Here is a 54,530-nt window from a genome sequence, read left to right as displayed (position 1 = left end):
CCCCCCCCCCCTTTTTTTTTTGCGGGGGGGGGGGGTGGCCGCCCCCCCGCCGCAACGTCAACAAGGAGCAAGACAGTGAACATCGATCTATCGGGCAAGACCGCTATCGTCAGCGCATCCACGGCGGGCATCGGGCTTGCGATCGCCACCGGCATTGCCGCGTCAGGCGCGCAGACCATTATCAACGGACGCAAGCAGGAAGCGGTGGACCGCGCGATCGAGACGATCCGCAAGACCGCGCCGCAAGCGAAATTGCAGGGCTTCGCGGGCGACCTCGGCACGCTGGAAGGTTGCGACGCGTTGGCGAAAGCCGTGCCGCAGACGGATATCCTGGTGAACAACCTCGGCGTCTTCGGACCCGGCGACATCTTCACCACCGAAGACGACGACTGGGAGCGCTACTTTCAGGTCAACGTGATGTCGGGCGTGCGGCTCACGCGCCACTACCTGAAAGAAATGATGGAGCGCAAATGGGGCCGCGTGGTGTTCATCTCGTCCGAGTCGGCATTGAATATTCCGCCGGATATGCTCGCCTATGGTTTTTCGAAGACCGCGCAATTGAGCATCGCGCGCGGCATCGCCAAACAGGCGGCCGGCAGTGGCGTGACAGTGAATGCCGTGCTGCCCGGACCGACCCTGTCCGACGGCTTCCGTTCGATGGTCGAAGACACCGCGAAAGAGCAAGGTAAAACCGTCGAACAGGTCGCCGCGGAGTTCGTCCGCGAGCACCGAAGCAGTTCGATCATCCAGCGCGCGGCCACCACCGAGGAAGTGGCGAACATGGTCGTCTACGTCTGCTCGCCGCAGGCCTCGGCGACGACCGGCGCGGCGCTGCGCGTCGATGGCGGCGTGATCGATACGATTGCGTAACGTTGCCGCTTTTCTAACGAACGACGGGCGGCATGGCCGCCCGTCTTCACGTCACGTCATGGCCGCAATCTTCACAACGCGTACTGCGCGATGCCGTTGCCGAACGACCAGTTCTCCTTCAGCACCTCGACGAGATTGATGAATACATCCTCGCGTCGCAGCCCGGGCGATTCCGCCAGTTCGTCCGCCATACGCTTGTACAGCGCCTTCTTCATCTCAAGCGTGCGCGTGTTGTTCAGCGTGATCTGAATGATCACGAGATCGTCGCTTCGCTGCACGTTCAGATACTGGTTGTCGTACACAAAATTGCCGGCGTCATGCTCGGTGATCAGCATGAAGATGTCGTCCTTCGGCACGTTGAAGGTGTCCACCAGCGAACGCTGGATGCTCTGCGTCACCGCCTTCCGGTATTCGGCGGACTTGCCTGCGCGCAATGCGATTCGTGTGAGCGGCATGATGAAACTCCTTGGCTGCGGTTGACTGGGTAAACACAGCTTAGGCGCACTCAGTCATAATGAACAGACATCATTGATGATTTCATCTATATCCATCGAAAATGAAAGTTCTCGATCTCGACGCGGTTCGAGCGTTCGTTCTGGTCGCCGACCTGCATAGCTTCACGCGTGCGGCGGATGCGCTCGACACGACCCAATCGGCCGTCAGCCTCAAGCTCAAGCGGCTGGAAGCCCATCTGGGCAAGCAATTGCTCGAGCGTACGCCGCGTGTGGTGCGCCTGTCCGCAGACGGCAATGCGTTCCTCAGCGCCGCGCGCGACCTGCTGAACGCGCATGACCGCGCGCTGGGGTCGCTCTCGGTCGAGCGCCGGCGGCTCGCGTTGGGGCTCAGCGAGCATGTCGCGGGACCGGACTTGCCGCTCCTGCTCGGCAGGCTCAATGCGCACGATCCGGGGCTGGTGATCGAATTGCATCTGGGCATGTCCGCCGCGCTGCTCGCGCAATTCGACGAACGCCGCCTCGACGCGGTGATCGTCCGCTATGGCGCCGACGAACCGCCACGCGACGACGCCCAGGTGCTCTTTAGCGAACCGCTCGGCTGGCTCGCCACGCCGGCGTGGTTGCCGCGAGTCGGCGAGCCATTGGCGCTGGCGCTGTTGAGCCCGCCGTGCAACGTGCGCGACGTGGCACTGCGAGCGCTCGCGCAGGCGGGCGTTGGCTGGCAGGAAGTATTCGTCGGCGGCGGCGTGGCGGCCGTCGGCGCGGCCGTGGCGGCGGGCCTGGCGGTGTCGCCGCTGGCGCGCCGCGTGGCGCCGCGCGGCCTGATCGACGTCGGCGCGCGGCTCGGTTTGCCGGCGCTGCCGGAATCGCGCGTCACGCTGCATTCGCGGGTCAGGGACGAGCGGTCGGCGGAGACCTTGCGGCTGGTGACCAACGGGTTGGCGATGCAATGACAAAACGACTCACCGCCTTCCCCCGCGGATAAACTTCGCCGCCTTTCGCTTAAGCTAGAAAAGTTATCCCTTTCAAAGTAGATCCGTGGACCTCGACCCTCGACAAACCGCCGCCGTCCGCGCGGTCATCGAAACCGGCAGCTTCGAGCAGGCCGCTGTGCGGCTGAATCTCACGTCGTCGGCGGTATCGCAGCGTGTGCGGGCGCTCGAAACACGGCTGGGCAACCCACTGATCGTGCGCACGCGGCCGTGCCGTGCGACGCAGATGGGCCAGCGTCTGCTGCAATATCTGCGGCGCGCCGCCCTGCTCGAAGACGATTTCGCCAGCGATCTCGCACGTGCCGACGAAGCGCTCCTCAGCGTCGCCGCCGCCGTCAACGCGGACACACTGTCGACGTGGTTTTTCCCCGCCCTCTCCGACATCCTGCTGCAAGAAAACGTGCTGCTCGACCTGACCGTCGACGACCAGGACCACACGCACGCCCTGCTCGCCAACGGCCTCGCGATCGGCTGCATCACCACCGAACCGGCGCCCATGCGCGGCTGCTTCGCCGAACGACTCGGCGCCATGCGCTACCGGCTGGTGGCGTCGGCGGCGTTCGTGCAGCGATGGTTTCCAAATGGCTTGACGCGCGAAAGTGCGCGGCGCGCGCCGGTGATCCTGTCCTCACGCAAGGACGCGTTGCAGGCGCGTTTTCTCGAGACGCGCTTCGGCCTGCCGCCGGAAGCCTATCCCTGTCACTACGTGCCCGCGCCGGTCCCGCGTTACATGGCGATCCAGCGCGGCCTGGCGTACGGCATGGTGCCCGAACTGGAATTCGGCGATGCGTTAGAGCGCGGCGATCTGATCGACCTGGCGCCGAAGCAGCCCACCGACGTCGAGTTGTACTGGCACGCGTGGAAGGTCCAGTCGCCGCGCCTGGAAAAGCTGTCGGCGCGCATCGTCGAACTTGGGCGCACCGCGTTGGGGGCGCCAGGCAGCAAACCGAAGCGCAAACGCGCGGCTTGACCGCGGATCAGTGAAGAATCGGCGGCAGCGAACCGCTGCTGGCCGTGGCGGGATTGCTCGTTGCGTTCGCCGGATTGGCTTGAACGTTTGCGGACGGCGCCGGCACATTCACGTGGGATGCAGCCGGTTTCGCCGCGCCGGTTTTCGCCGCGACCTTAGCCGTTTGCGGGTTAGCCTGACGAGCCGGGACCACCAGATTCGCGTGCACGACCTTGCCCTGGCTCGGTTGGGTCTGGACGAACTGCGCGTGCGGCTTTTTACTCTGCGCCATCGCGGTCGCTTTCGATTGGGTTTTGCCTCCATGCGTCGCGCTGATCCCGCTCTTCGGGGCGCCCTTGGCCGCCACCTTCTTCACGCTGGCGCGCGCCGCCGGCTTGTTGCCATGCCCCGTCGTCGCTGTCACGTGCTTCGAAGCGGCCTTCGACGCTGTCTTCGAACCGGCGCTAGACTTGACCCTCTTGCCCGGCTTCGTGACATGCCCGCTCGCCTCCGGCGGATTCCATACTTCGGCATAACCCGCGGCCATGGCCGCGCCCGACACACACCACACGGCAAGCGCCGCTCCTGCTGCAACTGCTCGAACGCCCATCTCCTGCTTCTCCTGATCTTCGACTTTATGACGAGCCCGGATTATATTCTCTTGCAAAAATCCACATTTAGACTAATATCAATTTCAAGTACAAATTAGGACTTACCCGCTCATGGCTCACGCTGCCCGTGCCACCCAGCCCGAAGCGCCGATTCGTCGGCCAGTTTCGGAACCCACGCTAACGGAAATGTCCGCGGCGGGTCTACGCGCGTTCTTCAAAATCGCGCACGACTGGGACCTGAACGCGGAAGAACAGATCGTGCTGCTCGGCTCGCCGGGCCGCTCCACCTACTTCAAATGGAAGTCGGCGCCTGAAACGGCCCGCCTCGGGCGCGACACGCTAGAACGCCTGTCACTGCTGCTCGGCATCTATAAAGCGCTGCAAATCCTGTTGCCGCAAGCCAGTGCCGCCGACACCTGGATCAAACGTCCCAACAGCGCGCCGCCGTTCGGCGGCCGCCGCGCGCTGGACCGCATGCTGGCGGGCAACATCAGCGACCTCGTGGCCGTGCGCCAGTATCTGGACGCAATGCGAGGCGGCTGGGCGTGACACAACCGCATTGGCAGGACCGCTGGCGCACGGCGCCGCTCGATTGGTCGCCCGCGTATCGCGTGATTCCGACGCGCTTTCCGGCCGTCAATCTGTTCGACCGGGTCGCTTCGCCGGAAGATTTCGACGCCCTGTACGCGCTCGAAGCCATGACCAACGACCGTCTGCGCACCGAAGTCGGCGAGCTCGATCTGGTGCCGCGCGAAGAACGCCGTTTCGGACCGGGCTACGGGCCGATCATGGCCGCGTTGACGCATCTGAATCCGCTCGGCAGCCGTTTCTCGGACGGCACATACGGCGTGTTCTATTGCGCGCGCTCACGCGCCACCGCGATCGCCGAAACGCGTTATCACACAGGGAAATTTCTGGAAGCGACGGCCGAGCCGCCCATGCGCCAGCAGATGCGTCTTTACACCGTCGCCGCGCAAGGCAGCGTGGTGGACATTCGCGGCGACGCTTCGGTGGATCTCGCGGTGCTGTCGCCGGATGACTATCTGGCCGGACAGTCTCTCGGCCGGGCCATCCGCGAGGGAGGTGCGCCGGGTATCGTGTATCCGTCGGTACGGGATGACGGCGGCGAGTGCCTCGCCGCGTTCAAAACAACGCTGCTGCGCGACTGCCATCACGCGGCGTATCTGGAATACAACTGGAATGGCACGAGCGTGGATATGGTGTTCGAACTCAGCCAGGTCGGCTGATCGCTCGGCCTAAATGGACTGCGCGTGGCCTGCGCGCGCAGTCGCCAACGCCGCCGTCAAGGCAGCGCCAGCGCCGCCGCGCCTTCCGCGCGGGCCTCTTCGGTCGAGACGGACCAGCGCCGCAAGGCCAGCGGCTCCACGATCGTGAGCTTGCCGCCTGGCCCGAACGCGCCGGTGTCGATGAACACCTGTGAGCCGACCTGCTTGATGTCGCGCATCGGCGTGTGGCCACAATAGGTCAGCGAGAGACCGCGCTGCCGCTGCGGATCGCCGTTGCCCAACGCCAGGTCGCGGCCCCACAACAATCGCTGGCGGGTGTCGGCGGAGAAATTCCCCGCGTCGAGCTCCGCGTCCGAGCCGAAGAATTCGGCATGCAGAATATTGAAGCGCTCCTTGCCGCTGCCGACCACGCGCGCAAGCGGCAACCCGCGCACGATTTCTGCGTAATGCTGCAAGCGTTCGTCGGATAGCTGCGCCGCCCAGATGCCGCCGATTCCGTACCACCATTGACGCCGCAAGCGCCCGTCGGCGACCGCGCACAGCGTGTCTTCGTGATTGCCGAGCACGGCGAAAAACCACGGCTTGTCGAGCAGCGCCAGAGCCAGTTCGGAATTCTCGCCACGATCCACCAGATCGCCGACCGAGAAGAGCCGGTCGCGCTCCGGGTCGAACGTGATCACGCGCAGCAGATAGCGCAATGCATCGACGCAGCCATGCAGATCCCCGACCACGAAGTCGCGGCCGCTCCGGTTGGCCGGGTGATGCTGGACGGAATTGACGAGTACGGTAGCCATGCGTTCATGATAATGCGGCATCCGCAATGCGTATGCGCGCTGCCTATCGTTTCTTGGCGCCGTGGAGGGCGAGAATGACGCAAATCAACGCAAAAGCGCCATGTTTCCGGCAGGCCTTACCGGAAACACGCCGTCTGCGCGGTCACTATTGCTGAGTTCGCAATTTGCCGATCTGATCAGCCGTCACGGTCGATTGGGGATTGCCGAACTGTCTGGTCACATAGTTGGTGATGGCGGCCACCTGGTCGTCGGTGAGCTGGCTGGCGAATGCGGGCATCAACACGTCCGCCTGTTTCGTCGTACGGGTGACGCCGTGCAGGATCACCATCGCCAGATTGTTGGCGTCGCTCGCACCCACCACGGAGTTGTGAATCAGCGACGGATACGCACCCGGCGCGCTCGCGCCCACGCCTTGACCCGTCCAGCTATGGCAGCTTGCACAATTGGCGACGAACAGTTGCGCACCGTTCACGGCGTGGACGGCGGTGCCGCGCAGCGCCGTGACGTCGTCGGCGGGATTGCCCCATTGGTCGCGCGGGCGTGATTCGCCGCCGCTGATCGGCGGCACCGCGCGCAGATACGCGACGATCGAGCCGAGATCCTCGCGCGTCAGATACTGCGTGCTGTCGGCTATCACCTCGGCCATCGGACCGGCCGCATTGGCACGGCCCGGTGCCGCGCCGGTCGACAGATACGACACCAGTTCGTCGTCGCTCCAGTTACCCACGCCGCTGTTCTTGTCCGACGTGATGTTGTACGCGTGCCAGCCGGCCTGCACCGCGCCGGAGAAACGCGAACTCGTCTTCAAGCCCTGCGTGAAATTGCGCGGCGTATGGCATTCCTCGCAATGCGCGAGCCCTTGTACCAGATACGCACCGCGATTCCACTCGGCGCTTTGCTTGGGATCGGGCACGAAGCGGCCCTCGGTGAAATTGAACAGGTTCCAGAACACCATCAGCCAGCGCTGATTGAATGGGAATTTCAGGCTGTTGCCGGGCGGCGTGTAGTGGATCGGCGTGAGCGTGTTCAGATACGCGCGAATCGCCAGCACGTCCTGGTCGGTGACCTTGGTGTACTCCGCATAAGGGAAGGCCGGATACAGGCGCTCGCCGCCTTTGCCGATGCCCTCATGCATGGCGCGCAGAAAATCGGCGTCGCTCCATTGGCCGATGCCGGTGTCCGGATCGGGCGTGATGTTCGGCGTCACGATGGTGCCGAACGGTGTGTTGATCGGCAGCCCGCCCGCGAAGGGCCGCGCTTTGTCCGCCGTGTGGCACGCCACGCAATCGCCGGCGCGCGCGAGGTATTCGCCGCGCTTGACCAGGTCGCCGCCGGCCGCCGTCACCGGCAAGGCCGCGCCGCTGATCGCTTGCGAGGCGTCGTCGGCGCGGGCCTGCGTGATCGGCAGTTCGTCGTTACGTTGCGTGTCGGGGCCGTGCGCCTCATACCAGGCGACGTACAGCGCGAACAGCGAAAAAATCGCGGCCAGCGTCGCGACTCTGAGGTGGCGGCGGCGGGCGTTCCGCGCAAGCGCCTCGAGCGGCTGCACGCGAGAGGTGTTCTTCGTCATTGTGGCTCTCCGTTCACGCTCAGATTTCACGCTTGAGCTTGTCGGCCAGCTTCAGCGACAGGGCCGCGATCGTCAGCGTGCAATTCACCGAGGCCGCGGTCGGCATCACGCCGCTGCTGGCGATGAACAGATTGGAGTGGTCATGCGTGCGGCAGTCCGCATCGACGACCGAATCCGCCGGATCGCTGCCCATGATCGTGGTGCCCATGATGTGATTGTTCGGCGCGAAGGTGTCGTCGAAGGTGACCTCGGCGCCGCCGAACAGCGCGGCGATTTGCGCGTACAGTTCGTGCGTATTGGCCGCGCTTTTCTTCACGTAGTCGTTGATCGAGTAGTAGATTTCCGGCTGCGGAATGCCGAGCGCATCCTTGTGATCCGCCGACGGTACCACGCGGTTCTGCGGCTCCGCCAGGTGCTCATGGAAGCTGTTGATATTCAGCGTGCGCGCCGCGCGGTCGCGTATCTGCCGGTCGAGTTCGGCGCCGGTCAGGCCTTTTTTCAGGAGATCGGCGGTCACGCTCATCGTGGGCACGCCGTTCGAGAGATGCAGCTTCTTCGCGGCGTAGTCCGAACGGAACGCGCCATCGCGGAAGTTGACGATCGAGGTCATCTCCATCGGTCCGCGTCCCGGCCACAGCGGTTCATTGGCGAGGAACGCGACGCCCGTGCCCGGATGATCCATCAGGTTGCGGCCCACCTGATCGGAACTGTTGCCGACGCCGTGCGGGAATTTATCGGACGTCGACATCAGCATCAGCTTCGGCGTTTCGATGCCGTTCGCGGCAAGCACGAACAGTTTGCCGCTCACGCGCGTGCTGTTGCCGTTCGGGTCCTTGTAGTGGACCGCGGTGATCAGCCCTTTGTTGTCCGCTTCGACGCGATACACCACCGCTTCGGGAATCAGTTTCGCGCCGGCCTGTTCGGCTTTCTCCGCATGCACGACGCCGTTGTACATCGCGGCGATCGGGCAGATCGGCATGCAGTTGTTGTTGCCGCAGCAGGTGGGCCGCGCGTCGTACGGACGGCTGTTGCGGGCCACCGGCTCGGGCACGACCTTGAAGCCTTGCGCATTGAGCACGTCGCTGAAACGCTGATCCATGTACGAGAGCGGAAGCTGGCCCATCGGATACGGTTTCGAGCGCGGCGAGCCGAGATCGATCGAACTGCCGGGACCCGACACGCCGAGCTGCACTTCAGCCGCCGAATACCACGGCTCCAGCGTTTCATACGGATAAGGCCAGTCGCGTCCCACGCCGTACAGCTTGTGCAACTGGAAGTCCGACGGCAACAGCCGCCATGCGGCCGCCGCCCAATGCCAGGTCGTGCCGCCCACCAGCCGCAGGTACTGCGAGCTATACGGATAGTCGCCTTTCTGGATCAGATAATTGTTGGCGGGCGCGTACTCGGGATGCGGCGCATAAGGCGTCGATGGATACGGCGTCGCGAAATCCGACTTGACTGGCGAGTTGCGGAAGTTCTCGACGATCTGCCAACGCGGAATGCGCGGCCCGGCTTCGAGCAGAATCACCGACGCGCCGGCCAGCGCCATCTGATGCGCAACCAGTCCGCCCGCCACGCCCGAACCGACTACGACGATGTCGGCGGAATTTGAGTTTGCCATTGTTGCCCTCTTGTGCAGAGCACTTATCTTTGTTTGCGTTGTTTGCTGTACTCGCGTGCCGCCACTGCGCCGAATGACTCAATCGAACAATGCGGCACGCGCGAGACGAACATCGCTCACGCGCTCAACGGTTTCTTCGTCCAGTAGAACGGCACGTCCCGGCAATAGGACGGAATCGTGAGCACGTCCTTGACGGGCTCGAACATCAACGCTTTTTCATAAGCAACCACGTCCACATGCGGCATGTCGCCGACAAGGCCGAGATACCACGCGCGCATGATCGCGCTCACGGATTTCGCGAGCGCGGGCTGGTCGACTTGCAAAGCCTGCGTGACGGTATCCGACGGTACGCCGCCATGACCTTGCAGCCATGTGTTGAGCGCGGCGACGTTCTGCGTGAACTGACTGTCGGATTTGGCGAGGGCGTCGTAGACGCGTTTGCCGAGCGGGGCGTCGAAGCCCGTACGGCCGGTGAGACGCTGCGAGAGTGCAAGGAATGCGTCGAGCCCGCCGCCCGCGGGCGTATCGGCAAACGCCGGGGCGATCCATGAGAGCGAGCGGCCGGCGCCGGCAAACGCGAGCGCCGCGGCTGCGGCGCATGCACCGAGCACCCACGCTCTGCGCGAGGCGGACGACGACAACTCTGCTGGATGCGTCACTTCGTGGTGCGCATCATTGTTGTTGGGTACATCTGTCATGGGGACTCCAGATGGTGAGTGATTCTCAACTTGCCTCGCGACCCTGGCGTGATGCCATTCGCGCGTGGCGTCGATCTCTACCCCAAACCTGGCCTAAGCGCCGCTTGAGCGGTCTTTTGTGAGCCCGCACGCACCCAGTGCGAGCTGAGCTACGTGGTGCTGATGACATCCGTATGAAACCGCATGCACGGCATGGCATGCGCGGCAAAAAAAAGCCGTGCCGCCTGCCAATCGCCTTTCAACTGAAAGCGGCGCGCAAGGGCGTTGCGAAAGACTATAGCCTGTGACCCGCCCATTCGACAAATGGTGGTCCAGGCGCGGGTAGAATCCGCGACAGCGAGAGCCCCACACCCTACATTCCATGCTCACAAAATACTATCCACAGGTTCTTCGCAATCGACCGCGCATGCTGGTCGGCCTTGCGCTCGGCATCATCGCCGCGCTGGCCGTGCCCGCCCACACACGCCCGATGGTCCGCGTGTTGGCCGGTTGGGACGCGGCCATCTGGAGCTATCTGGCGATGATCTGGGTGCACATGGCCGTTGCCGACGAAGGCCGCGTGCGCGAATTCGCCCGTCGCGACGACGAGAACGCCGGCGTGGTGCTGATGGTGATCTGCGTGGCGACCATTGCGAGCATTGCCGCCATCGTGCTGGAACTGGCCTCGGCCAAGGGGACAGCCGGCGCCTCCACCGTCTGGCACTACGCGCTGACGGGGCTCACGATGTTCGGCGCATGGTTCTTGATCCCGACCATCTTCACGCTGCACTACGCGCGGATTTACTACGACACCGACGCAAAGGAAACGCCGCTGCTATTTCCCGACCATGCGCTCCAGCCGGACTACTGGGATTTCCTGTATTTCTCGTTCACGATCGCCGTAGCGTCGCAAACCTCTGACGTGGTGCTGCGCTCGCGTTCGATTCGCCGCGCCGCGCTCGCGCAATCCGTCCTGTCGTTCTACTTCAACGTGGCGGTGCTGGGTTTGTGCGTGAACATCGCGGCGGGCTTGCTCGGTTCTTCGTAATACTGTCGACACAAAGCCTCTCACGAATACCCTCGCCGAATGACACTCCGCCTTTTGCGGGCATCGCCCCGACCCTGACGCGCCACGTGTAAATCCCGGACCGCGGCCGCCCGTTTTACACGCGGCGGCCGTCCGTGCAACGCGTCTTGGCGCCTCGCGCCTTCTTTCGCACTTGCCTCCGAAGCTTGCTGCAGTGCGTACGCTCACCCCTCCATCGCTGCCGTCCGAGCCGCACTGGCACAGCGTTTGCTGCGTCTTCCGAATCGATCTGGCCGGCCCGTGCAATCGACGCCTGGCGTCAAAGCACCCTTTACTGGCCAGCGGCGTGACGATCTTTGCACTACATTGACCAGTACGCGCCTTCGCTTGACGCATCGCGCGGTATCCGGCTCTGGAAGCCCAATGAGCGCTGTGATCGCATGCCACTTGCATCCACACCGCAGCAGGACGAATCTGGAAACGATCGATGGAACCTCGAAACGGGTACGCGCCGCGGATTTACTTTTTTCATTCACTTCTGGTTGGGCCGCTCGATGCATGGCCTGCGCAGTTCGCGCATGCAGCCGCGCTGGGCTTCGATCACGCGCTGATCGGCAGCCTCTTCGCGCCTGGACGAGCCGGCCACGGACAGGTGGTCGGCAACCACGCCCGCCTGCATCCGGTATTCGAGACCCAGCAGCCCGCCAGCGAGGCGATACGCACGCTCGCGAGCGCCGCCAGTCAGAACGGCCTGACCTTGCTGGTCGATCTGGTGATCGACCGGATGGCCGCCGATGGCGCGCTGTACGCCGAACATGCCGACTGGTTCCACCCATTCGAGTCTGAAGAGGCGCGGCTCGACCCCCGCCACGTGCATCGCGAGGACAACGTCGCGTATGCCAACTTCAACGACGCCGGCAGCAGCGCCGCGTTGGTCGGCTGGTGGACGCAGCAGTTGCTGGCGCTCGCCGAGGCCGGCGTGGGCGGCTTCCGGTTCGATTCGCCGCATCGCGTGCCGGCCGCCGTCTGGCGGCAATTGGGCGACGCGGTCCGCGCGCAGCATCCCGAGGTGCGTTTTCTCGCCGCCACGCCCGGCCTCGCTCGCGGCGATCTGCTCGGCCTGCAAGGCGCCGGCTTCGACAGCGTGTTCTCGTCGGTGCGCTGGTGGGACTTTCGCGCAAGCTGGATGGTCGAGGAACATGCCGCGCTCGCGTGCATCGGCGCGCCGATCGCGTTTCCCGAAGCGCCTTACGGTACCCGCCTCGCCGCCGAGTTGAGCGATTCGCACGACGCCGCCATCGTCGAGCGGGCCTACCGGCGCGCGTTGTTCACGTCGGCCGCCATCGGTACGGGCTGGATGATGCCAATGGGTTTCGAATACGGCATCACCGAGCCGATGTCGCAAACGCGCGGCGATGCTTCGCAGTTCGCCCTCGCGGTCCAGGCGAAGCATTTCGATCTCTCGGAACGCATCACGCACGCCAACCAGGTGTCGCGCAATACGAAGACGCTGCACGCCAACGGTGAATTGCGCCCGCTCAGCGGGCCCGGCGCACCCGCGGCGGTGTTGCTGCGCGCCGACCAGCCCGACCTGCGCGAGGCCGACGAAGCGATTTTGATCGCGATCAATCCCGAACTCGGCGCACCGGTACGCGTCGACCCCGCGCGCTTCCTGGCGGGCGTGCCGGGCAACTTCACACGCTTCGTGCCGCTCGATGCGCCCGCCAGCGCCTCACCCGTTACGCTGACATCGTTCACGCTCGCGCCCGGCGCGGTCGGACTGTTCCGCGCGGTCACGGAGAAGCCGATCCGTCTCGCGCCACCCATCGACAAGGCGAACAGCAAGCGCAGCGGCCGCAAGACCGTGATCGAGGCGCTAAGCGCGCCGCGCGTGGCGATCGAGAGCGTGACGCCTTCGGTCGACAACGGCCGCTTCGCGGCCAAGCGCAGCGTGGGCGAACGCGCCGAAATCACCGCCGCGATCTTCGCCGAAGGTCACGACAAGATCGCCGCCGCCGTGATCTGGCGCGCCGCCGACGAAACCGCCTGGCACGAAGTGTTGATGGAACCGGCCCAACCCGCCGGCCTCGACATCTGGAAGGCGCGCATTCCGCTCGAACGCCTCGGCCGGCACGAATTCACCGTGATCGCCTGGCGCGACGACTTCGCTTCGCTGGTCGAGCACGTCCAGAAGAAGCTGAAGGCGGGACAGACCGTCGAACTCGAACTGGACGAGGCGTCGCATCTGTTCGCGCTGGTGCTCGCCGAGGTCGAAACCGCGGAAGGCGCGGTCACCGAACCGCTCGAACATATCGTCAAGGTGTTCACCAAGGCCGACCCGGAAACCAAGCTCGCGCTGCTGCTCGCGCCGACCACCGCGAAAGCGATGACCGCCGCGCGCCACCGGCCGTTCCTGAGCCGCGATCCGGTCATCTACAAGATCGACGCCGACCGCACCGCCGCGCGCTTTGCCAGCTGGTACGAAATCTTCCCGCGTTCGATGAGCGACGACGAATCGCGCCACGGCACCTTCGCCGATGTCACGACGAAGCTGCCGCGCATTCGCGACATGGGTTTCGACGTGCTGTATTTCCCGCCGATTCACCCCATCGGCGTGGCGAATCGCAAAGGCCGCAACAACACGCTGAACGCGCAGCCGGGCGACGTCGGCAGTCCGTATGCGATCGGCGGGGTCGAAGGCGGGCACACGGCCGTGCATCCGCAACTCGGCACGCTCGACGACTTCAAGGCGATGCTTGCCGCCGCGCACGCGCATGGCCTCGAAATCGCGCTCGACTTCGCGGTGCAATGCTCGCCGGATCACCCGTGGCTCAAGGAGCATCCGACGTGGTTCGCGTGGCGCCCCGACGGCACGCTGCGCTACGCGGAGAATCCGCCGAAGAAGTATCAGGACATCGTCAATCCCGACTTCTATGCGCACGACGCCAAGCCCGATTTATGGCTCGCGCTGCGCGACGTGTTCCTGTTCTGGATCGAAGCGGGCGTGCATATTTTCCGCATCGACAATCCGCACACCAAGCCGCTGCCGTTCTGGGAGTGGGTGATCGGCGATATCCGCGCGCGCTATCCCGACACGATCTTCCTCGCCGAAGCCTTCACGCGGCCGCGCATGATGAACCGGCTCGGCAAGATCGGTTTCTCGCAGTCGTACACGTACTTCACGTGGCGGGAATCCAAGCGCGACTTCATCGAGTACATGACCGAGCTCACGCAAACCGGCGCGCGTGATTCGTACCGGCCGAACTTCTTCGTCAATACGCCGGATATCAACCCGCGGCATCTGCAATCGCAAGGGCGCACGGGTTTTCTGATTCGCGCCGCGCTCGCCTCGACGCTGGCCGGTTTGTGGGGCGTGTACAGCGGTTTCGAGCTATGCGAGGCCGCCGCGCTGCCGAACAGCGAGGAATATCTCGACTCCGAGAAGTACCAGTTGCGCGCGTGGGACTGGAACCGGCCCGGCAACATCGTCGGCGAGATCACTGCGCTGAACCGGATTCGCCGTGCGAACCCGGCGCTGCAAACGCATCTCGGCCTGACGTTCCTGCCCGCGCACAACGATCACATCCTATTCTTCGAGAAAGCGACCGAATCGCGCGACAACGTGATCCTCGTCGCGATCAATCTCGACCCGTTCAACGAACAGGGCGCGGATATCGAATTGTCGTGGGAGACTCTCCAGAAATGGAATCTGCACGACCACGGCCCGCTGGAAGTCACCGACCAGATGACCGGCGCGCGCTTCGAATGGCACGGCCGCTGGCAGCACGTCCAGCTCGGGTCGGGCCAGCCGTTCTCGATCTGGCGCATCGCGCCGCTCGGCGGCCTGCCCGCTGAACGGCCGGATGAAGCCGACAGCGACTATCACGCAGACGCTGGCAACCCAACCTCAACGGAAGGTGCGACATGAAGCGTGACGACCCGGCTCAAAGCACGACACAGTCACCGGTGGGCAATGTCCCTGGCAACACGGCCAAGCCGCGCACGAATCGGCGCGGCAAACCGGCGGCCTTGAGCGACGATCCGCTCTGGTACAAAGACGCGATCATTTATCAGGTGCACATCAAGTCGTTCTTCGATGCGAACAACGACGGCGTCGGCGATTTTCCCGGCCTGATCGCGAAGCTCGACTACATTGCCGAGCTCGGCGTGAACGCGATCTGGCTGCTGCCGTTCTATCCATCGCCGCGGCGCGACGACGGCTACGACATCGCCGACTACCGCAACGTGCACCCCGACTACGGTCAGATCGCCGACGTGAAGCGCTTCATTCAGGAAGCACACGCACGCGGCATTCGCGTGATCACAGAACTGGTGATCAACCACACGTCGGATCAGCACCCCTGGTTTCAGCGCGCGCGCCGCGCGAAGCCGGGTTCGAATCACCGCAACTACTACGTGTGGTCCAACACCGATCAGAAATACCAGGAAACGCGGATCATCTTTATCGACTCGGAGCCGTCCAACTGGACGCACGATCCCGTGGCGGGCGCGTATTACTGGCACCGTTTCTACTCGCATCAGCCCGACCTGAATTTCGACAATCCGGCCGTGCTGAAGGAAGTGCTGCAGGTCATGCGCTTCTGGCTCGATATGGGCATCGACGGGCTACGGCTCGACGCGGTGCCATATCTGGTGGAACGTGAGGGCACGAACAACGAGAATCTGCCGGAAACGCACGAGGTGCTCAAGAAGATTCGCGCCACTATCGACGCCGAGTATCCGAACCGGATGCTGCTCGCCGAAGCCAACCAGTGGCCGGAAGACGTGAAGGAATACTTCGGCGATGAAGACGAATGCCACATGGCATTCCACTTTCCGCTGATGCCGCGCATCTACATGTCGATAGCGAGCGAAGACCGCTTCCCGATCACCGACATCATGCGGCAAACGCCGGACCTCGCCGAAACGAACCAGTGGGCGATTTTCCTGCGCAATCACGACGAATTGACGCTGGAGATGGTCACGGATTCCGAGCGTGACTATTTGTGGAACACCTACGCGAGCGATCGCCGCGCGCGGCTGAATCTCGGCATTCGCCGCCGCCTCGCGCCGCTGATGGAGCGCGACCGCCGCCGTATCGAACTGATCAATTCGCTGCTGCTCTCCATGCCGGGCACGCCCGTGATCTATTACGGAGACGAACTGGGCATGGGCGACAACATCCACCTCGGCGATCGCGACGGCGTGCGCACGCCGATGCAGTGGTCGTCGGATCGCAACGGCGGATTTTCGCGCGCCGATCCTGAGCAACTGGTGCTGCCGCCGGTCATGGGCTCACTGTACGGTTTCGACGCAGTGAATGTGGAAGCACAAAGCCGCGACCCGCATTCGCTGCTGAACTGGACCCGGCGCATGCTCGCCACGCGCCGCGCGAAACAGACGTTCGGGCGCGGCACGATCCGTTTCCTGAAGCCGGAAAACCGCAAGATCCTCGCGTATCTGCGCGAAATGCCTGGCGAGCCGCCGATCCTGTGCGTGGCGAATCTGTCGCGCGCGCCGCAAGCGGTGGAGCTCGATCTGTCCGAGTTCAACGGCTCGGTGCCGATCGAAATGACCGCCGATTCCGTGTTCCCCGCCATCGGCCAACTGACGTATCTGTTGACGTTCCCGCCGTACGGCTTCCTGTGGTTCCTGCTGTGTGAGGGCAGCCAGCGTCCGACGTGGGCACAGGCCCATTCGGAGTCGCTGCCGGAATTCGTGACGATCGTGATCCGCGAAGGCCAGGTCGGACCGACGCCGGAGAACGTACGCCTGCTCGAATCCGAAGTGCTGCCTTCGTGGCTGAGCCGGCGCCGCTGGTTTGCGTCGAAGGATCAGAAGCTCAATGCGGTGCGGCTCGCGGCGTTGACCACGATTCCGCACGGCGGTTTCGCCTTCACCGAAATCGAGGCGGACGTAGGTGGTCACACCGAACGCTACGTGGTGCCGATCGCCATCACGTGGGGCGGCGAAACGACTTTCCCGTTGTTCAAGCAACTGGCCTTCGCGCGCGTGCGGCGCGGCCGCAACGTGGGACATCTGACGGACGCCTTTGCGTTGCCGATCTTCGCGCATGGCGTGATGCGCAAGCTGCGCGAACGCGCCGTGGTGCCGACCGTGCAGAAGAGCGAAATCAAGTTTCTGCCGACTGAGCGTTTCGCCGAACTCGAGGGGCTCGGCGAGCGGCCGGAGATCCGCTGGCTCGCGGCGGAACAGAGCAACAGTTCGTTGATCATCGCCGATGCGGTCGTGCTGAAACTGGTGCGCCGCCTCGTGAGCGGCGTCCATCCGGAAGCCGAAATCAGTCGGTACCTGACGCAATTGGGTTACGCGAATACCGCGCCGCTATATGGCGAAGTGGTGCGCGTCGATCCCGAAGGCGTGCCGCATACGCTGTGTATTCTGCAAGGCTATATCGAGAATCAGGGCGACGCGTGGAACTGGTCGCTCGACTATCTGCGCCGCTCCGTGGACGAACTCGCGATCGCCGTCGATACCGAATCGCAATCGGCGTCGGACCGCACCAACGAGGCGATTCTGGTGGAAGGCTACAGCACGTTGGCCGGCATCATCGGCAGACGGCTGGGCGAATTGCACGTGACGCTCGCCTCGCCGACGGACGACCCGGCGTTCGCGCCGGAACCCGCCAGCGCGGAGCAGGTGAAGGCATGGGTGGACGGCACGCAGGCGATGCTCGCCAGCGCGCTCGATCTGCTCGCGCCGCGCATCGAGCAGATGAGCGATCCGGAAACCAAGGCGCTGGCGCAAAGCCTGATCGACCGTCGCAAGGAACTGGTGGCCGTCGTCGACAAGCTGGTTTCCGCCGACGCGGGCGCGCTGCGCATTCGCATTCACGGCGACTTCCACCTCGGCCAGGTGCTGGTCGCGCAAGGCGACGCGTATCTGATCGACTTCGAAGGCGAGCCGGCACGCACGCTCGAAGAACGTCGTCAGAAGTCGAGCCCGCTGCGTGACGTGGCTGGCCTGATGCGCTCGCTGTCGTACGCAAGCGCCGCTGCGCAGTCCACCACGGAGGCCGCGCCGCAACAGACCGCCGATCGCAAGCGCACGCTGTTCGACCGTTTCCGCGCGTATGCCACCGAGACGTTCCTCAGCGAGTACCGCGCGGCTGCCGCGCAAGCGTCGACGCCGCTCGTCGCGCCCGAAGCCGAACAGGCCTTGCTCGATCTGTTCCTGATCGAAAAAGCCGCCTACGAAATCCGTTATGAAGCGGCCAACCGCCCGACGTGGCTCAGCTTGCCGGTACGCGGCCTCGCCGCGCTCGCCAGCCGTTTGCTCGGCGACACCGGCGCACACGGCCACGATTCTTCAACCCAGGCGCCAGGCGCCGCCACGCCGCCTAACCCGGCCGAGGGCGACTATGAGTGAGCATGATCCGGCCGTAGGCCTTCAACCGCTCGAGATCGACGCGCTCGTCGAAGCGCGCCACCCCGATCCTTTCTCACAGCTCGGGCTGCATCAGACGAACGCGGGGCCGGTGGTGCGCGCACTGTTGCCGAACGCCGCGCACGTCAGCGTGATTTCCCGCGCCGACGGTGCGTTGCTCGGCGAGCTCGAACAGTTGCGGCCGGGCCTCTTTGCAGGCCGCGTCACGGCCGCGGCGCCGTACCGTTTGCGCATCGACTGGCATGGCGTGGTGCAGGAAATCGAGGACACATATTCGTTCGGTCCGGTTCTCGGCGACGAGCCGCTCGGCCGGCTCGCCGGCGGCGATCCGTACGCGGTGCTCGAATGCCTCGGCGCCCATCCGATGGAATTCCACGGCGTGCCGGGCGTGCGCTTCGCCGTGTGGGCGCCGAACGCGCGGCGCGTTTCGGTGGTGGGCGACTTCAATGCGTGGGACGGCCGCCGTCATCCGATGCGGCTGCGGCATCAGGCCGGCGTGTGGGAATTGTTCGTGCCGCGCGTCGGTCCAGGCACGCGCTACAAATACGAGCTGCTCTCGCGCGACGGTCATCCGCTGCCCCTGAAGGCCGATCCGTGCGCGATGCAAACGGAAAAGCCGCCGGGCACCGCGTCGATCGTTGCGCATGTCGACGAAATCGAGCAGTTTCCGTGGACCGATCACGAATGGATCCAGTCACGCGCCAGCAAGCAGACGCCGCGTTCGCCAATCTCGATCTACGAAGCGCATGCCGAGTCCTGGCTGCGCGTCGCGGAACAAGGTCAGCGCGGACTCGACTGGGATGAACTCGCGGAGCGGATGATTCCGTACGTGAAAAGCATGGGCTTCACTCACGTGGAGTTCATGCCGATTGCGGAGCATCCGTTCGGCGGATCGTGGGGCTATCAGCCGCTTGGGCAGTTCGCGCCGTCGGCGCGCTTCGGCAAACCCGAACAGTTCGCAAGATTCGTCGACAAGGCGCACGAAGCCGGACTCGGCGTGATTCTCGACTGGGTGCCGGCGCACTTTCCGAACGACGCGCATGGCCTGATCGACTTCGACGGCACGCCGCTCTACGAGCACGCCGACCCGCGCGAAGGCTATCACCAGGATTGGAACACGATGATCTACAACCTCGGCCGCAACGAGGTGAGCGCGTTCCTGGTCGCTTCAGGGCTGGCGTGGTTGAAGCGCTATCACGTCGACGGGTTGCGCGTGGATGCGGTCGCATCCATGCTGTACCGCGACTATTCGCGCGCCGCTGGTGAGTGGGTGCCGAACATTTACGGCGGCCGCGAGAACCTCGAATCGATTGCGTTCCTCAAGCGCCTGAATCACGAAGTCGGCTACGTGCCGGGCGCGCCGGGCGCAATCACGATCGCCGAGGAATCGACCGCGTGGCCAGGCGTGACGGCGCGTGTCGAAGACGGTGGCCTCGGTTTCCAGTTCAAGTGGAACATGGGCTGGATGCACGACACGCTGCACTACATGGAAGAAGATCCGGTCTACCGCCAATACCATCACCACATGCTGACGTTCGGCATGGTGTACGCGTATTCGGAGCGCTTCGTGCTGCCGCTCTCGCACGATGAAGTAGTGCACGGCAAGGGGTCGCTCCTCGGCAAGATGCCCGGCGACAGGTGGCAGAAGTTCGCCAACCTGCGCGCGTACTTCGGTTTCATGTGGACGCATCCGGGCAAGAAGCTGCTGTTCATGGGCGGCGAATTCGGCCAGATGGCGGAGTTCGATCACGATACGTCGCCGCATTGGCATCTGCTCGACGATTCGAATCACCACGGCGTGCAGAAGCTGGTGCGCGACCTGAACCGGTTGTACAGCGAAGAGCCCGCGCTGTATCTGCTCGATTGCGAGCCGGGCGGCTTCGAATGGCTGATCGGCGACGACAGCGGCAACAGCGTGTTCGCCTATCGCCGCACCGATGGCGCGGGCCGCGAACTCGTCGTAGTGTGCAATATGACGCCGGTGCCGCGGGTGGGTTACCGGATCGGCATGCCGCGCGGCGGACGCTGGTCGGAAGTGCTCAATACGGACGCCGGCGTGTATGGCGGCTCGAACATGGGCAACGGCGGCGTGATTCACACCGACTCCCAATCGAGCCATGGCTGGCCACATTCCGCTTCACTGACGCTGCCGCCGCTTGCGACGATCGTATTGCGCGCGGATTGATGGAGGTGCTGTGAAGCGAGCGCGCGGCGTGCGAAATCTTCGCGCCGCGCGCTCGTTGCATGAAGACCCACGACAGCGTTCAACAATCAGAACAAGGAAGGGGAATCATGTCGCATGCAATGCCCGACCGGCTTCTGCCCGGTTCGCCGTATCCGCTCGGCGCCAGCTGGGACGGCCTCGGCGTCAACTTTGCGGTGTTTTCGGCGAACGCGCAAAAAATCGAGCTTTGCCTGTTCGATCCGACCGGCCGCAAGGAAATCCGCCGCTTCACGCTGCCCGAATGCACCGACGAAGTCTGGCACGGCTACCTGCCCAACGCGCATCCGGGCACCGCTTACGGGTTTCGCGCGCACGGGCCGTATCAGCCGCAGCATGGGCATCGCTTCAACCCGCACAAGCTGCTGCTCGATCCGTACGCGCGCAAACTGGTCGGACAGTTTCGCTGGTCGGATGCGCTGTTCGGTTATCGCGTGCATTCGAATCGCGCTGACCTTTCTATCGACCGGCGCGATTCGGCGCCGGCCATGCCCAAGTGCGTGGTGATCGACGAAGCGTTCGACTGGTCGCACGACAAGCGCCCGAATGTGCCGTGGGGCGAAACCATCGTCTACGAAACGCATGTGCGCGGCGCCTCGATGTTGCGCGCCGATTTGCGTCAGCACGAACGCGGCACGTTCGCGGCGCTGGCTTCGCCGGAGTTCATCGAGCATTTGCTGAAACTCGGCGTGACCGCCGTCGAATTGCTGCCCGTGCATGCGTTTCTCAACGACCGCTTCCTGGTGGAACGCGGGCTGCGCAACTACTGGGGCTACAACACGGCGGCATTTTTCGCACCGGAGCCGTCGTATCTGAGCACGCACCGGCTCGACGAAATGCGCATCGCCGTGCGTCAGTTGCACGCGGCCGGCATCGAAGTGATTCTCGACGTGGTCTACAACCACACCTGCGAAGGCAACGAGATGGGGCCAACGGTGTCGTGGCGCGGCCTCGACAATGCCAGCTACTACCGCCTCATTCCCGGCGACGAGCGTCACCATATCAACGACACAGGCTGCGGCAACACGGTGAATCTGCCGCATCCGCGTGTGCTGCAAATGGTGATGGATTCGCTGCGCTACTGGTCGACCGCTTTCAACATCGACGGCTTCCGTTTCGATCTCGGCGTTACGCTCGGCCGTGAGCAGCACGGTTTCGACCCTGGCTCCGGTTTCTTCGACGCGTTGCGCCAGGACCCGATCCTGTCGCAACGCAAGCTGATTTCCGAGCCTTGGGATATCGGACCGGGCGGTTATCAGCTAGGCAATCATCCGCCGGGTTTTGGCGAATGGAACGACCGTTTCCGCGACACCGTGCGCCGTTTCTGGCGCGGCGACGCCGGTTTGCGGCCCGATCTCGCCGCGCGTCTGACCGGCTCGGCCGATCTGTTCAATCGACGTTTCAGGAAGCCGTGGGCGTCGGTCAATTTCGTCACGTCGCATGACGGTTTTACGTTAGCGGATGTCACCGCTTACGAGCAGAAGCACAACGAAGCCAATCGCGAAGACAACAACGATGGCCACAACGAGAACTGCAGCCGCAACTGGGGCGTGGAAGGCCCGAGCGACGACCCCGCGATTCTCGCCACGCGCAAACGCGTGGCGCGCTCGCTGATCGCCACGCTGCTGATGGCGCTCGGCACGCCGATGGTGCTGGCCGGCGACGAATCGCTGCGCACGCAGAACGGCAACAACAACGCGTACTGCCAGGACAACGAAATTTCATGGCTCGACTGGGAACGCGCTGAATCGCCGGACGGGCAGCAGATGACCGCGTTCGTCGCGCGCGTGATCGCGCTGCGCAAGCAACATCCGCTGTTGCGCGAAACGCGCTTTCTATTCGGCGATCGTGAAGTGTTGCCCGGCCTGTTCGACGTGGGCTGGTTCGACGAGCACGGCGACCCGCTCACCATCGAGGCCTGGCAGGATCCCGAAGGCCGCGCGTTCACGCTGCGGCGCGCGGGTCCAGGCTTAAACGGCGAAACAGAAGTATTGTTGATGATGCTCAACGCCAACGAGGAAACACTGCGTTTTACGCCGCCCGCCCCGCACCTGGAATGGCACGTGCTGTTAGACACTGCTGAGCCGGAGAGCACGCCGCATCGGCTGGCGGTTGGAGAGGTCGAAGTGGCCGCGCATAGCCTCGTGATGCTGGCTGCGCAGCCGGTGGGCGAAGCGGATTGGCAGGCGGGCTGGAAGGCCGGCGCGCAGCACGGACCGCGGCTGTTGACTGCACTTCCGCCCGATCCTGGTGCGCATCCGCCCAGTAGCGATATGTCGCCGACTACTTAGGGGTAGCGGCGCCGCGAGCGACGCATAACACGCGGCTCGAAAGCAAAACTGAATGGTGACGAATCATGTCCGAAAGTCCGATTGATCCTCATGCGCATCATCACGCGCACTGTTTGCCGTTCGGCGCGCAGTTGCTAGGCGCGACGGGCACGAAGCCGCGCACGCGGTTTCGCTTTTGGGCGCCTTCCTGCCAACACGTCCAGGTGGAAATCGAAAACGGCCCTGCCCAAGGCACGCACGATATGACGCCCGCCGGTAACGGCTGGTTCGAAGCAAGCGTCGACGGCGGCGCGGGCACGCTGTACCGCTTCCGGTTGGATGGCGAGCATGCGGTGCCCGATCCGGCATCGCGCTTTCAGCCGCAAGACGTGCATGGGCCGAGCGAAGTCATCGATCCGCGCGCGTACCGTTGGGAACACACGAACTGGCATGGCCGGCCTTGGGAAGAAACGGTGTTGTACGAGTTGCACGTCGGCGCAATGGGCGGTTATGCGGGTGTGCAGAAGCGCCTGCCGGAACTCGCCGCGCTCGGCGTCACCGCCATCGAACTGATGCCGTTGAACGACTTCCCCGGCAAGCACAATTGGGGCTACGACGGCGTGTTGCCGTATGCGCCCGATTCCGCCTACGGCCGCCCAGAAGATCTGAAAGCGCTGGTCGATGCCGCGCACGGTCTCGGCCTCATGGTGTTTCTCGACGTGGTCTATAACCACTTCGGCCCGGACGGCAACTATCTGCACCAGTACGCCCGCTCATTTTTCCGCGAAGGCACGCACACGCCGTGGGGCCCGGCGATCGATTTCGAGCGCAGCGAAGTGAGCGACTTCTTCACGGATAACGCCGTCTACTGGATCAACGAATATCGTCTCGACGGGCTGCGTTTCGACGCGGTGCACGCTATCGACAACCACGCGTGGCTGCGCGAATTGTCCGATCATATCCGCGCCAAAGTGCAGCACGGCCGGCACGTGCATCTGGTGCTGGAAAACGAGCACAACAGCGCGAGCCTGCTGGAAACGCATTTCGACGCGCAATGGAACGACGACGCGCACAACACCTTGCACGTGCTGCTGACCGGCGAAACGGAAGGCTATTACCACGCGTACGAAGACCAGCCGATCCGCCGTCTCGCGCGCGTCCTATCGGAAGGCTTCGCCTATCAGGGCGACCCTTCGCCGATACACGACGGCAAACCGCGCGGCGAAGCGAGCGGTCATCTGCCGCCCACTTCGTTCGTGATGTTCCTGCAGAACCACGATCAGATCGGCAACCGCGCGTTCGGCGAGCGGCTGCGCAAACTGACCTCGGACGACGCGTTGCGCGCCGCCACCGGCCTGCTTCTGTTGTCGCCGCAAATCCCGCTGCTCTTCATGGACGAGGAGTACGGCTCCACTCGACCCTTCCTGTTCTTCACCGACTACGCCGGCGATCTCGCCGACGCGGTCCGCGAAGGACGGCGCCGCGAATTCGCGCGCTTTTCCTCGTTCAGCGACGAGAAACGCCGCGCGCAGATTCCCGATCCGAACGACGTGAAGACGTTCGCGGCATCGTCGCCGGCGGCGTCGCACACAGCGCCGAATCACGAAGGCGATGAAGCGAAAGACCGCCTCGACTGGATGCACTTCTACAAATCCGCGCTCGCTGTGCGCGCCAAACTGATTACCCCGCGCCTGCAACATAGCAAGTCGTGCGGTGTGATGGTGCTGACCGCGGCGAATGGCGGCGACGCCAATGCGCTGATCGCGCGCTGGAAACTCTGCGACGGCGAGACGTTATCGGTCGCGCTGAATCTCTCGAAAGAGAACGTGGCGTGCGCCGAAATTCCGGCCGGCAAGGTGATTTTCGAAACGCCGCCACGCGTGCGCGAACAGATCGACGTCAAGGTGTTGCCGCCGTACACGTTCGTCGCGTGGCTGACCGGCGACGTCTGCGACTACGCCATCGGCCACGATGCCCGCATTGCGGGCCAACAGGAGCGCCACGCGTGACTACCCGACGCCCTAACAACACGATCGTCACTCTCGCCTCGCGCGCCGGCTTCGAGGTGGAGTGGCAGGACGCGCACCATACGACGCAGCATGTGCCTGAGACCACACTCGCCGTGCTGCTCGAGCGGATGGGTTTGCCGTGCGGCAACGCCACGCAAATCCGCCAAAGCACTGCCGCGCTGGAAGCAGAATTGTCGGGCCGCAAACTTCCGCCGCTGATGACCGCGGAAGTCGGGCGCGGCATTGCCTTGCACGTCGCGGCGATCAAATCCGGCATCCATTATCGGATCGAGCTTGAAAGCGGCTCGATCATCGACGGCAGGTTTACGGCGCCCAAAGGCGAGGCGTTGCTCGCACCGATCGACGAGGCCGGCTATCACACGCTCGTGATCAACGATCAACGCGTGACGCTGGCCGTGGCGCCGCCGCGCTGCTATACGGTCGCCGACGCCTGGCGCACGCTGCGCGACCACGACGAGGACACCGGCGACAACAGGACCACGCCGCCGCTGTGGGGCATCGCCGCGCAGTTATACGGCTTGCGCCGCACCGGCGACGGCGGCATCGGCGACTATTCGGCGCTTGCGCAAATCGCCGTTGGAAGTGCGAAGCGTGGCGCGCACGCGCTCGCCGTCAGCCCGACTCATGCGATGTTCAGCGCGGAGCCGGAGCGCTTCAGTCCATATTCACCGTCGTCGCGTTTGTGGTTGAACGTCACGCATATCGATCCCGCTGCCGTGTTCGGCGCGGATGCGGCCCATGCCGCGCTCGAAGCCGCACAGGCCGGCGACGCGTGGTCGAAACTCGAACGCCTGCCGCTGATCGACTGGCCGAACGCGGTCGTGCTGAAGCTGAAAGTCTTGCGCACGCTGTACGAGCATTTCTGCACGCACGAACGCGCGCAGCACACGCCGCGCGCGCTGGAATTTCACGGCTTCTGCGGACGCGCCGGGCGCGCGCTCGAAGATCACGCGCGTTTCGAAGCGCTGCAGGCGGCGCAACTCTCGCAAGAAGGCGGCAACGGACATTGGCGCAACTGGCCCGAGGCATTGCGCGATCCGCGCAGCCCGGAAGTCGAAGCCTTCGCCGAGGCCAATCGTCATGAGGTCGATTTTCATCTGTTTCTGCAATGGCTCGCCGCCAAGGGTTTGTCGCACGCACAACATGCGGCGCGCGATGCCGGCATGGCCGTCGGCCTGATCGCCGATCTCGCGGTGGGATGCGATAGCGCCGGCAGCCATGCATGGTCGTATCGCGACGACATGCTGCAAGGCGTATCGGTCGGCGCGCCGCCGGATCTGTTCAACCAGGCCGGCCAGGCGTGGGGACTCACCACGTTCTCGCCGCGCGCCATGCGCACGCAGGGCTTTTCCGCTTTCATCGACATGTTGCGCGCGGCGTTCGCGCATGCCGGCGGCATCCGCATCGATCACATTCTCGGCCTGCGGCGGCTGTGGCTCGTACCAGAAGGCGAAAGCGCGCGCAACGGCGCTTATTTGCGCTACCCGCTCGAAGACCTGCTGCGTTTGATCGCGCTCGAATCGTGGCGGCATCGCGCGATCGTGATCGGCGAAGATCTCGGCACCGTGCCGCCCGGTTTTCGCGAGCGGCTCGAAGAGCACGGCATCGCCGGCATTCGCGTGCTGTGGTTCGAGGGCGCGCACGACGGCAAAGGATTCAAGCCGCCTTCGGCTTGGGACCGCAATGCGGTCGGCACGACGACCACGCACGATCTGCCGACGGTCGCCGGCTGGTGGCGCGGCAGCGACATCACGTGGCGCAACAGGATCGGCCAGACGATGGCGCGCGCGGACGGCCGCGATCCGGAGGAAGCGGCCCAGGAAGTGCGCGCGCAAGACCGCGCCGAGTTGTGGCGCGCGTTCCAGCAAGCGGGCGTGGCCGCGCCCGACGTCGCGGCGCCGCCGCCCGACCGCGCGCCCGTGGACGAAGCGCTCGCCTTCGTGGCCGCGACGCCCGGCCCGCTGGTCACGTTTCCGCTCGAGGATCTGTTCGCGCAAGTCGAGCAGCCGAATCTGCCCGGCTCGATCGACGAGCATCCGAACTGGCGGCGCCGCGTGAGCGTGCCGATCGACGAACTGTTCGAGGACGACACTTTCTGCGACCGGCTGCTCGCGGTAGATCGCGCGCGCCGCGCCGCGACCGCCCCGGTTCCTTCCGCCAACGCTTCTTCGGAGCCTGATACGCCATGACCGTCCCGCGCTCCACGCTTCGCCTCCAGTTCCACCGAGGCTTCACCTTCGACGATGCCGCGAAGCACGTCGATTACTTCGCCGCGCTCGGCATCAGCCACGTGTACGCGTCGCCGATTACGACGGCCGAACCGGGCTCGATGCACGGCTACGACACCGTCGACTACACCCAGGTCAGCGCCGAGTGCGGCGGCGAGGCGAGCCTGAAGCGCCTCGTCGATAAACTGCGCGCGCATAACATGGGACTGATCATCGACACCGTGCCCAATCATATGGGCGTCGGCGGATCGAGCAACGCGTGGTGGCTCGACATCCTCGAATGGGGCCGTCATAGCGCTTATGCGCGGCACTTCGACGTGGACTGGCATTCGCCCGATCCTGCCTTGCGCGGCAAGGTGCTGGTGCCCACACTCGGCGCGCCGTACGGCGAGGAACTCGCGGCAGGCCGCATCGCGCTGCATTTCGCGGCCGACATTGGGCGCTTTTATATCGGCTACGGCCCGCACGTGTTTCCCGTGTGCCCAACCGATTACGCGTCGATTCTGCAAAGCGCCGACCGCGCCGATCTCAACGCACTCGCCGAGCGCTTCCACGGACTCACGACGCAACCGACCGATCATCCGCGCGCCGCCGAAGGCCGCGACATGCTGCGCGAGTTCGTCGCACAAAACGGTGCCTCGGCGATCGAAATCGCGCTGCAGGCGTATGCCCCTGACGATCCGGTGACGCGTGACCGACTGCATCGGCTGATCGAGCGGCAGCACTTCCGCCTGGCGTGGTGGCGCACCGCGTCCGACGAGGTGAACTGGCGGCGGTTCTTCGACATCTCGACGCTCGCCGGCGTGCGCGTGGAACGGCCCGAAGTGTTCGAGGCCGTGCATGCGCTGCCTTTCCGTCTGTACCAGGAAGGCGTGGTGGACGGCTTGCGGATCGATCACGTCGACGGCCTCGCCGAGCCGCGTGAATACTGTCAGCGTTTGCGTCAGCGTCTCACGGAACTGCGCGATACCGCGCCGTATGTGGTGGTCGAAAAGATTCTCGGCCGCGGCGAACCGCTGCGCGACGATTGGCCCGTGGACGGCACGACCGGCTACGATTTCACGAGCGACGTCGGCGCGTTGCTGCACGATCCGGCGGGCGCCGAACCGCTCGCGCAAACGTGGGCCGAACTGACCGGCCGCAGCCCCCGTTTTGCAGACGAAGCGCTAATCGCGCGCCGCAAGATTCTCGCGGAAAACCTGTCGGCGGAGCTCGACCGCGCGGCGCGCGCGTTGCATCGCATTGCCCGCGATTCGCTGACCACGCGCGATTTCACCTTCACTACGCTGCGGCGTGTGTTGACCGAACTGGTCGTGCATTTTCCGGTGTATCGAATCTATCCGCAGAACGGTCTGCGTAGCGCGGCGGATAACGTTTATTTCGAGCAGGCTTTGGAGGGCGCGCGACGGACGCTTTCGCGCGCGGATCTTGTCGCGCTCGATCGCGTAAATGCGTGGCTCGGCGGTAGCGCGGAAGAACCGCCGCCCGGACGAAGCGGCGCACCGCAGCAACAAGGCCAGAACGGCACACCGCCAAGCCATGCCGGTTCCGCGCGACGCACCGCGCAGACGCTGTTTTCACAACTGACCGCGCCGGTTGCCGCGAAGGCGGTCGAAGATACGGCCTGCTATCGCTATGGCCGGCTATTGTCACGCAATGAAGTCGGCTCGGACCCGGGCGAGTTCGCACTGTCGGTCGAAGCGTTTCACGCGGCGAATCTGGAGCGTTCGCAGCGCTTCCCGCACGCGATGCTCGCAACGGCCACGCACGATCACAAACGTGGCGAAGACGTGCGCGCGCGGCTCGCTGTGTTGAGCGAGCTCGCGCAGGACTGGGGCGCGACGTTGCGCGCGTGGTCCACGTTGAATGCGCCGCATCGTCGCGCGTTCGATGGCAAACCCGTCAGCAGCGTCGGCCAGGACACGACCTACCACTGGGCGCCCGGCCCCGCCGCCGAAGCGATGCTCTATCAAACACTGATAGGCTGCTGGCCGCCGGATTTGCAACCAGACGATGAAGCCGGCGTGAAGGAACTGGCCGAGCGCGTCGCGCAATGGCAATTGAAGGCGCTGCGCGAAGCCAAGCTGCAAACCAACTGGCTCGCGCCCGACGAAGGGTACGAGGCCGCCTGTCGCGATTTCCTGTTCGACATCCTTGCACCGCAGCGGCGTGACGGCTTCCTGAAGGCGTTGTCCGCGTTCGTCACGAGAATCGGCCGCGCCGGCGCGCTCAATAGCTTGCAACAGACCGTGTTGCGGCTGGCATCGCCTGGGATTCCCGATCTTTATCAGGGCACCGAGTTGTGGGACTTCAGTCTGGTCGATCCGGACAACCGCAGACCCGTCGATTTCGCCAAGCGCGAGGCGTGGCTCGTACAGACGCCGCCGTCGGAATTCCTGCCGAGCTGGCGCGATGGACGCGTGAAGCTCGCGGTAGTGCAGCGCGTGCTCGCGTTGCGAGCGCATTTGCCGGAGTTGCTGAGCCAGAGCGAGTATTTGCCGCTCGCCGTGCGCGGGAAGCACGCGTCGAGTGTAATCGCGTTTGCGCGGCGGCATGGCAATGCGTGGGCCGTGGTGATAGCGAGCCGGCTCGCGGCCGGCTTGCTCGGCGACGATGGCGATTTGCCGATGGTCGATCCGGCGAAATGGGAGGACACGGCGCTGGAGATGCCGTCCGATCTATCCGCGCGAGCGCTGTTCGACTGGCTGAGTCCCGCTGCGCCGAAGGTCGATGAAAACGGTCTGCTGTATCTGCGCGATGCGCTCGGCGCGATGCCGATCGCTGTGTTGGTGGAGGACGGCGTGCCGCGTAGTTGATCCTCTTGATCTTCTGGGCGAAGGCGGTTGGAGCGTATGTGCTCTGACCGCCTTTTTTATGGACCTGGTCGGAATGAGGCGTTATTCCGCTGAAGTGCTCTGCTCTTCGTGTCCCGCCACACGCGCCCTTTGTACAATCAGGATGTGAAGAATCAAGGGAAGCGCTGATGACGTGTTTCAGGCTTCCGTCGGCTAACCTAGCGTCCCGCTGCCCACAACAGTGAAAGTCCCGAAGACAACATCAAGCCGTCGACGACCAGTTTGAAGGTCGAGGGGCTCATACGAACCACAATCAGCCGCGCGGCAAACGAGCCGACCATGAGCGCAGAGCCGGTGATCAAGCCATCGATCACCACATGCAAAGGCAATGCGCCGAAATGATTGAAGACTGCGACTTTGGCGGCATAGACGGTCAAGGAGCCCGCCGCTTCGGTCGCGAGAAAAGCGCCCTTTACGAGGCCGTAAGACATGAACACCGGCACTGTGATCGGCCCGGTGGACACGACGATCCCGGTAAGAAAACCCACCACGCCGCCGATCAGGGAAAGCTGCCACAAAGAGAACTTGATATCCCGGCGCGCGAGCCAGCGCCGCGTGGGCACCATCGCGACGAAGAACAAACCCAAAGCAATTTCGACCGCGTGCGGCGGCAACGCAAGCAGCGTGCGCACACCGAGTGCCGCGCCCGGCACGGCGGTCACGCAGTAGGCGCCGCACGCCCGCCAGTCGATCTCGCGCCACCACGCGAGGACCTTGCCGAAGTTGCCCATGATCGCGGCGATCGCCATGATCGGCACCGCCTGTTGCGGACCGAACAGCATCACGAGAACGGGCATCAGCATCATCGACGAGCCGGTGCCGACCACGCCGCTCAGCGTGCCGGCCAGCAACCCGACGCACAGCACCAACAGATATCCCATGTCGCCCCCAATGGTGTGGACGCCAATTCTACCTGTGGCGTGTTGCAGCGCTATCGCGGCTTAGCCGCCTTCGTCATCGAAGGTTTTCGGATAGACGCGCACGAGCACGATCCGCGGTCCTTTCATCTTCTTGACGACGACGTCGAAGCGGTCGAACTCGACGCGCTGCCCTTCGGTGGGCAGATCGTTGAGCGCCTGAATCACGAGGCCGCCGACCGATTCGGCCTTGCCTTCGTCGATGTCGATCCCCAACGCGCGTTCCAGCGACACCACCGGCAAGCTGCCCTTGCCCATCAAGGTGCCGTCGTCCATGCGCGTCCAGTCGGCGTCGCCTTGACGGAATTCGTCGTGGATCTGGCCGACCAGTGCGCCGAGCAGATTGTCGAGCGTCAGGAACCCGATCGGCTTCGAACGCTTGTGGCCGACCAGCGCGAAGTGCGGCGCACCCTTGCGGAAGCGGCGAAACAGTTCGAGCGCCGGCATCTCCGGCGTCACGTACTGCACGGGCCGCGCGTATTTGGAGAGATCGTCGAGCGTGCTGCCCGCATGGCGGGCCAGCAGCAGATCCTTCAAATGGATCATGCCGGCCACGCGTTCGCCCGATGCGTCTTCGAACAGCGGATAGCGGCTGAAGCGATGCCGCGCCACCACCTGCATGTTTTCGCGCAACGGCAGATCGCGCCGCAAGCCGACCATTTCGTAGGCCGGACGCATGAGGTCCGACACCGTCATGCGCGAAAAATCCAGCGAGTGCGCGATCGTGTTCCACTCGTCCTGACTGTAGGCACCGTCCGGCGAACCCAGTTCCGTTGCGACGTTGGCGCGGCGGCCGCGCAGGATCAGCTTGAGTTCGTCGGTTGAGTAGTGCGAGTCGTGGCCGTGATCGGCGTCGAGCCCGGCGAGTTTGAGCACGGCATTCGCGCTCGTATTGAGCACCCAGATCGCCGGATACATGGCCCAGTAGAAGCCGTATAACGGCGTAGCGGTCCAGAGCGAAACCTTCTCCGCCTCACGAATCGCCAACGACTTCGGCGCCAGTTCGCCCACCACGATATGCAGGAACGAAATGCACGAGAACGCGAAGAACAGCGAAATGCCGTGGATCAGCTTCTCCGATTCCACGCCGAGCAGCGTGAAGAGCGGCGTGAGCAGTTCCGCGAAGGCGGGCTCGCCGATCCAGCCGAGCCCGAGCGACGCCAGCGTAATGCCGAGCTGACAGGCGGAAAGATAGGCGTCGAGGCGCCCGTGCACCTTGCCGAGCAGCCGTCCGCGCATGCCGTGTTTGGCGGCAAGGCTTTGCACGCGCGTCTGCCGCAGTTTGACCAGACCGAACTCAGCGGCAACAAAGAAACCGTTGAGGGCAACGAGAAACAACGCACCGATAAGGGCGACGACCTGGATCAAAGCGAAAGGCTCCGGCAACAAAAGTTGTCAGTATAGAGGGTGAAAGCTCGGTGAAATCTGAATCGCGCAAACGAAGTGGCTGAGTCCAACCGTTCACTTTGGTGCTGTTGCGCTCAGCGGGATGCGTAGCGCAAGCGTGGCCGTAGCGTTGCCGCCCGGCTCGCTGCCGGCCGCGTCGACTTGCTCGAAACTGCCGCCGTGCGCTTCCGCGACGCGTTTGCACAGCGCCAGCACCCACGCGATGCGTTTCGCCTCGCGCGGCTCGCGCGCCTGCTTGCGGGCAAACGCTTCGAGCACATGGGGCAAGGCGGGATCCTGCAACGCGGCGCTGTTCGTGTCGTACGCGAGGCTGGCGTGCCATGCGCTCGTGTCGGCTTTCGTGGACAGGACGACCGTGGCGCCTTCCGGGCTCGTTTCGACCGCGAACGTCAGCATCAGCCATAGCGCGGCGGCAAGGCGCTCGCGGTCGCCGTTGAGCTGCTCGCTGGCGAGTTGCGAGTCGAGCGTGACTTCCACACCGCGCGTCCGGGCCAGACCCGAGCGGACTTCTTCCACGGTTTCATCGAGCAGCGGATGCAGCGGGAACGACGCGTAGGCGAGCGCCAGCGATTTGGTTTCGGCGCGCGTGGCGTCGACGATCGTCTCGAGCAACTTGACCTGCTGGTCCACGCCATTGCGAATGCCGGTGACGGCACGCTGCGCGTTGGGGTCGTTCGCGTCGAGCTTGCGCTCCAGCACGTACGCCCAGCTATGAATGGCATTCAACGGACCGCGCAGATCGTGCGACACCAGCGAGAGCACATGGTCACGCATGAACAGCGCGGTTTCCGCGCGGAGATGCGCGGTACGTTCGGATACGGCGAAGCCGGAAGGCACCGGCTTTTCGCCGGTAGCTCCGGTTGAAGACGTTGTCACGATCGAGCCCTCTCAGGCAGTGCATGATGATTGAAAGAAGCCCCATTATAGGCATGCCGTCCGGCGCCACCAGCCTGGCCGGACGGCCAATCAGCACGCAATCCGCGTGCCACGCGGCAATCCTCGGCATGCGGCGCCAACACGCCTACAATGTCGGTTTTTACGTTTTTGACCTGAGGAGCGACACATGTCGACTGTGACTACCGAATCCGGCTTGAAGTACGAAGACATCGTTGAAGGCACCGGCGCCGAAGCGGTGGCCGGCAAGACCGTCAGCGTGCACTACACCGGCTGGCTGACCGATGGCCAGAAGTTCGACTCGAGCAAGGACCGCAATGACCCGTTCGCTTTCGTGCTGGGCGGCGGCATGGTCATCAAGGGCTGGGACGAAGGCGTGCAAGGCATGAAAGTCGGCGGCACGCGCAAGCTGACTATTCCGCCGCAACTCGGCTACGGCGTGCGTGGCGCAGGCGGCGTGATTCCGCCGAACGCCACGCTCGTGTTCGAGGTCGAATTGCTCGGCGTCTAAGCTTTTCGCAGTTCTGTCACCGCGCACCGTCGATGAGCCACGCCGCCGTTACCGCTCCTACCGTTTCGCTGCGCCGCTACGGCGCGATCGAAGCGTCGGACGTGCACGACTTTCACCAGGTCGTGCTCGGGCTCGACGGCGCGATGGTGATGGCGGTGAACGGCGTCGCGCAACGGCTCGACGCCAGTACCGCCTGGCTCATCCCGGCGGGCGCGCGGCACGATTACGCGGGCGTCGGCGAGAACCGGCAGTTGGTGCTGGATTTGCCGGCCACTTCGCTGGCCGTGCCGGAGCGTTTGTTCGACCGCGCGCGGCCCGTCTCCGTGGAAGGCTCGCTTGCGCAACTCGTGCATCGCATCGCGGCGCACGCTACCGGCGGCGTTCTGGGCGACGATCTGGATACGCGGCGTTTTCATTGGGACGCAGCCGCGCGCCTCGGCGCGGCGTTGGTGGCCGATGCGGGCACCACGGCCAGCGCCCAGGCAGCCGGCGCGGGTCTCGACTTTGCGCGTATCGACCGCTGGCTGCGCGCGCATTTATCGGAGCCTTTGCGGATCGCCGACCTCGCCGCGCATTGCGGCTTCGGCATGCGGCGCTTTCATCAGCTTTTTATCGAGGCGTTCGGCGAGACGCCGCATCGCTATTTGCAGCGGCTGCGGCTCGATACGTCGATCACGCTGCTCGCCGATCCGCGCCTTTCGTTAACGGATATCGCGCTGGACATCGGCTTCGGCGATCAGAGCGCCTACACGCACGCGTTCACACGGCGTTTCGGGCTGGCGCCCGGTCAGTGGCGCGCGTTGCGCCACTGAGTTTTCACTGCACTGAGTTTCACTGCGCGAGCCGCCCGAGCGGCCCGCCTGTCCTTCATTGAGCCTTCGCTCGAACCTCGCTCAACCCGCGAGACCGCGCTCCAGATCGCCGCGGATATCGCCGGCATTTTCCAGACCGACTGCAAGACGAATCAAGCCTTCGCTGATCCCCGCCGCCGCGCGCGCTTCCGGCGTCACGCGACCATGCGTGGTCGTGGCCGGATGCGTGATGGTGGTGCGCGTGTCGCCGAGGTTGCCGGTGATCGAGCAGATCTTCGTGTTGTCGATCACCCGCCATGCATTCGCGCGCATCTGCTCCGGCGTGTCGCCCTTCAGTTCGAACGAGAGAATCGCGCCGCCCGCCTTCTGCTGACGCATGGCCAGCGCGTGCTGCGGATGCGATTCGAGCCCCGGATAGAACACGCGATTCACGGCCGGATGCGTTTCCAGCCAGCGCGCGATTTCGAGCGCATTCGCCGACTGCTTTTCAACGCGCAGCGACAGCGTTTCCATGCCCTTGAGCAACACCCAGGCGTTGAACGCGGACAACGTCGGCCCGGCGCTGCGGACGAACGGGAACACCTTTTCCATGATGAACTGCTTCGTGCCGACCAGCGCGCCGCCGAGCACGCGGCCCTGACCATCGAGGAACTTGGTGGCCGAATGCATCACGACGTCCGCGCCGAGCTTCAGCGGCTGCTGCAAGGCCGGGCTGCAGAAGCAGTTGTCGACCACGAACAGCGCATTCGACGCCTTGGCGATCTTGCTGATCGCCTCGATATCGGCGACTTCGGTCAGCGGATTCGACGGCGTTTCGAGGAAAAACATCTTCGTCTCCGGGCGCACCGCGTTTTTCCACGCGTCCAGATCGGTCGGATCGACGAACGTGGTCGTGATGCCGAACTTGCTGAAGATCTGCGAGAACATGCCGAGCGTCGAACCGAACAGCGCCTGCGAGCTGACCAGATGGTCGCCCGCCTGCAACGCCGACATCACCACCGACATGATCGCGGCCATGCCCGACGCCGTCGCCATGCAGGCTTCGCCGCCTTCGAGCGCGGCCAGACGATCCTGGAACATCGAGACGGTCGGGTTCGTGAAGCGCGAGTAGGTGTAGTTATCTTCGGAATTCTTGAATTTTTCGGCGGCATCCGCGGCACTCGCGAACACGAAGCTCGAGGTCAGGAAAATCGCTTCCGAATGCTCGTTGAAGTCGCTGCGCACCGTGCCCGAGCGGACTGCCAGCGTGTCGAAGTTCAGGGAGTCGTCCATGTTGGTTCTGGTTTCCAATGTTCCATGACTGCGTTCGGCATTTGCGTCTCAGATGAACTGAGACGCGCGTATCAAGCCGAACGGCAGCAACAAAAAAGCCCGCTTTTGCGTCGGCATAAGCGGGCTTCATGTGCGGGGGAAAGCTGGAGCGGAGGTAGATGAATGCGGCTTTTCCACCATTCGCTTTAGCTGTTTCGGGTTGCCCCGCGTCCGCAAGCTGAGTTCAAATCGACGCAAGCCGTCATGCTAACACGCTCCCGGCGCGGCGTGCAGCGCGCCACGCCGCGAGCGGCCTCATTCAAAGCCGCGCTCAACCTACCGACAGTTGCAAATGCAGTTGCGAACGGGCCGGGGCGCCGCCGTCGATCGCTTCGCTCGCGGCGTCGCGGTCCGATTGCGAGGACGGTGCGAGACGCGCGGTTTCGATGCGGTCGAGGTACTCGGTGGTCACGTCGCCGGTCACGTAGTTGCCGTCGAAACACGACGCTTCGAATTCCTTCAGCGCGGGGTTGATATCGCGCACTGCCTGCTTGAGCGCGTCGACGTCCTGATAGACGAGGTGGTCCGCGCCGATCATGCGCGCGACTTCGTCGTCCGAGCGGCCGTGGGCGACGAGTTCACCGCGCGTCGGCATGTCGATGCCATAGACGTTCGGGAACTTCACCGGCGGCGCCGCCGAAGCGAAGATCACCTTGTTCGCGCCGGCATCGCGCGCCATCTGCACGATTTCATGCGAAGTGGTGCCGCGCACGATCGAGTCGTCGACGATCAGTACGTTCTTGCCCTTGAACTCGATGCCCATGGCGTTCAGCTTCTGGCGCACCGACTTCTTGCGCACGGCCTGGCCCGGCATGATGAAGGTGCGGCCGACGTAACGGTTCTTGAAGAAGCCTTCGCGGTATTCCACGCCCAGTTTCTTCGCGACCTGCATCGCGGCCGGACGGGACGAATCGGGAATCGGCATCACGACGTCGATTGGAACGTCGGGCAACTCGCGCTTGATCTTCTCGGCGAGGTAGTCGCCCATGCGCAGACGCACGTTGTAGACCGGCACGCCGTCGAGCACCGAGTCCGGACGCGCGAGATACACGAGTTCGAAAATGCAGGGGTTCAGGCTCGGGTTCGTCGCGCATTGCTGCGAGTGCAGATTGCCTTCGATGTCGATGAAAATCGCTTCGCCCGGCGCCACATCGCGCACGAATTCGAAGCCGATACCTTCGATCGCCACCGACTCCGACGCCAGGATCCACTCGACGCCTTCCGCCGTTTCCTGCTTGCCGAGGCACAGCGGACGAATGCCGAACGGGTCACGGAAGCCCAGCAGACCGTAACCGGCGATCAGCGAGACGATCGCGTACGACCCGCGCACCCGCCGATGCACGCCCGACACAGCCTTGAACAGCGCGGCCGGATCGAGTTGCAAGCCCGAGCTGGAGAGCTGCAATTCGTGCGCGAGCACGTTGAGCATCACTTCCGTGTCGGAATTGGTATTGATGTGGCGGCGATCGACGCGGAACATCTCATCTTTCAGTTGCTGCCAGTTCGTCAGATTGCCGTTGTGCGCGAGGATGATGCCGAACGGCGCGTTCACGTAGAACGGCTGGGCTTCTTCTTCGCTCGACGCGGAACCGGCGGTCGGGTAACGGACCTGGCCGATACCGGTGGTGCCGGGCAGGCTGCGCATGTTGCGCGTGCGGAACACGTCGCGCACCATGCCGTTGGCCTTGTGCATGTGGAAGTTGCTGCCGTTCGCTGTCGCGATGCCGGCGGCGTCCTGACCGCGGTGCTGCAGGAGCAGCAGGCTGTCATAGATCAGCTGATTGACCGGAGAGTGGGAAACTACGCCTACGATGCCGCACATGGCATGTCCTTCAAAGGTACGAAATTCGTCATGGCGGCCGCTGCCTGCGATGGTGTCCCGAGAGACTTCTTTCGGGGCGTTCGCGAAGCTACGCGACCGAACGTAAAGGCAGCCGGTTTGCGCCGGAGTCCTGCTGCGTTTCCCTAGCCACTCGCCTGATCGTCACACTCGGACGTAAGCAGCAAGAGTCTCGGGAAGCAGCGGTTTCATTACGTGCACGCCCTCGACCGCATAGGGCCGAAGCAAGGCGTTGCGCCAGAATTCCTGTTGGGGCAGTTCGGTCAAGCCAGCCAGGGCGACCAGAATCAGCACCAGAATGACCCCGCGCACGAGGCCGAACATCAAACCGAGCGAGCGGTCCACGCCGCTCAAGCCGGTTGCCTGCACGATGCGGCTCAAAAGGGCGTTCAGCACACTCGCCACCAGCACCACACCGACCACCACCAATGCAAAGGCCAGCAGCCATTGGGTCAACGCGCCACCCGGCCAGTTGGACGGGATAAACGGCACGATGTAACCGACAAAGCGGCAAGCGATGAAAAACGCCGCAATCCAGCCGATCAGCCCAAATATCTCCGACAAAAACCCGCGCCATGTGCCGCGCAGCGCCGACAAACCGATCACCGCCATTACAGCGTAGTCGAAGGCAGTGAACATCGCTGGCTTACTGTGCAGCGCCGCTGTTCGCGCCCGACGTCAAGCCGACCTCGCGAACCTTTGCGATGGCGGCGCTTGCCGCTGCACGGTCGGCGAACGGGCCGGCACGCAGCAACGTGAGCGTGGAGCCGTCAGCCTGCTTTCGATGTTCGGTATATGCGGGCACACCCGCCGCTTTCAACTTGGTGGCCCAATTGCGCGCGTTGGCGTCATTCGCGAAGGCGCCGAGCTGCACGGCGAAACGGCTGCCCGGCGGCGAAGCCGGCGTGCCGGAATTCGCGTCCGCGCTGGCGGCCGTGTTCGTGTCATCCGAGCTTGGGGCTTGAGCAGCCGGTGCGGTCGCGGCGTTATGCGTGACCGGCGGTTTCGCCGCCGGCTTGACAGCCGTTGCGGGCGCCGCCGGCGTAGTGTTGGCCGCCACGGACGGCGCTTGCGGTTTCGCCGCCGGCTTGGCCGCGGACGCCGCTGCGTTCGTCTCCGCGCTCGGTTGCTTCACGGCGCTGGATTGGCCTTGCTTGGCTGCCGTTGCCGGCGCGAGACCGGATGCGGCGAGTGCCGCGTCTGGCGTTACGGGGTTATCGGGCGCTACACCGGCCTGTGTGTCTTCCGCGGCTTTGGCAAGCTTCGGCGCGGGACGGTTTGGAATGTCGATGGAGATGTCGTCTGTGACGGGCTTGGGGTGCGAGTCCAGCACCATCGGCAGGATGACGACCGCCGCCACGACCATCGCGATTGCGCCGACGAGGCGGCGACGCGCACGCTGCTTTTCCGGCAACGTAGGGTCGAGCAGCATCGCATCGGCGTCGACGGTGCGCTCCGTGCGGCGGGTTCGCCGCTCCACGCGCTCGCCACGGGCGGCCCGGGTGGAACTGGTATTTGCGCCGCGCCGGGTGGGCGCGTCGTCTTTCTTGCCGAACGAGAAAATTCCCATGAATCGCTTGGTTCGAGCCTGGCGCCCGTTCAGTGTTGCTGCGATTTACGGTAGGCCATCACGCCTGCTACCGTATAGAAACTGCCGAAAACCACGATTCTATCATTCTCTGACGCTCGTTTTAGCGCGTCTTGGAAAGCCTCTGCCGGTGTGGCGTAGCGCGTCACGCTGCTGTCGGCGCCCTCGCCCACGCCCTGCTCGCGCAAGGCCGCTTCGAGTTCTTCCGCCGACGCCGCCCGCGGCGTCGGCAAATCGGTCACGCACCAGTGGTCGATTTCGCCTTTCAGGTGCGTCAGCACGCCGGCAATGTCCTTGTCGCGCATCGCGCCGAACACCGCGTAGGTGTACGGGAAGAACCCCATGTTGCCGAGGTTTTGCGACAGCACCGCGGCCGCGTGCGGATTGTGGCCGACATCCAGCACGACTGCCGGCTTGCCCGGCAGCACCTGGAAGCGGCCCGGCAGTTCCACGTTGGCGAGGCCGAGGCGGATGTCCTGCGCCGACACCGGCAAGCGGTCACGCAGCGCCTCAAGACCGGCGAGCGCCGCCGACGTGTTGATCAACTGGTTCGCGCCGCGCAGTGCCGGATAGGCCAGCGCCGAACGCCGCAGGGTCGGGCCGACGTAGCTCCATTGCTGGCGCTCGCTGCCGGCTTGGCCCTCGTAGCGGAAATCGCGGCCGAACAGCCACAATTCAGCGCCGATTTTTTCCGCGTAATCGATCAGCGATTGCGGCGGCACCGGGTCCGCGCAGATCGCCGGCTTGCCCGGACGGAAAATGCCGGCCTTTTCGAAGGCGATTTTCTCGCGCGTGTCGCCGAGATACTCCGTGTGATCGATATCGATGCTGGTGATGATCGCGCAATCCGTATCGAGGATATTGACCGCGTCCAGGCGGCCACCGAGGCCGACTTCGAAAATCACCGCGTCCAGTCCGCGCGAAGCGAACAGGCTCATGATGGCCAGCGTCGTGAATTCGAAGTAGGTCAGCGTGACCGGTTCGGCGAGGCTCAGACGCGCGGCTTCGACGGCTTCGAAGTGCGGCAGCAGATCCGCGTCGCTCGCCATTTCGCCGTTCACCCGCGCGCGCTCGTTGAACGACAGGAGATGTGGCGACGTGTGACAGCCGACCGTGAACCCGGCGCGCAGCAGAATGGATTCGAGGATCGCGCACGTGGAACCCTTGCCGTTCGTGCCGCCGACCGTGATGACCGGACACGCGAACGACAACTGCATCGCGTCGCGCACCTGGCTGATGCGGGCCAGACCCATGTCGATGCCGACCGGATGCGCGGATTCAAGGTGCGTGAGCCACGCGTCGAGGGTGGGGAATGTGGTCATCGGGTGAATCGCGAGTGAATCGATTAGGCAGTGTTGCGAATGGGCGCGGCGCGAAGCGGTCGGCTGCGGCTGCGGCTGCGGCTGCGGCTGCGGCTGCGGCTGCGGCTGCGGCTGCGGCCAGAGCCTGATCCGGCGGGCACTTTATGCGCGAAAACCGCACCCGCCCGCGCTGGCCGCCGTCAGCAACCGTCGCTGCGTTGCGAGACCGTGATTATCCCGGAAATGACAGCGCGCCGCTTGATCACTCACGCGGCGCGCTATTTTTACTGCTTTTCTGATGGCCGCCGCGCTTGATAAAGCGCGACGACGGTTCACCGTAGTGCCTGCTTACGCGACGGCGTCAGCCGGTTGATGACTCAACAGCGCCATCAATTGCGCGAGTTCTTCACGCAGCTTGCGACGGTCGACGATCATGTCGATCGCGCCCTTCGTCAGCAGGAATTCGGCGCGCTGGAAGCCTTCCGGCAGCTTCTCGCGCACGGTTTGTTCGATCACGCGCGGGCCGGCAAAACCGATCAGCGCCTTCGGCTCTGCGATCACCACATCGCCGAGAAACGCGAAACTGGCCGATACACCGCCCATGGTCGGATCGGTCAACACGGAGATGAACGGCAGCTTGGCTTCGGCGAGCTTGGTGAGCATGGCCGTGGTCTTGGCCATCTGCATCAGCGACAGCAGACTTTCCTGCATCCGCGCGCCGCCCGAAGCGGTGAAGCAGATGAACGGCACTTTCTGTTCAAGCGCGTTCTGCGCGCCGCGCGCGAAGCGCTCGCCGACCACCGAACCCATCGAGCCGCCCATGAACGAGAACTCGAAGCAGGCCACCACCACCGGCAGCGTGTGGATCGCGCCGCCCATGACGACCATCGCGTCGGTTTCGTCGGTGTCGTCCATCGCCTCTTTCAGGCGATCCGGGTACTTGCGGCTGTCTTTGAACTTGAGCGCGTCGACCGGGACGATTTCCTGGCCTATTTCGTAGCGCCCTTCCGGATCGAGCAGGCCGTCGAGCCGCTCACGCGCGCCAATGCGCATGTGATGGTCGCACTTCGGGCAAACATGCAGATTGGCCTCAACGTCGTTGCGATACAGCACGGCTTCGCACGACGGGCACTTGATCCACAGGCCTTCCGGAATCCCCTTGCGGTTCTTCGGGTCGGTTTGTTTGATTTTCGGCGGCAGCAGTTTGTCGAGCCAGCTCATATTGAATCCTTCTCGGGTCTACGATCGCGCAAACGGCGGGACAAGCCCGCCGCTCACACTACAGAAGACAAAAATAACTGTTATCGGGCAGTCGCGACGCTATCCAGGGCCTCGCGCACTTCGGCGACGAAACGCGTAAGCGTCTCGGCAGCGGCTTCGGGCGCCGCCTGTTCGAGCAATTGCACGATACGGCTGCCGATCACGACGGCATCGGATACTTCGGCCACTGCACGCGCGGTTTGCGCGTCGCGGATACCGAAACCGACGCCCACCGGCAGGGGGACGCGCGACTTGATGGCCGGGATTTTACTCGCGATGCTGGAAACGTCCAGATTTGCCGCTCCGGTCACGCCTTTCAACGACACATAATAGACGTAGCCGCTGGCAATTTTGCCGACTTCCGCAATGCGCTCGTCGGTCGACGTGGGCGCGAGCAGAAAAATCGGATCGATGCCGGCAGATCGCATCTGTTCGGCGAAATTAACGCACTCTTCCGGCGGATAGTCGACAACCAGCACGCCATCCACACCCGCTTCCTTCGCCGCCTTTGCAAAGGCTTCGGTACCCATGCGTTCGATCGGATTGGCGTAGCCCATCAGCACGACGGGCGTGGTGTCGTTGGTTTCGCGGAAGCGCTTGACGTCGGCGATCACGTGGCGCAGCGACACGCCATGCGCCAGCGCGCGTTCCGACGATTGCTGGATCACCGGGCCGTCGGCCATCGGGTCGGAAAACGGCACGCCGAGTTCGATCACATCCGCGCCGCCGGCGGCGAGCGCATGCATGAATTCGACGGTGCGCGCGGGGTCCGGGTCACCGGCCGTCATGAACGGAATCAGGCCTTTCTTACCCTGGGCGGACAGCGCAGCAAACGTGTTCTTGATACGGGACATGGAATATTCTCGGATTTGGGTTACTGCGCAGCGTGCTCATTGCACGTCGCTCATTGCACTTCGGTCTGCCGTTGAGTTTTGGCTTTGACCCGACGCGCTACGGGCGGCGCGGCAGCCGCGCTGACGCGTTCGCGCGCGATCGCGCAGTAACTTTCATTGATCTCATAGCCGACGAATTCGCGCTGCTGACGGGCGCAAGCGACCGCGGTGGTGCCGCTGCCCATGAAAGGGTCGAGCACGCGGCCGCCCTTCGGACAACTTGCCAGCACCATCCGCTCGACAATTTCCAGAGGCTTCTGGGTGGGGTGCGCGACGCGCTCGGCATGTTGCCGATGCAGTCGCGACACCGACCAGACATCCTTGGGATTATAGCCAACCTCGAGCCACTTACTGCCCTCGAACAATTTACGCGAACGCGCCTTCTTCGTAGCGGCATCGTACGGGATGCGGACGGGATCGAGATCGAAGAAGTAATCCTTCGACACCGCGAAAAAGCCGATGTTGTCGTGCACCGAAGTGAACCGGCGCACGGTTCCCCCCATGCTCGGCACACGCCGGTCCCAGATGATTTCGTTGATCATCGTGAGTTTTGTCTTCAGGAAGCTGAAGATTTCCGGCGCGTACTGCCAGGTGCAGAAAATGTAGAGCGAACCTGACGGTTTCAGCTTGGGAATGGCCAGTTCGAGCCAGCCACGCGTCCAGGCGAGAAAGTCTTCGCCTGTGCGCATGTCGGAGTCGTTGCCATAGTCCTTGCCGAGCCCGTAAGGCGGATCGCATACGATCAGGTCGATCGATCCGTCGGGAATGTTCGCTACATCGGTCAGAAAATCGCGGTTCAACAGCCGTATGCCGGCAGGCACCTGCGGCAACAGCGATGCAGGCGCCTCGGCCGCCGTTGCATTGGCGGCCGGCGTGGTTTCCGTGGTTACAGTCGCCGGCTGCGGCTCGTCGAACTCGTCACGCATCGTCGCGGCGCTCAGAACTGAATGCCCGATCGCTCAGCGACCGTATGCATGTCCTTGTCGCCGCGGCCCGACAGATTGACCAGAAGGTACTTGTCCTTCGGCAACGTCGGCGCGAGTTTCGCGGCATAGGCCAGCGCATGACTGGATTCCAGTGCCGGAATAATGCCTTCGATGCGGCAGCAATCGTGGAACGCCTTGAGCGCTTCTTCGTCGGTGATGCCGACATATTCCGCGCGTTTGCTCTCTTTTAGCCACGCGTGCTCAGGACCGACACCCGGATAATCCAGGCCTGCCGACACCGAATGGGTCTCGATGATCTGGCCGTTTTCATCCTGAAGCAGATACGTGCGGTTGCCGTGCAGCACGCCGGGACTTCCGCCGATCAGCGAGGCTGCGTGGCGGCCGGATTCAATGCCGTCGCCGGCAGCCTCGACGCCGATCAATTTCACCGAAGTGTCGTCAATGTATGGGTAAAAGATGCCCATCGCATTCGAACCGCCACCAACGCACGCAATCACCGCATCCGGCTGGCGGCCGACCAGTTCAGGCATTTGCACCTTGCACTCGTCGCCGATCACACGCTGAAAGTCGCGCACCATCATCGGGTACGGATGCGGCCCCGCGACCGTGCCGATGATGTAGAACGTGTTTTCGACGTTGGTGACCCAGTCGCGCATGGCTTCGTTCAACGCGTCCTTCAAGGTCCGCGAGCCCGACTCGACGGGTATGACGGTCGCGCCGAGCAGTTTCATGCGATACACGTTGGCGGCCTGGCGGCGCACGTCTTCCGCGCCCATGTAGACCACGCACTCCATGCCGAACCGCGCGGCGATCGTGGCCGTGGCCACGCCGTGCTGGCCGGCGCCGGTTTCCGCGATCACGCGCGGTTTGCCCATGCGCTTGGCAAGCAGCGCCTGCCCGATCACGTTGTTGACCTTGTGAGCACCGGTGTGATTCAGATCTTCACGCTTGAGAAAAATCTGCGCGCCGCCGAGCATCTCGCTCCAGCGCTGTGCGTGATAAATCGGCGACGGACGGCCGACAAAATACTTCAGTTCGCGCTCATATTCGGCGACGAATTCCGGGTCTTGCTTATATTTTTCGTACGCCGCACGCAGCTCGTCGAGCGCGTGAACCAACGTTTCAGCGACGAACACGCCGCCAAATTGGCCGAAATGGCCTCTTTCGTCAGGCAAGTTATACATGGTGATCACTCTTCTCAGTGTGGCGCGCGGCTCTCGTGCGAGACAACCGCCGCGCCGGAATCATTCGGCGTCCGCTGCGCGTACCGCGCGTACGAACGCCGCCATCCGGGCGTGATCTTTCACGCCCTTGGCGCCCGGCGTTTCGATGCCGCTCGAGACATCGACCGCATACGGGCGCACGCGATGGATCGCATCACTGACGTTTTGCGCGTTCAACCCACCACTCAAAACGGCCCGACGCGCGAGCTCTGCTGGAATAAGTGACCAATCGAAGACCTTCCCGCCGCCGCCGTATCCTTCGACATGGGTGTCGAACAGAAGGCCGCTGGCTGCTGAATAGCTAAGAGCCGATTTTACCAAATCGGCGGGCTGAGTATCCGCCGCAACGCGCAACGCGCGCAACCAAGGCAAACCCGCAACGCCGGCAAGCGATTCGCACTGTTCCGGTGTCTCGTCGCCGTGAAACTGCAACAGCGTGAGGCCGACGTTGCTCGCGACCTCGCGGATCCAGTCCGGCGTGGCGTTGACGAACAAGCCGACCACCGACAGGAACGGCGGCACGTCGTGCACCAGCTCGACCGCCTGCGCGACGCTGACCGAGCGCGGGCTCGGCGGGTAGAACACGAGGCCGATCGCGTCGGCGCCGAGGTCGATGGCATGGGACACGTCTTCCGGCTTGGACAGGCCGCACAGCTTGATGCGCGTGCGATGCGGCGCCGCCTGCTGCTGCGCGTCGGCGTGGGATTCGTTCGCGAGGGTTTCGGTTGCTTTCATGTTTGGGCTTGCTCGGTCCATACGGTACTCCACGGCACGCTGCCTGTCTGCGGCGCGGGCACGGCGAATTGCTCAGGATAGCCCACCTGCGCCAGATACAAGCCGTCGGGCATGAAGGTCGGCGCGGCGAAATCGCGATCACGGCTCGCGAGCACCTCGGCCATCCATTCGACCGGGCGACGGCCGCGGCCGATGTAGACGAGACAGCCCATCAGGTTACGCACCATATGATGCAGGAAGGCGTTCGCCCGAAAACGGAAATGGACGAAGTCGCCCTGCTCCCGTACGTCGATCTGATACAGATGCTTGACCGGCGTTTTCGCCTGACATTGCGACGAACGGAACGCCGAAAAATCGTGCTCGCCGATCAGATGAGCCGCGGCCGCCCGCATCGCGCCGACGTCGAGCGCTGTATGCACCCAACCGGCCCGCGTCGCCAGCATCGGCGAGCGCACCGGATGAACGTACAGCACGTAGTAATAGGTCCGCTCGAACGCCGAGAAACGCGCGTGGAACTCGTCGGGCATCGGCTTGGCCCACTGGATCGAGATGGTCTTCGGCAGGAACGAATTGGTGCCGCGAATCCAGGAAACGTCGGCGCGATCGAGTTCTGTGTCGAAGTGCACGACCTGGCCGAGACCATGCACCCCTGTATCCGTGCGGCCCGCGACGACGGTTTGCACCGGCGTCTGCGCGAACTCGCGCAGCGCCCGTTCGAGCTCGTCCTGAACGGTGTTGCGGTGCGGTTGCGACTGCCAACCGCAGAATGCCGAACCGTCGTACTGGACGCCTAGAGCAATACGCTTCACGACAACGGGGCGAGCGTCGAGAGCAACGCGCGGGCCTCGGTGCGCGTACCCGGATCGTTCGTCTCGATCACTTCGTTGATGAGCGCACGCGCGCCGGACAGATCGCCGAGTTCGATGTACTCGGCCGCCAGTTCGAGCTTGTTGCGAGCGATGCGGCCGAGATCGTTCTGCGTGAACGCCGGCAACGGCTGGGCCGGGCTCGGCGGCAACTCGAGGTCGAAATCGAGCTTCAACGCGCCGAAGCCGGATGCGCCGAAGCCCGTACCTAAACCCGCACCCAGGCCCGCGACGGCCGCGTGGCCTGCGGTGCCGGCGGTGATTTCGTCGGCGATATGCGGCGCGTCGTCGTCCGGGTGGGGCAACGGCGCGGCATGTTTCGCCGTGATTTCCGGCGATGCCACCGGCTGGGTCGACAGTGAGGCGGGCACTTGCAGGGCGTCTGCGGACGACTCGACGCGCGGGGGCAACGGCATGTCGAGGCTGCCGAACGCATCGACGGCGTCGCGCGGGAATTCGGCCGGCACGGCTGCGGGCGCGGACTGGGGTTGCGCTAGCGGTTCTTCAGGTTCGAGGTTCGGTGCGGCATTGGATGGTGCCGTTTGGGCCGATTGGGCCGATTGGTGCGGTTCATACGACGGTTCGGCGTGCGCTTGCTGCGTCCCACCCGCCAGCGGCGCGGCCGGCACCGGTGCGTCGCTGTACGGCTGGCCGAACGCCGAAGTCGTGTGCGGCTCGACGGAAGGTTCCTGCGGCACAGCCGGCACGTCGTCCCATTGCAGACGATGGGCAGGTTCCTCGTGCAGGAAGGCTTCGTCGACGGGTTCGAGCGGCGCCAGCGGCAACGCCTCGGCGCCGAGTTCCGCAGCGGCGGCAAGGCTCGCGGCCGTGGTCGCGCTATCGAAGTCGTCGTAGTGCGGAGCCGGGTGAGGTTCGGGAGTGAAGCCACTCTGAGCGGATGGAGCGGTGTTCGAATCCAATTGCGCGGGTTCGACGGACGCGGGTGTTGCGTCGCGCTCTTGCGAGATGTGGTCGGGTAAGGGGAAGATTGCGTGGCCTGCGGGATGTTGTTCCGCTACACGTTCTGCGATTGCGCGTTCCGTTGCTGCGCGCTCTGCCGCTGCTTGCTCCGCTGCCGTGCGTTCCGCCGCTGCGCGCTCTGCCGCTGCTTGCTCCGCTGCCGTGCGTTCCGCCGCTGCGCGCTCGGCCTCTGCTCGCTCCGCTGCCATGCGTTCCGCCGCTGCGCGCTCTGCCTCTGCTTGCTCCGCCGCAGCGCGTTCCGCCGCAGCACGCTCTGCCGCAGCCCGTTCTTCAGCCACACGTTCCGCCGCCGCTTTCTCCGCCGCCTCCCGCGCAGCCACCTGACGAATCTCCGCGTCGCGCTCCGCCGCCACACGCTCCGCCATTTCACGCGCCGCCGCGTCACCTTCGGCAGCTTCACGTTCCGCAGCCGCCAGCGCCGCCGCATTTCCCACGGCCGCATCATCGCCGGCGTCCGACGCTTCGCGCACCGGAACCTGCTCGCGCGTCGAAACGATGTCCTGCGGACCCGTTGCGCGCGCGGACACCGCCGCATCGCCATCCGCCAACGCAGCTTCCGCCGCCGCACGTTCGCGCTTACGCCGGCCCATACGCAACGCCGCCAGCAGCGCCACCAGCGCCGCGCCGACCGCCGCCGCCACGCTCAACTCCGTCTGCGACATGCCGGCATCATTCGACGTCGATGCCACCGGCGTAGCGCCATGACTCGGCACAGCCGCCACTGAGGACACGCCAGCTGCCGGCTGCGCCACATTGTTCGACGCGGTGCCCGTAGCAGGCGGTGTCCCGCCGATGCCATGCTTCTGCAACTCCATCAGCACGCGATTCTTCAGCGCGAGCAATTGCTGCAAGCTCGATACCTGCGCACGCGGTTGCGATGCCGGCTGCGCGGCGGTCGTCGCCGGAGTCGTTCCCGCACCAGCCGCGGATGCGCCTTCAGCGGCCTCGCTAGCTGAGGGCTGAATCGAACCGGTCCACTCATGGGTGCCGCTGGCCGGCAGTGCCGCCGCCTGCGATCCCGCGACCGGCGCCGATGAAACCGTGCCGCCAGGCGCCACCGAGCTTGCCTCAGTGGCCGCACTGGCCGTCGCCGAAACAGCAGGCGCGGCCGGCGTCGCCGCGCGAGCCGCAGCGCTTGCTGCGCTTGCCGCCGCCGCGTTGACCTGCGCTGCAGCACTCGCCGCGTCGGTCGCCGGCGCTGCATTCGACGTGGAAGCAGGCGCAGCCGCGGAAGCCGCCGTCGCAACACCCGCCGCCGACGCAGCCAGCGCGCCCGACGCATCCAACACGGGCACCGTCAGCACCGCGCCCAGCCGCAACCGGCTCGGGTCGTGGCTCATGAAGGCATTCGGGTTCGCATCGAACAATGCGCGCGAGGCGCGCGCGAGCGTCGCTTTGTCGTGCGACTGCGTGACGGCAATCGCCACGTCGTTCAGCGACTGCCCGGGCCGTACCGTCACTTGACCGCCGTTCGCGTACGAAACGGAGGCGGCGTCCGGCGCGCTCGCGGCATCGCCCGGCGCGGCGAGCGCGCTGCCCATGCCGGCACCCGCCAGCGCGAGAGCCGCAGCCGTGGCAGCGGCCAATCGGCCCGCACCTCGATTAATGAACATAGCCCGAAGGGATGAGAGTCGAAGGTTCATCGGGACTCCTGGCGCGTCAGCGCGCAGCCCTTTTTTGCGGTTGGAAAGAGACAAGATAATCGGAGCACACAATGAAAAAAGCGCCGCGCAAGCGCGACGCTTCTTGAGTTTTCTACGCGTCGTGAGCGCGTAGTTTACTTTACTTGTCGAGCACAATGCGAAGCATGCGACGCAGCGGTTCCGCCGCGCCCCACAACAACTGATCGCCGACCGTGAAAGCCGACAGATATTCGCCGCCCATCGCCAGTTTGCGCACGCGGCCGACCGGCACCGTCAGCGTACCCGTCACCACCGCCGGGGACAGATCGCGCATCGACGCTTCACGCTCGTTCGGCACGACCTTGACCCAGTCGTTGCCCGACGCGAGGATGCTGTTCACTTCGTCGAGCGGCACGTCCTTGTTCAGCTTGATGGTCAGTGCCTGCGAGTGGCAGCGCATTGCTCCGATGCGCACGCACAGGCCGTCGACCGGAATTGAACCCGGCGTGCCCATGGCGGGCTTGCCGAGAATCTTGTTGGTTTCCGCGCCGCCCTTCCACTCTTCCTTCGACATGCCGTTGCCGAGATCCTTGTCGATCCACGGAATCAGCGACCCGGCGAGCGGCACGCCGAAGTTGTCGGTCGGCATACGGTCGCTGTTCATCGCGCTCAGCACGCGGCGGTCGATGTCGAGAATCGCCGACGACGGATCCGCCAGGTCTTCCTTCGCCGCACCGTACAGCGTGCCCATTTGCTGCAGCAGTTCGCGCATGTTTTGCGCGCCCGCGCCCGAAGCGGCCTGATACGTCATAGCCGTCATCCAGTCGACGAGGTTTTCGCGGAACAGGCCGCCGAGCGCCATCAGCATCAGGCTAACGGTGCAATTGCCGCCGATGAAGTTCTTCTGGCCCTTGACCAGCGCGTTCTTGATCACGTCGAGGTTGACCGGATCGAGAATGATGACCGCGTCGTCCTTCATGCGCAGCGACGACGCCGCGTCGATCCAGTAGCCGTTCCAGCCCGCGGCGCGCAGCTTCGGGAACACTTCGTTCGTGTAGTCGCCGCCCTGGCACGAGATGATCGCTTCGCACTTCTTCAGGTCGTCGATGCTTGTCGCATCTTTGAGCTTGGTCTCGTTTTTGGCGAACGACGGCGCGTTGCCGCCCGCGTTGCTGGTGCTGAAAAACACCGGTTCGATAAGATCGAAATCGCCTTCCTGCTGCATGCGTTGCATCAGGACGCTGCCGACCATGCCGCGCCAACCTACGAGACCTACGTTCATGACTTCATACCCTTCGAATGGAAACTTCCCCGCATCTTTGCCCGCAGTGACCGCGCGGGGAAGATGAGCGGGCACGACGGACGATCAGCGCTTCGTGATCGTTTTCGGGGTAATCGTTTTAATGGAAGCTTTGGCGGTAATGGCGAGCTCAACCACACGGGCCGTTTTGCCGTGGAGTGTCGAAATCGAGGAGATTTGAGCTGTGTGCGCCATCGCTACAATATACACGAAAACCGGAATCCGGCGACGTCAATGTCCGCCGCTGCCGTCCGTATTGCGCGCGAATCGACCTCTTTCGAGGCCAATTCGCGTTTTAAAGGCCGTTTGTCGACCTGACTGCCACTTGACTTGCCTGCATTACTTGCCTGCTTTTACAGCGCTGCAACGACCGCGTCGCCCATCGCGACGGTGCCGACCTGCTTGCAACCCGGCGTGAGAATGTCGCCGGTGCGATAGCCTTGTTCGAGCACCTTTTTCACGGCGTTTTCGATACGATCGGCCTGCTCCGCCTTGTTCAGCGAATAGCGCAGCATCATGGCCGCCGACAGAATCGTGGCGAGCGGATTCGCGACGCCCTTGCCGGCAATGTCCGGTGCCGAACCATGCGACGGCTCGTACAAGCCCTTGTTGTCATTGTCGAGCGAGGCGGACGGTAGCATGCCGATCGAACCCGTCAGCATGGCCGCTTCGTCGGAGAGAATGTCACCGAACATGTTGCCGGTGACGACCACGTCGAACGCCTTCGGCGCCTTAACCAGTTGCATCGCGGCGTTATCGACATACATGTGCGACAACTCGACGTCCGCATATTCCTTCGACACGTCGATCATCACGTCGCGCCAGAACTGCGAGGTTTCGAGCACATTGGCCTTGTCCACGCTCGTCAGCTTCTTCTGACGCTTTTGCGCCGCCTGAAACGCGACGTGCGCAATGCGGCGCACTTCGGGCTCCGAGTAACGCATCGTGTCGAAGCCTTCCTTCGCGCCTTCGAACAGCCCGTCCGGCGACGAACGCACGCCGCGCGGCGCGCCGAAATAGATGTCGCCGTTCAGTTCACGCACGATCAGGATGTCGAGGCCCGAGACGATCTCTTCCTTCAACGACGACGCGCCGGTGAGTTGCGGATAGCAGATCGCCGGACGGAAGTTCGCGAACAGTTGCAGGTGCTTGCGCAGACCCAGAATGGCCTGCTCCGGGCGCAGCGCGCGTTCGAGCGAGTCGTATTTCCAGTCGCCGACGGCGCCGAACAGGATCGCGTCGGCTTCTTTCGCCAGCGCCAGCGTCGAGTCTGGCAGCGGGTGGCCCTTCGCTTCGTAGCCCGCGCCGCCAACCGGCGCTTCTTCGAGTTCGAACTTTTCGCCGAGTACATTCAGGACCTTGACGGCTTCCTTGACGATTTCGGGACCGATGCCGTCGCCCGGCAAGACTGCGATCTTCATGCGAATTCCTTGATGTTTGCTTCGAGAGTGAGAGTGCCCCCAGACCTGTCGCTTCGCGTCAGGCCCCCCGCGGGGGGCAAGAAAACTCGGGGCGCCCCGGCGTTTTCTTGCGAGCTTGAATCAACGAGCGGGCCTCAGAGACCCTACGCGCTTAACCGACGATGCGGTGATTCAGCCAAGGCTGCTTCGTAATGCGCTCCGCTTCGAACTGGCGAATCTTGTCCGCGTGACGCAGCGTGAGGCCGATGTCGTCGAAGCCGTTCAGCAGGCAGTACTTGCGGAACGCCGCGACTTCGAACGGATATTCGGTGCCGCCGTCCGACGTGCGCACGACTTGCGCCTCGAGATCGACTGTCAGCTTGAAACCGTTGAACGCATACGTCTCGTTGAACAGGTGATCCACTTGCTGTTCGGTCAGCACGATCGGCAACACGCCGTTCTTGAAGCAGTTGTTATAGAAAATGTCGGCGAAACTCGGCGCGATCAGCGCGCGAAAGCCGTATTGCTCCAACGCCCAGGGTGCGTGCTCGCGCGAGCTGCCGCAACCGAAATTCTTGCGCGCCAGCAGCACCGAAGCGCCCTGATAGCGCGGCTGGTTCAACACGAAATCCGGATTCAGCGGACGCTTCGAATTGTCCTGACCCGGCTCGCCGTGGTCGAGGTAGCGCCATTCGTCGAACGCGTTCGGACCGAAACCCGTGCGCTTGATCGACTTCAGGAATTGCTTCGGAATGATCGCGTCCGTGTCGACGTTCTCGCGATCGAGCGGCGCTACGACGCCGGTGTGTACGATGAATTTATCCATGACGCTTGCGCCTGTTTCAAGACCGGGCGATGCGCGCGGCGGCCGGAAAGCCGCTCGGCGCATGGCCGGCAAAAATCAAAAACCGCTTATTTATCAGCGTGATTGCTGATCGAATTGCCGAGGTGCGACATGTCCTCGCCGAATCCGTGCACCGTGTTGCAACCGGCCAGACCAAGCAACAGCCCAGCCAGGGAACCGAGCGCGAAGCGGCGCAATAGAGTGGTGCGACTCATGTTCTTCATCATGCGTGTTTATCCAAGCTTGCGAATATCGACGAAATGCCCTTCGATGGCCGCAGCCGCAGCCATCGCGGGGCTCACGAGGTGGGTACGGCCACCGGCGCCCTGACGACCTTCGAAATTACGATTCGACGTGGACGCGCAACGTTCGCCCGGATCCAGCCGGTCGGCGTTCATGGCGAGACACATCGAGCAACCCGGTTCACGCCATTCGAAACCGGCATCGGTAAAGACCTTGTCGAGGCCTTCACGTTCCGCCTGTGCCTTCACGAGACCCGAACCCGGCACTACCATGGCCAGACGGATGTTCGGCGCCACGCGGCGGCCCAGCTTCTTCACGACGTAAGCCGCGGCGCGAATGTCTTCAATGCGCGCGTTGGTGCACGACCCGATGAAGATTTTATCCGGCTTGATCGACTCGATCGGCGCGTTCGGTTCGAGCGCCATGTATTTCAGCGCGCGCTCCATGGCGTCGCGCTTGACCGGGTCTTTCTCGCGGTCGGGATCCGGCACGCGGCCGTCCACGGCCGTGACCATTTCCGGCGACGTGCCCCACGTGACTTGCGGCACGATCTCCGCTGCGTTCAGTTCGACCACGCGATCGAACTGCGCGCCTTCGTCCGACTTGAATTGCTTCCAGTATTCGACCGCGTGATCCCACTCCACGCCTTCCGGCGAGAACGGGCGGCCCTTCAGGTATTCGACCGTAGTGTCGTCGACCGCGACCATGCCGGCTCGCGCGCCTGCTTCGATCGCCATGTTGCAAACCGTCATGCGGCCTTCCATGGAGAGCGCGCGAATCGTCGAACCGCCGAATTCGATCGCGTAGCCGGTGCCGCCTGCCGTGCCGATCTTGCCGATGATGGCGAGCACGATGTCTTTCGCGGTGCAACCGCGCGGCAGTTGCCCTTCGACTCGGACCAGCATGTTCTTGCTCTTCTTCTGCAAGAGCGTTTGCGTGGCCAGCACGTGTTCGACTTCCGACGTGCCGATGCCATGCGCCAGCGCGCCGAACGCGCCGTGCGTGGACGTGTGCGAGTCGCCGCAGACGATCGTCATGCCCGGCAGCGTAGCGCCCTGCTCCGGCCCGATGATGTGCACGATGCCCTGACGCAGATCGTTCATCTTGAACTGCGTGATGCCGTAGGCGTCGCAGTTCGAATCGAGCGTGTCGACTTGCAGCTTGGAAACCGGATCGGCGATGCCGTGGCTGCGGTCCGTGGTCGGGACGTTGTGGTCCGAGACCGCCAGGTTCGCGCTGATGCGCCACACCGGACGCTCAGCCAGCTTCAGACCTTCGAACGCCTGAGGGCTGGTGACTTCGTGCAGCAGGTGACGGTCGATGTAGAGAATCGTCGTACCGTCTTCTTCCGTGTGGACCACGTGTGTGTTCCACAATTTGTCGTAGAGAGTCTGTGCCATGGTATGCGGGGTAGTATTGACTGCGGGCTGACCGTGTCGGTCGATTATGCCACGCAGCGCCCCGCCTGGGCCGCTCAACCAGGGAGAAAACCGATAAAAAACAGGGAGTTGGGTGGTAGTGTCGATACCTGTATTGGCGTTACCCGGCAAGAGCGCACCCGTCCCCCGCCTGCTGCACTGCCGCGCAAATGCATGCTCAGTGCGCGGGACAAGAAGCTGAAAACAAAACGCCCCGACGGAAAACCCGTCGGGGCGTCTTTATCAGCAGACTCCGTCCTGACTCGCAGCGCACGCAGCCACTACAAATTAAGCGGACTCAAACCTGATCAACGTTGCGCGATCGGCTTGGCTTCACGTTGCGTGTCGCCGATGAACAGCTGACGCGGACGGCCAATCTTCTGTTCCGGATCG

General features: G+C 64.1%; 41 protein-coding genes. 15 read left to right on the top strand and 26 right to left on the bottom strand.

Annotated elements, in window-relative coordinates:
* The first annotated feature begins 75 nt into the window (after positions 1 to 75).
* The gene (locus tag P0D96_RS39625; RefSeq protein WP_408319239.1) at positions 76 to 870 is read left to right on the top strand and encodes an SDR family NAD(P)-dependent oxidoreductase; all 795 of its coding nucleotides are present in this window, start codon (positions 76 to 78) and stop codon (positions 868 to 870) included.
* A 71-nt stretch (positions 871 to 941) separates the two neighbouring features.
* On the opposite strand, the gene P0D96_RS39620 is transcribed toward P0D96_RS39625, so the two are convergent.
* On the bottom strand, positions 942 to 1,325 hold the full coding sequence (locus P0D96_RS39620; protein ID WP_408319237.1) for a tautomerase family protein: 384 nt from the start codon (positions 1,323 to 1,325) through the stop codon (positions 942 to 944).
* 101 nt (positions 1,326 to 1,426) lie between these two features.
* Here P0D96_RS39620 and P0D96_RS39615 point away from each other — a divergent pair, with 101 nt between their 5' ends.
* Positions 1,427 to 2,278 carry a LysR family transcriptional regulator gene (locus tag P0D96_RS39615; RefSeq protein WP_408319235.1) on the top strand — a complete coding sequence of 284 codons (852 nt, stop codon included), beginning with the start codon at positions 1,427 to 1,429 and terminating at the stop codon, positions 2,276 to 2,278.
* 85 nt (positions 2,279 to 2,363) lie between these two features.
* Positions 2,364 to 3,287, top strand: a complete 924-nt coding sequence (locus tag P0D96_RS39610; protein WP_408319234.1) for an HTH-type transcriptional regulator ArgP — start codon at positions 2,364 to 2,366, stop codon at positions 3,285 to 3,287.
* A gap of 7 nt (positions 3,288 to 3,294) precedes the next feature.
* Here the strand turns inward: P0D96_RS39610 and P0D96_RS39605 are convergent, their stop codons facing one another.
* Complete coding sequence (locus tag P0D96_RS39605) at positions 3,295 to 3,876, bottom strand: hypothetical protein (protein WP_408319232.1); 582 nt, start codon at positions 3,874 to 3,876, stop codon at positions 3,295 to 3,297.
* Positions 3,877 to 3,988: 112 nt separating this feature from the next.
* Between P0D96_RS39605 and P0D96_RS39600 the strand changes: the two genes are divergently transcribed.
* Entirely contained in the window at positions 3,989 to 4,426 is a 438-nt protein-coding gene (locus P0D96_RS39600) for an MbcA/ParS/Xre antitoxin family protein (RefSeq protein WP_132383684.1), read from the top strand.
* A complete protein-coding gene (locus P0D96_RS39595) occupies positions 4,423 to 5,124 on the top strand; it encodes an RES family NAD+ phosphorylase (protein ID WP_408285045.1) in 702 nt (233 codons plus the stop codon). The genes P0D96_RS39600 and P0D96_RS39595 overlap by 4 nt, the downstream gene beginning before the upstream one ends.
* 56 nt (positions 5,125 to 5,180) lie before the next feature.
* On the opposite strand, the gene P0D96_RS39590 is transcribed toward P0D96_RS39595, so the two are convergent.
* From P0D96_RS39590 to P0D96_RS39575, 4 genes are all read right to left on the bottom strand, one after another.
* The gene (locus tag P0D96_RS39590; protein WP_408181650.1) at positions 5,181 to 5,918 is read right to left on the bottom strand and encodes a metallophosphoesterase; all 738 of its coding nucleotides are present in this window, start codon (positions 5,916 to 5,918) and stop codon (positions 5,181 to 5,183) included.
* A 145-nt stretch (positions 5,919 to 6,063) separates the two neighbouring features.
* Positions 6,064 to 7,488: a c-type cytochrome gene (locus P0D96_RS39585; RefSeq protein WP_408319230.1), complete on the bottom strand. Its 1,425-nt coding sequence runs from the start codon at positions 7,486 to 7,488 to the stop codon at positions 6,064 to 6,066.
* 19 nt (positions 7,489 to 7,507) lie between these two features.
* Positions 7,508 to 9,109: a GMC family oxidoreductase gene (locus P0D96_RS39580; protein ID WP_408181654.1), complete on the bottom strand. Its 1,602-nt coding sequence runs from the start codon at positions 9,107 to 9,109 to the stop codon at positions 7,508 to 7,510.
* A 116-nt stretch (positions 9,110 to 9,225) separates the two neighbouring features.
* Positions 9,226 to 9,807: a sugar dehydrogenase complex small subunit gene (locus tag P0D96_RS39575; protein ID WP_408181656.1), complete on the bottom strand. Its 582-nt coding sequence runs from the start codon at positions 9,805 to 9,807 to the stop codon at positions 9,226 to 9,228.
* Positions 9,808 to 10,168: 361 nt separating this feature from the next.
* On the opposite strand from P0D96_RS39575, the gene P0D96_RS39570 reads away from it, so the two are divergent.
* From P0D96_RS39570 to treY, 8 genes are all read left to right on the top strand, one after another.
* On the top strand, positions 10,169 to 10,834 hold the full coding sequence (locus tag P0D96_RS39570) for a DUF1345 domain-containing protein (RefSeq protein WP_408181657.1): 666 nt from the start codon (positions 10,169 to 10,171) through the stop codon (positions 10,832 to 10,834).
* A gap of 466 nt (positions 10,835 to 11,300) precedes the next feature.
* On the top strand, positions 11,301 to 14,741 hold the full coding sequence (locus P0D96_RS39565) for an alpha-1,4-glucan--maltose-1-phosphate maltosyltransferase (RefSeq protein ID WP_408319229.1): 3,441 nt from the start codon (positions 11,301 to 11,303) through the stop codon (positions 14,739 to 14,741).
* The gene (gene treS, locus P0D96_RS39560) at positions 14,738 to 18,202 is read left to right on the top strand and encodes a maltose alpha-D-glucosyltransferase (protein ID WP_408319227.1); all 3,465 of its coding nucleotides are present in this window, start codon (positions 14,738 to 14,740) and stop codon (positions 18,200 to 18,202) included. The genes P0D96_RS39565 and treS overlap by 4 nt, the downstream gene beginning before the upstream one ends.
* The gene (gene glgB / locus P0D96_RS39555; protein WP_132383666.1) at positions 18,195 to 20,405 is read left to right on the top strand and encodes a 1,4-alpha-glucan branching protein GlgB; all 2,211 of its coding nucleotides are present in this window, start codon (positions 18,195 to 18,197) and stop codon (positions 20,403 to 20,405) included. The genes treS and glgB overlap by 8 nt, the downstream gene beginning before the upstream one ends.
* A gap of 107 nt (positions 20,406 to 20,512) precedes the next feature.
* Complete coding sequence (gene glgX, locus P0D96_RS39550; protein ID WP_132383664.1) at positions 20,513 to 22,732, top strand: glycogen debranching protein GlgX; 2,220 nt, start codon at positions 20,513 to 20,515, stop codon at positions 22,730 to 22,732.
* A gap of 65 nt (positions 22,733 to 22,797) precedes the next feature.
* On the top strand, positions 22,798 to 24,720 hold the full coding sequence (gene treZ / locus P0D96_RS39545; RefSeq protein WP_408319225.1) for a malto-oligosyltrehalose trehalohydrolase: 1,923 nt from the start codon (positions 22,798 to 22,800) through the stop codon (positions 24,718 to 24,720).
* On the top strand, positions 24,717 to 26,930 hold the full coding sequence (gene malQ, locus P0D96_RS39540) for a 4-alpha-glucanotransferase (RefSeq protein WP_408319223.1): 2,214 nt from the start codon (positions 24,717 to 24,719) through the stop codon (positions 26,928 to 26,930). Before treZ ends, malQ begins: the two co-directional genes overlap by 4 nt.
* The gene (gene treY, locus P0D96_RS39535) at positions 26,927 to 29,785 is read left to right on the top strand and encodes a malto-oligosyltrehalose synthase (RefSeq protein WP_408319221.1); all 2,859 of its coding nucleotides are present in this window, start codon (positions 26,927 to 26,929) and stop codon (positions 29,783 to 29,785) included. Before malQ ends, treY begins: the two co-directional genes overlap by 4 nt.
* Before the next feature lie 197 nt (positions 29,786 to 29,982).
* Here treY and P0D96_RS39530 read toward each other — a convergent pair whose 3' ends face one another.
* From P0D96_RS39530 to P0D96_RS39520, 3 genes are all read right to left on the bottom strand, one after another.
* Complete coding sequence (locus P0D96_RS39530) at positions 29,983 to 30,705, bottom strand: sulfite exporter TauE/SafE family protein (RefSeq protein WP_132383656.1); 723 nt, start codon at positions 30,703 to 30,705, stop codon at positions 29,983 to 29,985.
* A 60-nt stretch (positions 30,706 to 30,765) separates the two neighbouring features.
* Entirely contained in the window at positions 30,766 to 32,109 is a 1,344-nt protein-coding gene (locus P0D96_RS39525; RefSeq protein ID WP_408319219.1) for a hemolysin family protein, read from the bottom strand.
* Between the two features lie 93 nt (positions 32,110 to 32,202).
* Positions 32,203 to 33,024 carry a sensor histidine kinase gene (locus P0D96_RS39520; protein ID WP_408319218.1) on the bottom strand — a complete coding sequence of 274 codons (822 nt, stop codon included), beginning with the start codon at positions 33,022 to 33,024 and terminating at the stop codon, positions 32,203 to 32,205.
* 187 nt (positions 33,025 to 33,211) lie between these two features.
* On the opposite strand from P0D96_RS39520, the gene P0D96_RS39515 reads away from it, so the two are divergent.
* Both P0D96_RS39515 and P0D96_RS39510 read left to right on the top strand, forming a co-directional pair.
* Positions 33,212 to 33,553, top strand: coding sequence for an FKBP-type peptidyl-prolyl cis-trans isomerase (locus tag P0D96_RS39515; RefSeq protein ID WP_027803023.1), 342 nt, complete (start codon positions 33,212 to 33,214; stop codon positions 33,551 to 33,553).
* A gap of 32 nt (positions 33,554 to 33,585) precedes the next feature.
* The gene (locus P0D96_RS39510) at positions 33,586 to 34,365 is read left to right on the top strand and encodes an AraC family transcriptional regulator (protein WP_408319216.1); all 780 of its coding nucleotides are present in this window, start codon (positions 33,586 to 33,588) and stop codon (positions 34,363 to 34,365) included.
* A gap of 81 nt (positions 34,366 to 34,446) precedes the next feature.
* Here the strand turns inward: P0D96_RS39510 and P0D96_RS39505 are convergent, their stop codons facing one another.
* From P0D96_RS39505 to leuC, 17 genes are all read right to left on the bottom strand, one after another.
* Positions 34,447 to 35,637, bottom strand: a complete 1,191-nt coding sequence (locus tag P0D96_RS39505; protein WP_408181675.1) for an O-succinylhomoserine sulfhydrylase — start codon at positions 35,635 to 35,637, stop codon at positions 34,447 to 34,449.
* A gap of 310 nt (positions 35,638 to 35,947) precedes the next feature.
* Complete coding sequence (gene purF, locus P0D96_RS39500; RefSeq protein ID WP_408319214.1) at positions 35,948 to 37,498, bottom strand: amidophosphoribosyltransferase; 1,551 nt, start codon at positions 37,496 to 37,498, stop codon at positions 35,948 to 35,950.
* A 162-nt stretch (positions 37,499 to 37,660) separates the two neighbouring features.
* The gene (locus tag P0D96_RS39495; protein WP_132383642.1) at positions 37,661 to 38,155 is read right to left on the bottom strand and encodes a CvpA family protein; all 495 of its coding nucleotides are present in this window, start codon (positions 38,153 to 38,155) and stop codon (positions 37,661 to 37,663) included.
* Positions 38,156 to 38,162: 7 nt separating this feature from the next.
* Positions 38,163 to 39,086 (bottom strand): SPOR domain-containing protein, encoded by a 924-nt coding sequence (locus P0D96_RS39490; protein WP_408319212.1) that lies wholly within the window; start codon positions 39,084 to 39,086, stop codon positions 38,163 to 38,165.
* A 29-nt stretch (positions 39,087 to 39,115) separates the two neighbouring features.
* A complete protein-coding gene (gene folC, locus P0D96_RS39485; RefSeq protein ID WP_408319210.1) occupies positions 39,116 to 40,426 on the bottom strand; it encodes a bifunctional tetrahydrofolate synthase/dihydrofolate synthase in 1,311 nt (436 codons plus the stop codon).
* Between the two features lie 327 nt (positions 40,427 to 40,753).
* Positions 40,754 to 41,626 (bottom strand): acetyl-CoA carboxylase, carboxyltransferase subunit beta, encoded by an 873-nt coding sequence (gene accD / locus P0D96_RS39480; RefSeq protein WP_012428630.1) that lies wholly within the window; start codon positions 41,624 to 41,626, stop codon positions 40,754 to 40,756.
* Between the two features lie 80 nt (positions 41,627 to 41,706).
* Positions 41,707 to 42,519 carry a tryptophan synthase subunit alpha gene (gene trpA / locus P0D96_RS39475; protein WP_132383636.1) on the bottom strand — a complete coding sequence of 271 codons (813 nt, stop codon included), beginning with the start codon at positions 42,517 to 42,519 and terminating at the stop codon, positions 41,707 to 41,709.
* A 50-nt stretch (positions 42,520 to 42,569) separates the two neighbouring features.
* The gene (locus tag P0D96_RS39470) at positions 42,570 to 43,484 is read right to left on the bottom strand and encodes a DNA-methyltransferase (RefSeq protein WP_132383634.1); all 915 of its coding nucleotides are present in this window, start codon (positions 43,482 to 43,484) and stop codon (positions 42,570 to 42,572) included.
* Positions 43,485 to 43,495: 11 nt separating this feature from the next.
* Positions 43,496 to 44,689, bottom strand: a complete 1,194-nt coding sequence (gene trpB, locus P0D96_RS39465) for a tryptophan synthase subunit beta (RefSeq protein ID WP_408181682.1) — start codon at positions 44,687 to 44,689, stop codon at positions 43,496 to 43,498.
* A gap of 60 nt (positions 44,690 to 44,749) precedes the next feature.
* Complete coding sequence (locus tag P0D96_RS39460) at positions 44,750 to 45,463, bottom strand: phosphoribosylanthranilate isomerase (protein ID WP_408319208.1); 714 nt, start codon at positions 45,461 to 45,463, stop codon at positions 44,750 to 44,752.
* Positions 45,460 to 46,272, bottom strand: coding sequence for a tRNA pseudouridine(38-40) synthase TruA (gene truA, locus P0D96_RS39455; RefSeq protein ID WP_408319206.1), 813 nt, complete (start codon positions 46,270 to 46,272; stop codon positions 45,460 to 45,462). Before truA ends, P0D96_RS39460 begins: the two co-directional genes overlap by 4 nt.
* Positions 46,269 to 48,953 (bottom strand): FimV/HubP family polar landmark protein, encoded by a 2,685-nt coding sequence (locus tag P0D96_RS39450; protein WP_408319204.1) that lies wholly within the window; start codon positions 48,951 to 48,953, stop codon positions 46,269 to 46,271. Before P0D96_RS39450 ends, truA begins: the two co-directional genes overlap by 4 nt.
* Positions 48,954 to 49,092: 139 nt before the next feature.
* Positions 49,093 to 50,214, bottom strand: a complete 1,122-nt coding sequence (gene asd, locus P0D96_RS39445; protein WP_012428637.1) for an aspartate-semialdehyde dehydrogenase — start codon at positions 50,212 to 50,214, stop codon at positions 49,093 to 49,095.
* Between the two features lie 371 nt (positions 50,215 to 50,585).
* Positions 50,586 to 51,653: a 3-isopropylmalate dehydrogenase gene (gene leuB / locus P0D96_RS39440; RefSeq protein WP_408319202.1), complete on the bottom strand. Its 1,068-nt coding sequence runs from the start codon at positions 51,651 to 51,653 to the stop codon at positions 50,586 to 50,588.
* A gap of 151 nt (positions 51,654 to 51,804) precedes the next feature.
* Positions 51,805 to 52,458: a 3-isopropylmalate dehydratase small subunit gene (gene leuD / locus P0D96_RS39435; protein WP_132383622.1), complete on the bottom strand. Its 654-nt coding sequence runs from the start codon at positions 52,456 to 52,458 to the stop codon at positions 51,805 to 51,807.
* A gap of 86 nt (positions 52,459 to 52,544) precedes the next feature.
* On the bottom strand, positions 52,545 to 52,703 hold the full coding sequence (locus P0D96_RS39430) for an entericidin A/B family lipoprotein (RefSeq protein WP_408181688.1): 159 nt from the start codon (positions 52,701 to 52,703) through the stop codon (positions 52,545 to 52,547).
* A gap of 6 nt (positions 52,704 to 52,709) precedes the next feature.
* Entirely contained in the window at positions 52,710 to 54,119 is a 1,410-nt protein-coding gene (gene leuC / locus P0D96_RS39425; protein ID WP_132383618.1) for a 3-isopropylmalate dehydratase large subunit, read from the bottom strand.
* Positions 54,120 to 54,530 lie beyond the last annotated feature (411 nt).

The organism is Paraburkholderia sp. RL17-347-BIC-D, assembly GCF_046027915.1.
Classification (GTDB): Bacteria; Pseudomonadota; Gammaproteobacteria; order Burkholderiales; family Burkholderiaceae; genus Paraburkholderia.
This window is presented reverse-complemented; position numbering and strand designations above follow the sequence as displayed.

Bases quoted from the DNA above. Each gene is read 5' to 3' on its own strand.
- glgX (WP_132383664.1), top strand. From the start codon at position 20,513: ATGTCGCATGCAATGCCCGACCGGCTTCTGCCCGGTTCGCCGTATCCG.
- P0D96_RS39585 (WP_408319230.1), bottom strand. From the start codon at position 7,488: ATGACGAAGAACACCTCTCGCGTGCAGCCGCTCGAGGCGCTTGCGCGG.
- treZ (WP_408319225.1), top strand. From the start codon at position 22,798: ATGTCCGAAAGTCCGATTGATCCTCATGCGCATCATCACGCGCACTGT.
- glgB (WP_132383666.1), top strand. From the start codon at position 18,195: ATGAGTGAGCATGATCCGGCCGTAGGCCTTCAACCGCTCGAGATCGAC.
- leuC (WP_132383618.1), bottom strand. From the start codon at position 54,119: ATGGCACAGACTCTCTACGACAAATTGTGGAACACACACGTGGTCCAC.
- treY (WP_408319221.1), top strand. From the start codon at position 26,927: ATGACCGTCCCGCGCTCCACGCTTCGCCTCCAGTTCCACCGAGGCTTC.
- P0D96_RS39530 (WP_132383656.1), bottom strand. From the start codon at position 30,705: ATGGGATATCTGTTGGTGCTGTGCGTCGGGTTGCTGGCCGGCACGCTG.
- P0D96_RS39605 (WP_408319232.1), bottom strand. From the start codon at position 3,876: ATGGGCGTTCGAGCAGTTGCAGCAGGAGCGGCGCTTGCCGTGTGGTGT.
- P0D96_RS39515 (WP_027803023.1), top strand. From the start codon at position 33,212: ATGTCGACTGTGACTACCGAATCCGGCTTGAAGTACGAAGACATCGTT.
- P0D96_RS39570 (WP_408181657.1), top strand. From the start codon at position 10,169: ATGCTCACAAAATACTATCCACAGGTTCTTCGCAATCGACCGCGCATG.
- trpB (WP_408181682.1), bottom strand. From the start codon at position 44,689: ATGTATAACTTGCCTGACGAAAGAGGCCATTTCGGCCAATTTGGCGGC.
- P0D96_RS39490 (WP_408319212.1), bottom strand. From the start codon at position 39,086: ATGGGAATTTTCTCGTTCGGCAAGAAAGACGACGCGCCCACCCGGCGC.
- P0D96_RS39495 (WP_132383642.1), bottom strand. From the start codon at position 38,155: ATGTTCACTGCCTTCGACTACGCTGTAATGGCGGTGATCGGTTTGTCG.
- accD (WP_012428630.1), bottom strand. From the start codon at position 41,626: ATGAGCTGGCTCGACAAACTGCTGCCGCCGAAAATCAAACAAACCGAC.
- P0D96_RS39615 (WP_408319235.1), top strand. From the start codon at position 1,427: ATGAAAGTTCTCGATCTCGACGCGGTTCGAGCGTTCGTTCTGGTCGCC.
- leuB (WP_408319202.1), bottom strand. From the start codon at position 51,653: ATGAAGATCGCAGTCTTGCCGGGCGACGGCATCGGTCCCGAAATCGTC.
- leuD (WP_132383622.1), bottom strand. From the start codon at position 52,458: ATGGATAAATTCATCGTACACACCGGCGTCGTAGCGCCGCTCGATCGC.
- P0D96_RS39580 (WP_408181654.1), bottom strand. From the start codon at position 9,109: ATGGCAAACTCAAATTCCGCCGACATCGTCGTAGTCGGTTCGGGCGTG.
- P0D96_RS39600 (WP_132383684.1), top strand. From the start codon at position 3,989: ATGGCTCACGCTGCCCGTGCCACCCAGCCCGAAGCGCCGATTCGTCGG.
- P0D96_RS39565 (WP_408319229.1), top strand. From the start codon at position 11,301: ATGGAACCTCGAAACGGGTACGCGCCGCGGATTTACTTTTTTCATTCA.
- P0D96_RS39450 (WP_408319204.1), bottom strand. From the start codon at position 48,953: ATGAACCTTCGACTCTCATCCCTTCGGGCTATGTTCATTAATCGAGGT.
- purF (WP_408319214.1), bottom strand. From the start codon at position 37,498: ATGTGCGGCATCGTAGGCGTAGTTTCCCACTCTCCGGTCAATCAGCTG.
- treS (WP_408319227.1), top strand. From the start codon at position 14,738: ATGAAGCGTGACGACCCGGCTCAAAGCACGACACAGTCACCGGTGGGC.
- asd (WP_012428637.1), bottom strand. From the start codon at position 50,214: ATGAACGTAGGTCTCGTAGGTTGGCGCGGCATGGTCGGCAGCGTCCTG.
- P0D96_RS39510 (WP_408319216.1), top strand. From the start codon at position 33,586: ATGAGCCACGCCGCCGTTACCGCTCCTACCGTTTCGCTGCGCCGCTAC.
- folC (WP_408319210.1), bottom strand. From the start codon at position 40,426: ATGACCACATTCCCCACCCTCGACGCGTGGCTCACGCACCTTGAATCC.
- P0D96_RS39505 (WP_408181675.1), bottom strand. From the start codon at position 35,637: ATGGACGACTCCCTGAACTTCGACACGCTGGCAGTCCGCTCGGGCACG.
- P0D96_RS39590 (WP_408181650.1), bottom strand. From the start codon at position 5,918: ATGGCTACCGTACTCGTCAATTCCGTCCAGCATCACCCGGCCAACCGG.
- P0D96_RS39575 (WP_408181656.1), bottom strand. From the start codon at position 9,807: ATGACAGATGTACCCAACAACAATGATGCGCACCACGAAGTGACGCAT.
- trpA (WP_132383636.1), bottom strand. From the start codon at position 42,519: ATGTCCCGTATCAAGAACACGTTTGCTGCGCTGTCCGCCCAGGGTAAG.
- P0D96_RS39620 (WP_408319237.1), bottom strand. From the start codon at position 1,325: ATGCCGCTCACACGAATCGCATTGCGCGCAGGCAAGTCCGCCGAATAC.
- P0D96_RS39470 (WP_132383634.1), bottom strand. From the start codon at position 43,484: ATGCGTGACGAGTTCGACGAGCCGCAGCCGGCGACTGTAACCACGGAA.
- P0D96_RS39460 (WP_408319208.1), bottom strand. From the start codon at position 45,463: ATGAAAGCAACCGAAACCCTCGCGAACGAATCCCACGCCGACGCGCAG.
- P0D96_RS39430 (WP_408181688.1), bottom strand. From the start codon at position 52,703: ATGATGAAGAACATGAGTCGCACCACTCTATTGCGCCGCTTCGCGCTC.